Source organism: Joostella atrarenae (genome assembly GCF_021764745.1).
GTDB classification, from domain to species: domain Bacteria; phylum Bacteroidota; class Bacteroidia; order Flavobacteriales; family Flavobacteriaceae; genus Galbibacter; species Galbibacter atrarenae.
In genome coordinates this window covers 1-57,671 of the sequence record NZ_JAETXX010000014.1, presented here as the reverse complement: position 1 = coordinate 57,671, position 57,671 = coordinate 1, and the positions used below count along the sequence as shown (strand labels likewise).

The 57,671-nt window shown below is 32.5% G+C and carries 38 protein-coding genes (1 of these 38 running past the window's edge); 23 read left to right on the top strand and 15 right to left on the bottom strand.

Annotated features, from left to right (window positions below; all coding sequences use genetic code 11):
• The 4 genes in view from JM658_RS15620 to JM658_RS15605 are tightly spaced (at most 14 nt apart) and all read right to left on the bottom strand, a layout consistent with a single transcriptional unit that may run on beyond the window.
• Nucleotides 1–75, bottom strand: partial view of an SDR family NAD(P)-dependent oxidoreductase gene (locus tag JM658_RS15620; protein WP_236960467.1) — the 5' end (the start) only. It extends 696 nt beyond the left edge of the window; only the first 75 of its 771 coding nucleotides appear in the window; its start codon is at nucleotides 73–75; its stop codon lies beyond the left edge, outside the window.
• Between the two features lie 14 nt (nucleotides 76–89).
• Nucleotides 90–1,106: a zinc-dependent alcohol dehydrogenase gene (locus tag JM658_RS15615; RefSeq protein ID WP_236960465.1), complete on the bottom strand. Its 1,017-nt coding sequence runs from the start codon at nucleotides 1,104–1,106 to the stop codon at nucleotides 90–92.
• A 9-nt stretch (nucleotides 1,107–1,115) separates the two neighbouring features.
• Complete coding sequence (locus JM658_RS15610; RefSeq protein WP_236960463.1) at nucleotides 1,116–2,462, bottom strand: family 16 glycosylhydrolase; 1,347 nt, start codon at nucleotides 2,460–2,462, stop codon at nucleotides 1,116–1,118.
• A 1-nt stretch (nucleotide 2,463) separates the two neighbouring features.
• Complete coding sequence (locus tag JM658_RS15605; RefSeq protein WP_236960461.1) at nucleotides 2,464–5,019, bottom strand: glycoside hydrolase family 2 TIM barrel-domain containing protein; 2,556 nt, start codon at nucleotides 5,017–5,019, stop codon at nucleotides 2,464–2,466.
• A gap of 383 nt (nucleotides 5,020–5,402) precedes the next feature.
• Here JM658_RS15605 and JM658_RS15600 point away from each other — a divergent pair, with 383 nt between their 5' ends.
• The 8 genes from JM658_RS15600 to JM658_RS15565 all read left to right on the top strand — a co-directional run bounded on the left by JM658_RS15600 (nucleotide 5,403) and on the right by JM658_RS15565 (nucleotide 17,934).
• Nucleotides 5,403–7,016, top strand: coding sequence for a tetratricopeptide repeat protein (locus JM658_RS15600; protein WP_236960459.1), 1,614 nt, complete (start codon nucleotides 5,403–5,405; stop codon nucleotides 7,014–7,016).
• Nucleotides 7,017–7,257: 241 nt separating this feature from the next.
• Entirely contained in the window at nucleotides 7,258–10,344 is a 3,087-nt protein-coding gene (locus JM658_RS15595) for a SusC/RagA family TonB-linked outer membrane protein (protein WP_236960457.1), read from the top strand.
• A gap of 20 nt (nucleotides 10,345–10,364) precedes the next feature.
• The gene (locus JM658_RS15590; RefSeq protein ID WP_236960455.1) at nucleotides 10,365–12,095 is read left to right on the top strand and encodes a RagB/SusD family nutrient uptake outer membrane protein; all 1,731 of its coding nucleotides are present in this window, start codon (nucleotides 10,365–10,367) and stop codon (nucleotides 12,093–12,095) included.
• Nucleotides 12,096–12,105: 10 nt separating this feature from the next.
• Nucleotides 12,106–13,689: a carbohydrate binding domain-containing protein gene (locus tag JM658_RS15585; RefSeq protein WP_236960453.1), complete on the top strand. Its 1,584-nt coding sequence runs from the start codon at nucleotides 12,106–12,108 to the stop codon at nucleotides 13,687–13,689.
• A gap of 81 nt (nucleotides 13,690–13,770) precedes the next feature.
• A complete protein-coding gene (locus JM658_RS15580) occupies nucleotides 13,771–14,793 on the top strand; it encodes a sugar kinase (protein ID WP_236960451.1) in 1,023 nt (340 codons plus the stop codon).
• An 18-nt stretch (nucleotides 14,794–14,811) separates the two neighbouring features.
• Nucleotides 14,812–15,486 (top strand): bifunctional 4-hydroxy-2-oxoglutarate aldolase/2-dehydro-3-deoxy-phosphogluconate aldolase, encoded by a 675-nt coding sequence (locus JM658_RS15575; RefSeq protein WP_236960449.1) that lies wholly within the window; start codon nucleotides 14,812–14,814, stop codon nucleotides 15,484–15,486.
• Between the two features lie 38 nt (nucleotides 15,487–15,524).
• Nucleotides 15,525–16,337 (top strand): sugar phosphate isomerase/epimerase, encoded by an 813-nt coding sequence (locus tag JM658_RS15570; RefSeq protein ID WP_236960447.1) that lies wholly within the window; start codon nucleotides 15,525–15,527, stop codon nucleotides 16,335–16,337.
• 13 nt (nucleotides 16,338–16,350) lie between these two features.
• Nucleotides 16,351–17,934 carry a solute:sodium symporter family transporter gene (locus JM658_RS15565; protein WP_236960445.1) on the top strand — a complete coding sequence of 528 codons (1,584 nt, stop codon included), beginning with the start codon at nucleotides 16,351–16,353 and terminating at the stop codon, nucleotides 17,932–17,934.
• A 73-nt stretch (nucleotides 17,935–18,007) separates the two neighbouring features.
• Here the strand turns inward: JM658_RS15565 and JM658_RS15560 are convergent, their stop codons facing one another.
• Genes JM658_RS15560 through JM658_RS15550 form a run of 3 tightly spaced genes read right to left on the bottom strand, consistent with a single transcriptional unit; the run spans nucleotide 18,008 to nucleotide 20,738 of the window.
• Complete coding sequence (locus JM658_RS15560) at nucleotides 18,008–19,249, bottom strand: NAD(P)/FAD-dependent oxidoreductase (protein WP_236960443.1); 1,242 nt, start codon at nucleotides 19,247–19,249, stop codon at nucleotides 18,008–18,010.
• Nucleotides 19,250–19,265: 16 nt separating this feature from the next.
• Complete coding sequence (locus tag JM658_RS15555; RefSeq protein WP_236960441.1) at nucleotides 19,266–19,574, bottom strand: 2Fe-2S iron-sulfur cluster-binding protein; 309 nt, start codon at nucleotides 19,572–19,574, stop codon at nucleotides 19,266–19,268.
• A gap of 6 nt (nucleotides 19,575–19,580) precedes the next feature.
• A complete protein-coding gene (locus JM658_RS15550) occupies nucleotides 19,581–20,738 on the bottom strand; it encodes a cytochrome P450 (protein WP_236960440.1) in 1,158 nt (385 codons plus the stop codon).
• 168 nt (nucleotides 20,739–20,906) lie between these two features.
• Here JM658_RS15550 and JM658_RS15545 point away from each other — a divergent pair, with 168 nt between their 5' ends.
• Nucleotides 20,907–21,740 (top strand): AraC family transcriptional regulator, encoded by an 834-nt coding sequence (locus JM658_RS15545; protein WP_236960437.1) that lies wholly within the window; start codon nucleotides 20,907–20,909, stop codon nucleotides 21,738–21,740.
• 26 nt (nucleotides 21,741–21,766) lie between these two features.
• Here the strand turns inward: JM658_RS15545 and JM658_RS15540 are convergent, their stop codons facing one another.
• The 5 genes from JM658_RS15540 to JM658_RS15520 all read right to left on the bottom strand — a co-directional run bounded on the left by JM658_RS15540 (nucleotide 21,767) and on the right by JM658_RS15520 (nucleotide 33,540).
• Entirely contained in the window at nucleotides 21,767–25,297 is a 3,531-nt protein-coding gene (locus JM658_RS15540; protein WP_236960435.1) for a VCBS repeat-containing protein, read from the bottom strand.
• Nucleotides 25,298–25,412: 115 nt separating this feature from the next.
• A complete protein-coding gene (locus JM658_RS15535) occupies nucleotides 25,413–26,972 on the bottom strand; it encodes a RagB/SusD family nutrient uptake outer membrane protein (protein ID WP_236960426.1) in 1,560 nt (519 codons plus the stop codon).
• Nucleotides 26,973–26,988: 16 nt separating this feature from the next.
• On the bottom strand, nucleotides 26,989–30,060 hold the full coding sequence (locus tag JM658_RS15530; RefSeq protein ID WP_236960416.1) for a SusC/RagA family TonB-linked outer membrane protein: 3,072 nt from the start codon (nucleotides 30,058–30,060) through the stop codon (nucleotides 26,989–26,991).
• Nucleotides 30,061–30,250: 190 nt separating this feature from the next.
• On the bottom strand, nucleotides 30,251–31,786 hold the full coding sequence (locus JM658_RS15525; RefSeq protein ID WP_236960408.1) for an alpha-L-fucosidase: 1,536 nt from the start codon (nucleotides 31,784–31,786) through the stop codon (nucleotides 30,251–30,253).
• 83 nt (nucleotides 31,787–31,869) lie between these two features.
• Nucleotides 31,870–33,540 carry a sulfatase-like hydrolase/transferase gene (locus JM658_RS15520; RefSeq protein WP_236960406.1) on the bottom strand — a complete coding sequence of 557 codons (1,671 nt, stop codon included), beginning with the start codon at nucleotides 33,538–33,540 and terminating at the stop codon, nucleotides 31,870–31,872.
• A 408-nt stretch (nucleotides 33,541–33,948) separates the two neighbouring features.
• Here JM658_RS15520 and JM658_RS15515 point away from each other — a divergent pair, with 408 nt between their 5' ends.
• From JM658_RS15515 to JM658_RS15470, 10 genes are all read left to right on the top strand, one after another.
• Entirely contained in the window at nucleotides 33,949–35,502 is a 1,554-nt protein-coding gene (locus JM658_RS15515) for an alpha-L-fucosidase (protein WP_236960404.1), read from the top strand.
• A 106-nt stretch (nucleotides 35,503–35,608) separates the two neighbouring features.
• Nucleotides 35,609–36,616, top strand: a complete 1,008-nt coding sequence (locus JM658_RS15510) for a zinc-binding alcohol dehydrogenase family protein (RefSeq protein WP_236960402.1) — start codon at nucleotides 35,609–35,611, stop codon at nucleotides 36,614–36,616.
• A gap of 1 nt (nucleotide 36,617) precedes the next feature.
• Nucleotides 36,618–37,640: a sugar kinase gene (locus JM658_RS15505; RefSeq protein ID WP_236960400.1), complete on the top strand. Its 1,023-nt coding sequence runs from the start codon at nucleotides 36,618–36,620 to the stop codon at nucleotides 37,638–37,640.
• A 52-nt stretch (nucleotides 37,641–37,692) separates the two neighbouring features.
• Nucleotides 37,693–38,367: a bifunctional 4-hydroxy-2-oxoglutarate aldolase/2-dehydro-3-deoxy-phosphogluconate aldolase gene (locus tag JM658_RS15500; RefSeq protein ID WP_236960398.1), complete on the top strand. Its 675-nt coding sequence runs from the start codon at nucleotides 37,693–37,695 to the stop codon at nucleotides 38,365–38,367.
• Between the two features lie 9 nt (nucleotides 38,368–38,376).
• Nucleotides 38,377–40,029 carry a UxaA family hydrolase gene (locus JM658_RS15495; RefSeq protein ID WP_236960396.1) on the top strand — a complete coding sequence of 551 codons (1,653 nt, stop codon included), beginning with the start codon at nucleotides 38,377–38,379 and terminating at the stop codon, nucleotides 40,027–40,029.
• Nucleotides 40,030–40,104: 75 nt separating this feature from the next.
• Nucleotides 40,105–41,562, top strand: coding sequence for a tagaturonate reductase (locus JM658_RS15490; RefSeq protein WP_236960394.1), 1,458 nt, complete (start codon nucleotides 40,105–40,107; stop codon nucleotides 41,560–41,562).
• Nucleotides 41,563–41,566: 4 nt separating this feature from the next.
• A complete protein-coding gene (locus JM658_RS15485; protein ID WP_236960385.1) occupies nucleotides 41,567–42,394 on the top strand; it encodes an amidohydrolase family protein in 828 nt (275 codons plus the stop codon).
• A 3-nt stretch (nucleotides 42,395–42,397) separates the two neighbouring features.
• On the top strand, nucleotides 42,398–43,189 hold the full coding sequence (locus JM658_RS15480) for an SDR family oxidoreductase (RefSeq protein WP_236960383.1): 792 nt from the start codon (nucleotides 42,398–42,400) through the stop codon (nucleotides 43,187–43,189).
• 51 nt (nucleotides 43,190–43,240) lie between these two features.
• A complete protein-coding gene (fucP, locus tag JM658_RS15475) occupies nucleotides 43,241–44,569 on the top strand; it encodes an L-fucose:H+ symporter permease (protein ID WP_236960381.1) in 1,329 nt (442 codons plus the stop codon).
• A 10-nt stretch (nucleotides 44,570–44,579) separates the two neighbouring features.
• Nucleotides 44,580–44,903, top strand: a complete 324-nt coding sequence (locus tag JM658_RS15470; RefSeq protein ID WP_236960379.1) for an L-rhamnose mutarotase — start codon at nucleotides 44,580–44,582, stop codon at nucleotides 44,901–44,903.
• A gap of 133 nt (nucleotides 44,904–45,036) precedes the next feature.
• Here JM658_RS15470 and JM658_RS15465 read toward each other — a convergent pair whose 3' ends face one another.
• The 3 genes from JM658_RS15465 to JM658_RS15455 form a co-directional block, all read right to left on the bottom strand.
• Nucleotides 45,037–46,719 carry a sulfatase family protein gene (locus tag JM658_RS15465; protein ID WP_236960376.1) on the bottom strand — a complete coding sequence of 561 codons (1,683 nt, stop codon included), beginning with the start codon at nucleotides 46,717–46,719 and terminating at the stop codon, nucleotides 45,037–45,039.
• A 114-nt stretch (nucleotides 46,720–46,833) separates the two neighbouring features.
• Nucleotides 46,834–51,066 carry a two-component regulator propeller domain-containing protein gene (locus tag JM658_RS15460; RefSeq protein WP_236960374.1) on the bottom strand — a complete coding sequence of 1,411 codons (4,233 nt, stop codon included), beginning with the start codon at nucleotides 51,064–51,066 and terminating at the stop codon, nucleotides 46,834–46,836.
• Between the two features lie 749 nt (nucleotides 51,067–51,815).
• Nucleotides 51,816–52,811 (bottom strand): bile acid:sodium symporter family protein, encoded by a 996-nt coding sequence (locus tag JM658_RS15455; RefSeq protein WP_236960367.1) that lies wholly within the window; start codon nucleotides 52,809–52,811, stop codon nucleotides 51,816–51,818.
• A gap of 280 nt (nucleotides 52,812–53,091) precedes the next feature.
• Between JM658_RS15455 and JM658_RS15450 the strand changes: the two genes are divergently transcribed.
• The 4 genes from JM658_RS15450 to JM658_RS15435 all read left to right on the top strand — a co-directional run bounded on the left by JM658_RS15450 (nucleotide 53,092) and on the right by JM658_RS15435 (nucleotide 57,440).
• The gene (locus tag JM658_RS15450) at nucleotides 53,092–53,400 is read left to right on the top strand and encodes a hypothetical protein (RefSeq protein WP_236960365.1); all 309 of its coding nucleotides are present in this window, start codon (nucleotides 53,092–53,094) and stop codon (nucleotides 53,398–53,400) included.
• A 248-nt stretch (nucleotides 53,401–53,648) separates the two neighbouring features.
• Nucleotides 53,649–56,024 carry a TonB-dependent receptor gene (locus JM658_RS15445; RefSeq protein ID WP_236960363.1) on the top strand — a complete coding sequence of 792 codons (2,376 nt, stop codon included), beginning with the start codon at nucleotides 53,649–53,651 and terminating at the stop codon, nucleotides 56,022–56,024.
• Nucleotides 56,025–56,048: 24 nt separating this feature from the next.
• On the top strand, nucleotides 56,049–56,828 hold the full coding sequence (locus JM658_RS15440; protein WP_236960351.1) for a DUF4625 domain-containing protein: 780 nt from the start codon (nucleotides 56,049–56,051) through the stop codon (nucleotides 56,826–56,828).
• A 132-nt stretch (nucleotides 56,829–56,960) separates the two neighbouring features.
• Nucleotides 56,961–57,440: a DUF4625 domain-containing protein gene (locus tag JM658_RS15435; protein ID WP_236960349.1), complete on the top strand. Its 480-nt coding sequence runs from the start codon at nucleotides 56,961–56,963 to the stop codon at nucleotides 57,438–57,440.
• Nucleotides 57,441–57,671 lie beyond the last annotated feature (231 nt).

Here is a 57,671-nt window from a genome sequence, read left to right as displayed (position 1 = left end):
TTTTCCTATTCCCCTTTTGCACCCTGTTACTAAGGCTGTTTTTCCTTCTAATTTAAACGTATCTAAAACACTCATTTTATCTCTTTTTATTATAAACTACAATCCATTAATACCTTCATTCCAGAAGGATTCTTATCTATGTTTTCAAAAACTTGCTGAATATTAGTTAACGGTTGTACATCCGTTATCATTTCTTGAAAAGGCAATTCATTTGCGGTAATTAATTCAATAGACTTCTCATAATCTTCTTTCTCATAAACTCTTGCTCCAATAAGACTAAGTTCTTTCCAAAAGAATTTAAAAAGGTCTACAGGTTTCTTCTCCCCGTGAATTGCTACCATTACAATTCTTCCTCGAATTCCCGCTACTTCGCACATTATATCTAATGCAGGTTGAACTCCTGCAACTTCAAAAACTACATCGGCTTTGCGATTATCTGTTTTTGATTTTATATATTCAACTAAATCCACTTCCATAGGATTTATTGCATCAAAGCCTAAAGCTTTAGCTTTTTCAATTCGCTTAGGGTTAACTTCAGAGATTATTACTTGAGCCCCTTTTTCTTTTGCAACCATAGCAACTAACATTCCTATAGGTCCGCCTCCCAACACAACAGCTGTTTCTCCTTTTACAAGTCCGCTTCTACGAACATCGTGCGTTGCTACCGAAAGAGGTTCTATTAAAGCTGCTAGTTTTAAATCTGTCTCAGGTTTTAATTTATGTAGCACAAAGGAGGGAACATTCCAATATTGCTGCATAGCCCCTTCACTGTCGATACCAATAAATTTTAAGTCTTCACAAATATGATTATTCCCCTTATCAGATGGTTTTACTAAACGATCATCTAGCGGTCTTACTACAATTTTATCACCTGTTTTAAACTCTGTAACCCCTTCTCCTATAGCATCAATAGTACCAGACATTTCATGACCTATAGTAGCTGGAAAATCAACACGTTTGTCCATCATTCCATGATATATATGCACATCAGTGCCACAAACACCTACATAGGCTACTTTGATTCTAACTTCCCCCTTACTTGGCTCCGAGATTTCTTTGTCGATGACATTAAATGTTTTGTTTCCTTGATATTGTGTTGCTTTCATGTTTATTTATTATTCTTTATTTAATTGAAATGCATCTATAAATAATGGCTTATCTATAGTGTTCTCTACTTTTATAAAAATTTCGTTTTGAGATTTCGAATTGAAGGTTATACTATTATTTTTCCAATTTTCTGTTGCAGCTAAAGTCGATTTCGCTATCCCTAATACATTGATTTCAGAACCGCTACCAAATGAGAAATACTTCCAAATAAGCTTATAATTGGTATTAGGAGTTACTTGAATCTTTTGAATTACCGAGCCAGATGTTTCTAACTTTAGTGTATACGCTTCGTCTATATTAGTTTCTGAACTTGTAGAAATAGAAACTGGTCCTTTCCTGTACCAATCTGACAGGTTAGGATTATTGAAGCTACCATTTTTAATCAAACCACCATTAAATTCTGTTATTGGTTGATACGTTCTAACATAATCTACTAGATACTTATTCTTATCTTCGTTTTCTAATTCATTATCTGTAGCGACGATGGGTGGATTTTGATTAGATCGCCATGCATGATCTTCTAAATCTAGAATCATATACATTTCTCGATCTATTCCTAGGCCTTCGGGATCTTTTATATCGTCAGCTCTTATTTGATCTACTAACACTCCGTCATAAAAAACATCCAGATTAAAAGCATCCTTCCAATAAATTCCATAACGATGGAAATCCTTTCGCCATGGCTCTTCATTAGGTAATGTATGATGGGTCTGGTCATCAAAATTTTCTATTATTGCATTGGTTTCCTCGTCCCTAATAAATACATGTGTATTAGAAGAAGCTCTTGCTGCGAACCAGCTTTGGTCAGGACGATCACTACCATAACATTCCAAAACATCAATCTCTCTTTCGTCATCCTCGCTTAAAAACCAAAAGTTTGAGGATAACACTTGATTCGCAATTTTAGCTCTTACCTCTGTATAAATAGGGAACTTAATTTTATTTTTGGAAGATATTACACCACAATAAACCTTATCTGTGTTTGGCTTTCTGGAGCCTTCTAAAATCAAATTTCCTCCATCAATATTAGAGTTTTGTGATGTCCATTCTGTTAATCCTGGGCCTACCCAACTACTAAAATATGTGTCATTCCATTTTTTTGAGAATTCTTCGCTCTTTCCGTCATAATTAAACTCATCAGAAAAATCATTCAGAAGTGACCAATTCATATCTATTGGGGGATTACCCTGACTATTTGGGATCTCTAAATCTCCAAGAGTATAACCCACCGTAGGATCTTCCAAAATCTCATCCTCCGATTCTGGTAAAAGATTGTCACCTTCCTCAGTTGAATTTGAATCACATGAACTTATTTGAAGTAAACAGTATATGTATAGTAGAATTTGAAGTTTCATCTTATTTAATTTTGATGATTTCTTGGTTAGACTTCAATCCATCTCCTTCCGCAGTAATAATAATCTCACCTGATTTATCTAGAGCTTGAATGATAAGAAGTGTTCTTCCCTCATAAGTCGTGCTTTTATTAGATTGGAATTTCTCCACACTTTTAATCCATCCGCTATCTACACCAAGTATCTTTGCAGGCCCTTCTACAGAAAATGTCAATTCTCTATTATCAACTTTAACAGGATTACCATTTTTATCTAAGAGCTGAGCTACTACATGAGCAACATCATAATTATCTGATTCTAGAACCTGTTTATCTACCATGATACTTATTTGTGATGCAGTTAATGCAGTTGTGATAGATTCTTTAACAACCTCTCCTTCCTTAGTTCCTATTGCTTTTAGAGTTCCTTTTTTATATGGAACCGCCCATTTATAGATATGGTCTTCAAAACTTTTAAGGTGTTTTTTACCTAAACTCTTATCATTTAGAAAAAGCTCAATTTCTTCACAATTAGAATACAACTCAACATTTATGATTTCATCTTTACTATAATTCCAATGGCTATTAACATCCTGCCAAGACCATAATGCTTTCTTCCATGCTTCTGAATCTTTTGGAACTATCTCCCCTTTCTCATTAAGTTTATTCAATGATTTTTCTATGTTTTGGGTTGCAATATGTATTGAAGGTGTTTCTGTCCAAAGCGATTTGAACATATAATAACTCCCTCTAGGGAAACCTGCTGTATTTAATAATCCAGAAGGTTGAACTCTAACTGGCCAAGGATCGCGTATCTCTCCCATATAGTCTATTCCGGTCCATAAAAAAGTACCAGCAATAAATGGGCGATCCATAATGGCTTTCCATTCATGATATTGCCCTAAATTCTCAGTACCCATTATTGGTTTATTAGGATAATTAAGATGTCCATAATCATATAAAACTCTACGATAGCTATAACCCACAACATCTAAAGCGTCAGTATACCCAGAAAGATGACTTGCTGAAGGCAGTATTAGATTTGCAGTAACAGGGCGCATTGTATCAAGTTCCTTTACCCATTTAGACAATTTATTTGCTGTTTCTGCAATGTCATATTTATCATGTGGTAGCGAGTCTAATTTATTTTTAATTTTTTCTGTTGTAAATGGCGGTTCCGACCAAAAGTAATTTCCTTTCCAACTCATATTTCCAAAGAAACCTGTAGCTTCAGCATTCCGCGGATATGTCCACTCGATTTCATTACCGATGCTCCATTGAATAATTGATGGATGATTTCTATGACTTTTAATAATGGATTTTAGGTCTTTTTCTGCCCATTCTTGGAAATGTTCCGTATACCCTCTTGTTATATAGTCAACTTTTTGTTCATTTTGATTGAACCTTTTATCCTTAGGATTATCCCACTCATCAAAGAGCTCATCTTGAACTAGAAATCCCATTTCATCACATAGGTTTAGAAATTCATTTGATGCTGGATTGTGAGAAATACGAATAGCATTGCAACCACCTTCCTTCAATATTTTCAATCTACGCTTCCAAACCCCTTCTGGAACTGCAGCTCCAACAAGACCTCCATCGTGATGAAGGCATACGCCTTTTATTTTCATATTCTTTCCATTAAGAAAAAAACCACGTTTAGCATCAAAGTCGATTGATCTTATTCCGAACTTTTCCTTAGTAATATCTAATACTTCGCCATCGCTAGTAATAGTTGTTACAGCTTTATAAAGGTGAGGTGATTCAATATTCCAAAGATTAGGATTGTCTATATTGACTACTTGTATTAATTTTTGATTGGATTGGGATTCTATATTCTTATCATCACTAATTCTAGAGACTTCATTATCCTGATTGTCATAAATAACAGTAGTAAGATTAAATGCTTTATCCTCTTGAAAATGGTTTTCTAGCTCTAATTCTATATTAACTTTGGCACTGTCTTTACTTATTGATGGAGTAAAAATATTTACTCCCCATACTGGCACATGTAATTTTGAAGTTCTGATTAATGTCACATTTCTATATATGCCTGCTCCTGTATACCACCTACTATCTGCAAAACGGGAATGATCAATTTTAACTTCTATTGTGTTAGATGCGCCTAATGGTTTAAGATAGTTTGTTAGATCATAATAAAATGGAGAGTAACCATATGGATGGCTACCTAGCTTTTTACCATTAATATAAACCTCACTATTATTGTATATTCCATCAAAAAGAATAAAACAAGATTCTTTGTTAGTTACTTCAGTAGGGAACATTTTTTTGTAATACCCATAACCTTCTCCATCTAAATAACCTGTGGCCTTTGCATTATAAGCTAGGCTAGAGTCAAATTCTTTTTTAATTACCCAATCATGTGGTAATTGGATATTTTGCCAGCTATCTTCTTTAATTTCAGCAATTGCAACATCTGTTTTAGATAAATGAAACTGCCAACCTAAATTAAAGTCTAACTTTTTTGTTTTGATATCTTTTTCTGATTTCCACGGAATCATTGATAAAGCAACAATCGCAACAAACAGTAAAATTCCTATGTATATATTATTCTTTTTCATTTCTACTCAATACTATTTTTAGTAAAATCTTGAACTAATTATCACCTTATAGATATTTAAAGTGACTTAACAATAAAATTGAAGAGATTGTAAAAAGAGAGACTCTTGTAAATATTCATCGATGTATTAGTTTTGGTTTGAAGACCAAATTTCTATCAAACCTCGATGATTTTTGTTAAAATTTACTAGACAAAAACTAGACATGCTAAAGTTTAGCATCGATATTAACTAGACATTTATTTTATTTGTAGGCAGAAAAAGAAAAACAATGTTTAATGCTAACAATTAGCAACTCGATATAAATTTGATAAATAAATTATCAACTAAATAAAATAGTCCCCACATAACCATTGAATACATACAAACAAACACCTATATAGCGAATGGATAATTTAAAAAAAGTAATTCTATCTCTAGTATTAATTCTGATAAGCACCAACATACTAGCTCAATCTAATAGACAAGAAAATACCACATTGGTTCTTGCGAGAAAGTTAATCCATACGAATCCAGATAGCGCGGCTGTTTTATTTCAGAAGAAAATTAATGAAAATTTAAAAAGTAATGATACTATTAGTGCCATAAATGCATTAATGGAACTTTCGACTTTATACAGTCATAATTTAAATTATAGTAAATCTTATGATGGTTACTGGAAAGCGTTACTCCTAGCAGATAAAACTAAAGATAGCGCATCCATAGCAAAAATTTATAATGAACTTGGATGGCTTTATAGTTTCTACAAGAGAGACGAAAAAGCATTAGAATACTTTAATAGAGCTATTAAAATTAGAAAAGAGTTAATTCAAAAAAATCCAAACGTTAAAGAATATGTACTAAGTGATTATTTTTCAATTCTCAACTTACATAGAGTAAATAAAGAGTATAAACAAGCAAGTAATTATTTAGATTCTTGCAGAATATGGAAAAATAGAATTAGTCCCAATTATGAAAGCTATTACATTAAAGCAGAAGAAGGTTTTTTAGATGCTACCAATGGTAATTTTAAAGAATCCATTTCGAAGTTAAATAGCTGCCAAAAGTATTTCTCCAAAAATTCCAAGACCTATCTTGTAGTAATACATGTGCTGAAAGGAGACGTATATAGAATGATGAAAAAATACGATTTAAGTTTAGAGGAATATAAATCATCTCTAAAGCTCTCCGAAAACAGCAAAAGTCATTTAAATTACCAGCTAAAAGCCTACGAAGGACTAAAGAATATTTATTTACAAAAGGAAAATTACAAAGTCGCTTTCCAATATTTAAATAAAGAAACTGAATTAAACAATAAGATTTTTGGATTAAAAAGTGAAAATAGCAAACACCTTATAGAAATAAAAGATCAATATAGAATTGAAAAAGAAAAGCAAGAAGATGCCCTAAATGCACAACTTTTAGAAAATTACGAGCAAGAAGATAAAATTTGGTTGTTAAAATCTATCATTTTAGTAATCGTAATTATTTCAATCATTTTCTATGGATTTATCTTAATAAGACAAATAAAACTTAAGCATAAAAATGAGAAAAGGATTCTCTCAGAAAAACAAAAATTAAAACTTCAGAAAAAAAATGAAGTACTAGAATTAAAAAATAAAGAACTCACACAAGCCTCCCTCCGTCACATAGAAAAAGATGAGTTCATTGCAGGTATCCAAAAGAAAATTGAAGGAACAGATGAAGCTCTTAACAAAAAAGTTATACTACGAGCTTTAAAAAGATTTCAAGGAAGTCCTTCAAAAAATTGGTCTGAATTTGAAGTTAGATTCACTGCTATCAATCAAAGTTTCTATGATAATTTAAAAGATAAGTTTCCGCAACTTAGTCAAACAGATCAAAAAATATGCGCATTGGTTCGTCTAAATTTTGCGAGTAAAGACATGGCTCGTTTATTAGGTATTTCTGTAGAAAGTGTACACACATCTAGATATAGACTCAGAAAAAAATTGAACTTAAATAGAGAGGATAATCTAGAAGACTTTATCAATCAATTCTAATTACTAATCAAGCACTTTTAAATAAAAAGTATAGTTACTTAAAATCAAAAACCTACGCAAAATAAACACAAGAAACTAACTAACAGTTAGTTGTAATTATAAAGCTAAATTATTGTTCATTTGAAATCTAGTTGTTTTTAAAAATTTGTACAGTTTTGTTCAGTTCTTGTCTAGTTAATTTAAAGCATGTTTAAGGTAATATTAACAACATTTGTAGGTAATTAACTAAAACTAACAATTTATGAAAATTAAATTACCTGTAGAAAGGAAACTTAAATCACAAATACTCTTATGGGTTTTGTTATTTAGTGTTACCCTCACCTATGCACAAAGCATTAAGGTTAACGGAAATGTTAAAACAGATGACATGCCATTAGGAGGAGTGAATGTCATGGTAAAAGGAACAACTAACGGTACCGTAACTGACTTTGATGGTAACTATAGTTTAACTGTAACTAAAGATGATGTACTAACTTTTAGTTATATCGGATTTAAAAGTCAAGAAATACCTATTAATGGTAAAAGTACTATTGATGTATCACTAGAAATAGATGCTTCAGATTTAGAGGAAGTTGTTGTGGTAGGTTATGGTACTCAAAAAAAGAAAGAAGTAACTGGAGCTGTTGTTAGTGTTGGAGATGATATTATTCAAAAAACAGCAACCTCCGATCTAGGTACTGCATTACAAGGTCAAGTGGCTGGGGTAAATATTCAAGCTAGTAGTGGTAGACCTGGAGAAGCTGCTAATGTACAAATTAGAGGGCTTGGTTCTGTAAGTGCAAATGCATTAGGGCCATTATATGTTGTGGATGGGATTCCATATGAAGGAAATCCAAATATCTCTCCAGAATTAATACAAACCATAGATATTTTAAAAGATGGAGCTGCTGCATCTATCTATGGTACGCGAGCATCTAATGGTGTTGTGCTCATTACTACAAAAAAAGGGAAAGCAGGAAGCATTAAAGTAGACTTTAGTACTTATACTAGTATTCAAGATATCACTTCTGGAACTCCCTTAATGAATACACAACAACAAATGTATGAGGAGGAAATAAAGCTTGAAGCTTTAGGAAGAGACCCATTAATATTTTTCTTTAATCCTAATGCATTAGATTATGATTCTGATTTTGTTGATGGTGTCCAAAATGATGGAGCTACCATAAGAAATTACACGTTAGGAGTTTCTGGTGGAAGTGAGAACCTCTCGCTTAGTTTTAATACAAATTACTTCGATCAAGAAGGAGTTTTAATTAATTCAGGATTTAACCGACTTACTACGAGGTTAACAGGAGAATATAGAAAAGGACGTTTTAAAGCTTTTGCAACTATTGGATATACAGACGAAAATACAGAACAAGAGCCATGGGCTCTTTATGAGTATGCAATCGCACAAAGACCATGGCAACCGCCATTGGATGGACTACAAACTGTTGGTGGAAATGGTGTGGAGATTCCCGTAAGAAATGCCATTTTATATAGCTACTTATCACAACAATTAGAAAATATTGATAAGCGCAACACCGAGAGTGTAAATATTGCAGCAAACCTTCAATATGAAATATTCGATGGGTTTACTTATAAAGTTAATCTTGGTAGAAATACTTGGGAGTATCGTCGCAAATTTTTTCAACCACAATATTTAGTATATGATACAGAAGGACTAAATCCTACAGCTTCTAGAGAGCAAGCTATATTAAACGAAGACTTTATTTGGACTGAAAGAGATGTTATAGAAAACCAATTAGCCTATAAAAAATCATTTGGGAAACATAATTTAGATTTATTAGCTGTGCTCTCATACGAGAAGTTTATTTCTAAAACATTGGGTACTGGTGTTATTTATAGCGAAGAATCTGGAAATGGATCTCAGACATTAGGATCTGGTAGTGAAGCTATTTTACCAAACACTTATAATGATGAAAGAAGATTAGCTGGTAAACTAGGTAGAGTTCAATATAATTTTGATGAAAAATACTTATTATCTGCAAGTTATAGAAGAGATGGTTCTTCAAGATTTTCGGAAAGTAACCGATATGGAGATTTTTATGGATTTTCAGCTGGTTGGAATATCCATGAAGAGAAATTTTTTGAAAATGTAACTTTCATTAATCAACTAAAACTAAGATTAAGTTGGGCTGAGTTAGGAAACCAAAACATTTCTTCATATTCCTACATTCCAGTTATCGAAAGCGGTGTTAATTACCCTTTTGGAGCTAATGAAGAATTAAACTACGGATTAACACAACGTACGTATGTAGATCCAGATATAAAATGGGAAACTACAGTATCTAAAAACATAGGACTTGATCTAACCATGTTTAAAAACAAATTTAATTTCACTTTAGATTTATATGAAAACCTAAAAGAAGATATGCTCTTAGAAGAGCGTCTTCCAGCATCTACAGGTACATACCAGCCTCGAGCAGACGGTGTTTATGATACAAAGGTGGTTAATGCTGGTAATATGGTTAATAAGGGAATTGAATTAGCTTTAAGCTATAAACATAGATCTGAAAATAGAGATTTTGGTTATACTATAAGCGGAACGTTTACTAAAAATGAAAATGAAGTAACGGACTTAAATGGAATTGAAAGAGGTTATGCCAATGGTAGACCTGCTGTTTCATTAGGACCTAATATTGACTATACAACATATTTAGCAGAAGGATACGAAGCTGGTTCTTTCTTCTTAGTGCAGAATGATGGAGTTATTAAAACTCAAGAACAATTAGACGCATATAAAACCATCAATCCAAGTGCACAATTAGGGGACATGATGTATAAGGATACAGACGGAAATAATGTTATCGATGATAACGATCGTGTCTATTCTGGTTCAGGACAGGCAGAATTTGAAGCTGGTTTAAGCTTAAATGTAGACTATAAAAATTTCGATTTCTACATACAAAGTTATTATTCTCAGGGTGCCGAGATATATAATGGTGCTCGCTATTATGCTTACACTCAAGGAAGACATCTAGAACAATATTATATGTGGTCTCCGCAAAATCCAAATTCTGATGTTCCTACGGATCGTGAAGACGCGCTACATAACAATGTCAGAGCAAGATCAGACTATTTTCTAGAAGATGGTACCTATTTAAGAATTAGAAACATGAGTTTAGGATATACTATAAAAGACATTCCTACTTTGGGTATGGAGTCTGCTAGACTATATATTTCTGCAACAAACCCATTTACTTTCACTAATTATAATGGATACGATCCAGAGGTAGGTGGAGATGGAATTTTTACAAGAGGAATTGATAGGGGAAATTATCCTGTAGCACGACAATTTTTACTTGGAGTACAATTACACTTTTAAAATTAGATCATTAATTTATTATGAAAATATATAGAAAACATATAACAGCACTATCTATTATTACTTTGCTAACTTTTAGCAGTTGTGATGAAGATAAGTTTTTAGAGCTTGAAAATCCAAACGCTATTACGACAGATACCTTTTGGGAAACTGAGAAACAGTTTAATAGTGGATTAACAGCTGCTTATGGAGCATTACAATTCCAAAATGTCAGCGGTGGAGAATTACAATATGAAATGGCTATGGGAGACATCGCTGGGACAGAATCTTGGTACCGTCCTTCAGCTTTTAGAAACCTTACATTTACCGACGCTACATACTATGTTACAAACAAATGGAATGAACTATACATTGGTGTGTTTCGAGCAAATCAAGTTATTCAATACATTCAAGATGCAGACGACTCAAAATTTACTGGTAATAGTAAAGTAGAGATTGAAGCACAAGCTAAGTTTTTAAGAGCATTTTATTATTTCCAAATAGCTAACACCTATAATGGTGCTATTATACATACTAAAGTAGCGGAAACTGACGAAGAATTAAATCAACCATTTTCTTCAATTGAAGAAGTAAATAACCAAGTAATAATTCCTGATTTAGAATTCGCAAGAAATAATTTGCCTTTAGAATGGAGTGCAGAAGATGAAGGAAGAGCAACTTGGGGTGCAGCAACATCTTTATTAGCAAAGAACTATTTATACTCAAAAAATTGGTCTCAAGCTGCTTCACTATTTAAAGAGGTAATAGATTCTAATATCTATGCATTAACTCCAGATATTATGGACAACTTTACAGATCTCAATGAATTTAATAGCGAATCTATATTTGAAGTTGCCTATTCCGATGAATTAAGACCTGGTGTTCCTGGTGCTGCAGTAGATGATACTCCAAGCGAAACTGGTGCTGAAGCATCCACAATGGCAAATGCTTTTGGGCAATTAAATTTTGGTGGATATAACACCCTTATTCCTACTTATTATTTGCATGAATTATTTGTAAATGATGAAATTGATCCAACTAATAGTGTCAATGATGGTAATACTTTTTCAAAGAGAATGAATTCTAGTATTGTTCCTATCAATGGAGATGGTCTTTACTATGGTTTAGAAATTGGTGAAAAAGGTGGTTGGGCCTTTGGTCAAAGTGCTTATATAAAAAAATTCACTAATTGGTATGATTTAAAATCAGAAGACACGAACTCTAGATCTGGTATTAATTTTAGGCATATACGTTTGGCTGATGTCTATCTGATGTATGCCGAGGCTATTATAAATGCATCAGGAGATTACAATACCGCCATAACCTACATTGATATGGTAAGAAGTAGAGCTGGTGTAAAAACTTTACAACAGTATATGGATGAAAATGGAGGTAAATTTCCACAATTACATATAAGTGTTCAAGTGAATGGTTCACAACCATTAGTAGTAGCAAATGCAGATAACGTTATGACACATATTCAACGTGTTGAAAGACCATTGGAACTTTGTTATGAAGGTCATCGATGGAAAGATCTAGTACGTTGGGGAATAGTCAATGAAGTATTCCAAAAATTAAGAGCTGATGAAGTATGGAGAGGAAATCATTTGGAAGAGTTAGAAATTTCCGAAGATGGTGTAGCGCCACTTTTTATTAAAGAACGTATTAGACCAGACTTCTTTTTAGCTGCTGATAACTATACTCCAGAAGCTCATAATTACCTGCCAATTCCTTCACAGGAACTTCAAACTAATGATCAAATTAATAATTAAAAAGACTAACATGAAACCACTATATATAAATAAAATACTATGGCTCGGTATGGTTATTTCTCTTTTTATCGCTTCTTGTAGTGATGATGAAGACATCGAATTAATTGAACCTAGTCACCGTGTTGTTTTTACTTCTGAAATGGATTTTGAAAACAAAATTGAAGTAAATAATGATATTTCCTTTGGAGATATTTCTCCAGGGGTATCATCAAGGTTGTGGACTTTCCCAGAAGGAGTTGCAGATATATTAAACGCTGGGGACGATATAAACTCTTCAGAAGAGAACCTTAAAGTTATTTTCAAAAAAACGGGACAACACGATGTTAAATTGCATCAAGTATTTAAGAAAGATGCTTATGTTGGAACCAGCCTGAAGGGAAAAGAATTAGACACCACTATAGTAATTACCGTACTAAGCAAAGTAAATAGCAGTATTAAAGCTAATTATATAAATAAAGATGGAACTATAGGTGCTGCACTAAAAATGAATGATAATGCTGAAAATGAAGTTACAGCAAGTAGATCTGTTCGTTTTACATATAGTACAGAAGGAGAACCTGAAGAATTTATATGGAATTTTGAAGGTGGTGATCCAACTACTTTTGAAGGGGAAGATACAGAAGTAGATGTTAAATATAAAAAGCAAGGTGTATATGACCTTACTTTTTCTGCTACAAGAGAAAGACCTTTTGGTGGTGACACTATAACGTTAAAAAATCTGATAAAAGTAATTCCTTCTACTGACCCTGTTGATTTAGAAAAAGTTACAGATAAAAATGGGAAAATTGCGTTAGTTTATAGTAGAGAAATGGATGCTTCTACATTAAATAGTAGCGATTTTACAATATCTCTAGAAAATGGTACCACTGTTTTAAATCCTATGATAAGTTCTATAACTGTAGACAATGAGGAAGGAAACATTATTTTAATTTCTTTAGAAGGAGAACAAATTTATAATGATGATATTATCAAAATATCATATACTCCTGGTAATATGGCAACATTAGATGGAGTTAAAGCAGATAGTTTTATCGAACAGCAAGTAATCTTTAACAAGGTAAATATTTTAAAAGAATCTTCAGAATATGATTATAGCTTTGAAAATTCATCTGCAACTAATTGGCCATATATGTTTTGGGGAGCACCTTGGGATGGATATACACTAAGCATCTCTAACTCACAAGCACAAAATGGTACTAGCAGTGCTTATATAGAAATGAATCCTGCTGGAGGAATGATTATAGGGCATAAGGATAATGCAGGAAACGAAATTACTTTTCCTGTAGAAGCAGGAAAAACATATGAGATTGGAGTTTGGGTATATGTAACTAGTTTAGGAAATAACGATCCTTCTGGTTCGGCTCCAGATTTAAGGTTTTTCTGGTTCCCTGATACTGATTGGGCTGTAGCTGGTAATCCAACCTTTTCAACTGATTTTAAAACTGGAGAATGGGTATATAGCTCGACTTTTGTAGAATTTAGCCAATCAGGAGATAAAACATTTCAAATAAGAGGATTTAACGAAGCAAATGCAGAAACAATAAGTTTTTACATGGATAATTTAAGCGTATCCGAAGCTTCTTTGAGACCATAAAATTAAATAAAATACTATCTATAGCTTGTCTAAGTCTTTATTTATAGGCATAGACAAGCTATTAATATAAATATACAATCCTTGAAAAAAGTAATTACGTTCGGAGAATTTTTGCTCCGACTATCAACTGAAAGACATTTACGTTTATCACAAGCGAATTCATTTTTAGCCTCTTTTGGCGGAAGTGAATTTAATGTTGCTGTCTCCTTAGCTAATTTTGGAATTAAAAGCGAGTTTATAACCAAAATACCCAATAATGAATTGGGCACAAGGAGTATGGAAGAGATTAGAAGAAAAAATGTTGGTACTGATTTTATATGTACGGGAGGAAATAGACTTGGAATGTATTTTCTTGAAACTGGAGCATCATCACGCGCTAGTAATGTACTTTATGATAGAGAAGGTTCTTCTTTTTCCGAAATACAAATAGATGAAATTGACTGGGAAATGGTTTTTAAAGATGCTCAATGGTTTCATTGGAGCGGTGTAACTCCAGCAATTTCAGAAAATACAGCCGCTATATGCTTAGAAGCAATAAAGCAGGCGAGAAAAAGGAATATTACAGTCTCATGTGATATAAATTACCGCTCCAAAATGTGGAAATACGGTAAAAAACCTAAAGATGTAATGCCTAAACTTTTACAATATACCGATATACTTTTAGGTGATATTGATACGGCATGTTTAGTAACAGGACAAAAAAGAATGACCCCTGATTATAATAACATAGAAGAAGTGTCTAAGCTTTATGATGCGGTGCTTAAAAAATATCCGAACATAAAAATCATGGCTACTACCCTACGCTACTCAATTAATGCTTCTCACCAAAAAATTGGTGGTATTATGTATAATAGGAAAGAAGTTATTAAAGCTACGCTACGGGAGGTTATTCCTGTTATAGATCGCGTAGGAAGTGGAGACGCCTTTATGGGAGGTCTTATATTTGGACTTCTCTCAAAACCGAACAATTTTCAATACGCTATAGATTTTGCAGCTGCCGCATGCTGCTTAAAACATTCTATATCTGGAGATTATAATTTAGTTAGTATCACTGAAGTTGAAAAATTGATTTCTGGAAATGAAGCTGCTTTAGTAGCACGATAAACACTCAAAACTTACATCATGAAACCAACAAACCGTATAGAGGTTGCCCAACAATTAACCACTACAGGATTAGTACCATTATTTTATCACAACGATATACAAACAGCCAAAAACATTGTTAGGGCTTGTTATGAAGGTGGTGCTATAGCTGTAGAGTTTACAGCTCGTGGTGCCTTTGCGTATGAGGTATTTGAAGCTTTAGTAAAATATGCTAACCATGAGCTACCTGGAATGTTATTAGGTATAGGCTCTATTACAGATGCAGCAGCAGCATCTCTTTATATGCAATTAGGTGCAGATTTCGTTGTAACTCCTGTTTTTAGAGAAGATATAGCTAAAGTATGTAATCGTAGAAAAGTACTTTGGATGCCAGGTTGTGGAAGCCTTACTGAAATCGCTGCTGCCGAAGAACTGGGCTGCGAAATAATAAAATTATTTCCTGGTGCTATCTATGGCGCCGAATTTGTAAAAGCCATAAAAGGACCTCAACCATGGACAAAAATTATGCCTACAGGAGGTGTGTCTACCGAAAAAGAAGATCTCAAAAAATGGTTTAATGCAGGTGTTTGCTGTGTAGGTATGGGATCCAACTTAATTAAAAAAGATAATGATGGAAACTTTGATTATCTGGAAATCGAGACCTTAATATCAGCAACAATAGAAAATATCAAACTAATACGTGCCAATCATTAAAATTTACTCAACTTGGTTAATAATAAAAATAATTAGGAATGAATATTAAATACGTATGTCCATTTTGGGGACAAGAAGGTATTGCTGCAAAAGATTTTATTAAGAAAGTAAAAGAAGCTGGATATGATGCTGTAGAAATGAATATTCCAGAAAGTTCAAGTTTTGAGAATGATCTTAAAAAAATACTCCCTACATCAGGCATAGAACTTATTAGTCAGCAGTGGTTAGAACCACTAAACGAGTCAGTAGATTCATATATAAAACGATTAGAAAAAAGGTTATACAAACTCGTTGAGTTTAATCCTATTTTTATTAACTCGCATACAGGCAGAGATTTTTATACGTTAGAAGAAAATACAAAAATTTTAGAAAGAATATTTCTTTTTGAAAAGGAAACAAACGTTCCTGTATATCATGAAACTCATAGAGGAAGATTCAATTACTGTGCTCAATCCTTTAGTAATTTTCAAAAAATATATCCAAATTTAAAGCTTACAGCAGACTTCAGCCATTGGACAGTAGTATCAGAAACGTTACTTCACGACCAACAGGAAAGTCTTAGTAAAGCTACTGATAACAGTCATTATTTTCATGCTCGGGTAGCAGACACACAACGCTCACAAGTACATGCTCCATTTGCAGAAGAAAATAAAGTTTATTTGGAGACATTCTTTAAATGGTGGCAAGAGATTCTTCAGAAAGCAATAAAAAAAGGGATTGAAACCTTTTATATCTGTCCAGAATTTGGTCCAATTCCATATATGCAAACAATTACAAATTCTTCAAAGCCAATAATAGATCAATGGGAGTTAAATATTGAAATGATGAAATATCTTAAAAAAAATCTATAACCTTTTTACTTCTATGATTTTACTTACTTTTATTGGTTTCACACTTCTAGTTGCTATTATTTCATATGTTGCTACATTAAAAACGAATGAGAACACAAGTGACGGGTATTTTTTAGGAGGAAGATCACTAACTGCAGGTGTTATTGCAGGGTCTTTACTACTCACTAACTTATCTACAGAGCAAATAGTAGGCTTAAACGGCCAAGCATATTCTGAAGGGATTTTAGTCATGGCATGGGAAACTCTAGCTGCTATTGCTATGGTATTTACAGCGATGTATTTATTACCTAAATATTTAAAAGGTGGTATTACCACCCTTCCTGAGTTTTTAGCTGAGAGATACGACAATACTACTAAAACTATTACTTCAGGATTATTCTTACTAGGTTACATTATTATTTTACTCCCCATTGTTCTCTACTCAGGGTCACTAGCAATAAGCACTATGTTTAACATCCCTGAGCTTTTAAACGTTTCTGAAAACACAGCACTATGGATTTGTGTCTGGAGTATTGGCACTATTGGTTCTATATATGCAATTTTTGGAGGGCTGAAGGCTGTCGCTATCTCAGACACCATCAATGCTATTGGCTTATTGATAGGCGGTCTTATGATTCCAGTTTTCGGACTAATGTATATTGGTGATGGTTCTATATTTAACGGGACAGAAATACTACTTAGAGAAGCTCCTGAAAGATTCAAAGCAATGGGAGATAGTAATAGTTCGGTTCCTTTTAGCACCATTTTTACAGGTCTTATGTTAGTTCAACTATTTTATTGGGGTACCAATCAGGCGATAATTCAGCGTGCTTTAGCTGCCAAAAACTTAAAAGAAGGACAGAAAGGACTACTCCTGGCTGCTTTCATTAAAATATTAGGCCCATTAATTGTTGTTTTACCTGGGATCATTGCTTACTACATTTTTGGAGGGAATATAGAAACTCCAGACCAAGCATATCCGTTATTAGTAAATAAAGTGCTCCCTACAGTTTTAATAGGTTTTTTTGCTGCAGTTTTATTTGGAGCCATTTTAAGTTCTTTCAATAGTGCACTCAATAGTTCTATCACTCTATTTAGTATTGATTTTTACAAGCAATATTTTCATTCAAATGCATCAGATATTGATGTTATAAGAAATGGTAAGTACTTTGGTGTACTCTTGGCGATAGCAGCCATGATAATTGCTCCACTAATTGCTAAAGCGCCACAAGGCTTGTTTGGATATCTACAAGAAGTAAATGGTTGCTATACAATACCTATTCTTTCTATAATTGTAGTGGGATATTTTACTAAAAAAGTACCAGCTATTGCTGCTAAAATAGGTATAGTCTCTGGTGTTATTTTATACTTGATATATCTGTTTTTAAAATATTTTATTTTGGATGAAAAGATGATGCCTCATTTTCTTCATGTACAAGCTATTATATTTATAACTAACGTAGGAATAATGCTGATAATTGGAAAACTATATCCTTTGGAACCAGCATTCAAATTAACTTATACGCAAAAGGTCGATATAACTCCCTACAAATACATAAAGTTTTTTGGTATTGCAATTGTTATCATTGTAATCTATATCTATTACCATTTTAGATAACGAAACCATTTATTATGTATAAAAAAAAGCTCATAGTCAATTATGAGCTTTTTTAATGCTTTTATGTAAACCTTTAACCAACAATCAAGTCTTTATTAATTGGTATAGAAATATCTCGTAATTTTTTTTTATCAATCACCAAATTGTCTTTAATAAATTTAGTCCCAAAAACGTATGCTTTTGCATTATTAATAGCATCAACAGCTAACAATATATCTTTATTAAAGTACCAAACAGATATTATATTCTTTTCAAGGTTTTCTTCTCTAATAACTATATCTGTATATCCATTTGCTAATCCTACTATTTGAAGCTTTACATCGAATTGATCAGACCAGAACCAAGGCACTGTATTATACTCTATTTTCTTTCCAGTGATATTTGCTGCCGCTATTTTAGACTGTTCAACTGCATTCTGAACAGACTCAACACGAATATTATATCCGTAATGTTTATTATAATGATTACTTACATCTCCAATAGCATAAATATATCTATTAGATGTTCTTGTAAACTCATCGACCAAGATACCATCCTTTACATTCAAACCTGCTTTGCTAGCTATTTCGCAATTAGGTATTACCCCTACTCCCAGAATTAAAATATCTACATCTAGCTTTGTAGCATCACTGCAATGAATGCAAATAGAGTCATCGCTGTTTTCTACAATCGAAACATTCTTTCCTAACTGAATATCAACCTTATTAGACCTATGCAATTCTTGAAAGAAATTACTAATATATATAGAAGTAACTCTAGCTAAAATTCTAGATTCGCGTTCCAAAATTGTAACCTCAGCTCCCATCTTATTTAGAGAAGCTGCAGTCTCTAATCCAATATACCCGCCTCCTATTATTGCTACTCTTTTTCTTTTAGCCTTAGAAAGTGTATTCTTTATTTCTGTTATATCTGCTGCTGTTCTTAGCGTAAAAGTCATATTAGAATTTCTCAATCCTTCTATCGGTGGTATAATTGGTTTAGCTCCAGTTGCGAGAACTAATTTATCATAATTTAAAGTAGAACCGTCATTTAATTTCAGTTGCTTTATATTGGAGTTAATAGCTGTTACTTCTTTCCCTAAAATTAACTTTATTCCATCTTTAGTATAGCTTTCCAATGATTTTAATGGTTGTAAAATAGCTGCAGAATCATTTAGGTAAGTTTTTGATAATGGGGGTCTATGATATGGTAATTCTGGATCTGAATCTAATAAAATAATATCGCCTTGCCAACCTTCCTTACGCAACGCAAAGGCACAATTAACACCTGCGTGACTCGCTCCTATTATTATACAAACCTCTTTATTATTTTTCATCCGAAGAGAGTGTAATTTATTTTGCAACTGTTAAAATAACTCCATCCAAGTCTTCACTTATTTGTAGTTGACAAGACAATCGACTATACTGATTTACGTTATCATCTAATTCTAACATATCTTTTTCTATTTCTGAAGCTTCTTCAATTTTATCAAAGTACATAGGGTCCACGTGTACATGGCATGTAGCGCAAGAACAAACACCTCCGCAATCACCATCAATTCCTTTAATATTATTATTTACTGCCAACTCCATTACAGAACCACTTTCTGCTTCTAAAGTTATTGTGTTATTATCACTCGTTATAAATGTAACCTTTGCCATTTTATATTATTTTTTACTGAATTGCACTTGTAGCTTATTAAAACCTACTTTTCTTTTAAAATCTCCTAACTGTTCAATGTTTTCTTCTGAATCTAATACCTGAATTGACACATCTTCTAGTAAAAAAACTTTAAGTAACGTTCTTAATATTTGACGAGCATGAGTAGCACCCAAGCAATTATGGTGACTAAAACCAAAGCCTACATGTGGATTTAACTTTCTATCTAACTTAACGGTATTAGCATCTTCAAATACATTCTCATCTCTATTAGCAGAAGCCCAACATAATGAAATCCTGCTATTTGCTTTAATTGCATGCTCACAAACGGAGGTATTTTTGGTTACTTCTCTTCCCATATGTGTTAATGGTGAGAAATAGCGTACTAATTCTTCTACTGCATTATTTATAATATCTGGATTTTCCTTAAGGTGGTATAATGATGAAGGATTCTCTGCAAAGTATGCTATCGTATTAGTTATAGCATTAATAACTGTATCTCTACCTCCTGCAAAAGTTAAAATCATAACTCCCTTAACCTCCTCTTTAGTTAGCTTTTCCCCATTTACTTCGGATGCTAACAACATAGAATATAAATCATTGCTGGGATTTTTTATTGCTTTATCTATCTCTTCATCAATATAATCATATAGGATAAATGCTTTTTCTTTGTCTAAAGCTTCTCCTTCACTACGAAAAACATGAGTTCCCCATGATATCCATTTTTCAGCTTCATAATAGGGAACATTTAGTAATAAAGTCAAGGCTCTAGATTGAATTGGTAATGCTAGTTCAGTTACTACATCTATGCTCTTTTTGGAAAGACTACCTTTTAAGGCTTCACTTATAATCTCTTCTAACCTTTTTTGATATTCATCTTCAAGAGGTCTTTTAAACCAAGGGGCTACTAACGTCCTATAATCGCCATGCACTGGCGGGTCTACTTCAAAAGGAATCTGTCGAGTGTCTCTTATAGAAACTTCAGAAGGAACTACTATTCTTCCTGGTTCTGCTTGAGAACTATAAGTTTTCCAATCATGGGCTCCTTTTCTTACATCTTTATGCCTTAATAGCATCACCACTGGATCATGCTGATCGTTCATTTCTCCATAACCTTTTAGTACTCTGGCTTCCCCAAAGGGATCTTTAAAGTCACTTGATGACATAATGATTTTGTTTAATTATATGTTGTTTAGTAAATCAAATATCAATCAATTACAGCTTTTTTTTATATCCTTTTATCTCAATAAAGTAAACTATTATGTCATTTAAACTAAATAATAAATATATTTACGACTGTATAAGTTATTTTAATAAAAATAGTTTTGTTAGTTATGAAGCCAATATTAGAGTCTCTCCAATTAGGAATGGAACAAACTATAATTGCTTTTGAGTACGAAGAAGATAATTTTGAGACTCCATGGCACTTTCATCCACAGCATGAACTTACGTACATAGAAAGTAGTTATGGTACAAAATTTATTGGAGATTTTGCTGGAGCCTATGAACCAGGGGAACTGGTTCTTATACGATCAAACGTTCCTCATTGTTGGAAAAATATCTTAGATCCTAATTCAAAATCAAAATCCTACGTTATTCAATGGGATGATATAGCATTTAAAAATATACCTGAGCTGAATAATGTGTCCGAAATGTTATATAAAGCTTCTAAAGGGATACTTTTTGACAAGAAAAATAGTCTAGATATTATTCAGGAAATAAAAAAACTTCCTACCAAAAAAGGCAGCGATTTATATCTTGGCCTTCTTACAATATTAAATCGTTTAACAACGATTCCTCAAAAAGAAATCTGCAATACTAATTTCACAAAAGATATATCTGTTGTACATACAAGCAGAATGAATAAAGTTCATGAATTCATTGCTAGTTCTTATAATGAAAAAATATACCTAAAAGAGGTTAGTAAGCTTGTTGGTCTATCTGAACAGGCTTTTTCTAGATTTTTTAATAAAATGATGGGGCGATCTTTTTTTACCTTTTTAACCGAATATCGAATTCATATTGCAACTAGAATGTTAATACACACTGAAGAACCTATTTCTCAAATAGCTTTCTCTTGTGGTTTTGAATCTCCTCCCTTCTTTTTTCGAAAATTTAAAGAGTTAAAAAACACTTCTCCAGGTAATTATCGAAAAAAATACAGATAAAATAGATCCTATCAATAAAATATCTATTATTTAAAGCTATGATCGTAAGTTCTCAATAATTCACCATCTTTATCAAAAAACTCTATTTTTTTCATGACATCAGGATTCCAGTATAAAGTAGCGGAAGCTTGTGATAAGTATCCTTCTCCTTTATAATTTTCTACTTTAGTAATCTTATTACTATTTAAATAAATAATTGCGAAATTATCTTTCTCTTCAAACTTAACTAGTTTAGCTTTATTAGCGGTATTAGTTTGTTTATAAGCTAATGTTTTGCTAGCGTTACCACCTACAATCCAGAGAAGTTGATCTTTCCATTGTAAACGAGCAATGGATTTAGCATCATTATCAACTAAAAAATTACTTTCATCTAGTGATATATTATTAAAATCTCCTTTTCCATTTCCTCTTAAGACAATCCCCTTTCCTGCATCATACCTCCCCGAAATAACCTCCGTTTGATAATAATTACCAACTCCTAAAATATCAAGATTTCCATCCTGATCTAGATCTTGAATTTGTATTCCAAAAATTGGTGAAAATTGCGCCTCTAATGGTAAGTCTTTAAACTTAAACTTTCCGTTTCCTAAATTTTCAATGTAGCTGGAAGCATTCGTATTTATCTCTAACACTTTCATTCCTGTAGTGTCTAAAACTTTTAAAAACTGATTCATATTGGCATTAGCATAGTCATTATATGAAGGAAACGCCTTATATAACATTCTTAATTGAGATCCCAAAAGACCCCTCGGTGCTACTGGAACTTCTTTATTTTGGATATCTCTTGTAATTATTGGGTCCAAGCTATTATTGGTATCAAAATCTTTAACATACATTCGGATCGGCTTATCATTTGTAGCCTTATATACTGTATTCTCACCTATATTCCCAACTATATAATCAATATCCCCATCATTATCCATATCTCCACCAGCTATGCTATTATACCATCCTTTATGAGCAAACAATTCTCCCTCATTATTTAAAACAAACTCTCCTCCATTATTTTCAAAAAGCATTATAGGCATCCATTCCCCTACTAATAATAAATCAACATCATTATCATTGTCATAATCACTAAATAAAGCTCCACGTACCATCCCTGCTTTTTGAAGATTCGGAATTGTATTTGTTACATCTGTAAATTTTCCTCCGTTATTCTGCAAAAGATAACTCTTTGGACTTGTTGGGAAAGATCCAGGTTCTATCATCCCCCCGATAAAAAGGTCTAAATCACCATCATTATCATAATCTCCAGCTATAACACAACTACCGCTAGATTTTATCTCAGGTAAAGCATCAGTATCTAATAAGAAGTTTCCTGTACCATCGTTAAGATATAACCTATCTTGATAATGACCACGATTATAAAACTTAACCGAACTTCCTCCACTAACGACATATAAATCTTGATCACCATCATTATCTACATCAAGGAATAAAGCTCCCATATCTTCAAATTTATCTGAACCTAATAATGGTCTTGATATAAAAGTTCCATCACCTTTTTGAATAAAAAATGATCCATTTTGATAGCGAGGCCCACCCATAAAAAGATCATCTAATCCATCACCATTAACGTCTCCAACTGCCACAGAAGGCCCATTATTATCATTGAGGTGCATTAATAATGGCTCCTGTCTAAAGTCATTGTTATCATTCTCAACAGGAATATATTTTAAGTGTAAACTATCGGAGAGTTCTGTGAATAGATAGCTTCTATCTTCTTTACTTTTTCCAATTGAAATTGACTCTTGTTTAAAAACATAAGTAGAGTCTACAGCAAGCTCCTTATATGTTTGCTGAGTATTATTAGGCCACTTAATAACTATGGAGTCTACTATATTCTCCCTCCCTAAACCAATGTGTGTTTTTATACTTGAAGAAGACATAAATCCTCGTACAGGAAAAACATCATTAGAAAGAACTACATTATTAGGTAAATATGTTGTTATACTAGCTCCAATACCATTCAAATTCCCGCTCTCTCCTTCTAATTTAATCTGTATGTAATGGTTTTCCTTATTTAAATTTCCATTATTTCTATATAAAAAAGCTGGAGAATTAAGGTTATTAACAACTAAGTCTAAATTCCCGTCATTATTAAAGTCAGCATAAGCAGCTCCATTTGATAAAGAGGCATGGGATAACCCCCATTCTTTGGTACGATCCTTAAAATGTAAATCTCCTTCATTACTGTATAAAAAATTAGGCAATTCTATACTCTCTAAGCTTTGCAATTTCTGTAAAATATCAGTTTTAGAAATTTTTCCAGAACCCTTTACAAATATGGTTGTCTGACTAGAGTATTCTTGAAAATCATGATCTGTAATATCACGCATAAATCCATTGCTTATGTATAAATCTTTCTTACCATTGTTATCATAATCTGCTAACAAAGGCGACCAGCTCCAATCTGTTTCAAAGATACCTGCGAGTCGTCCAACTTCACTAAAAACAGGGTGATCATTTGCCCCTTGACCTCTATTTAATTGCAGTGCATTTCTAATAAATTGAGGTGAATACCCTTTTTTAATTAACTCCCTATAATGCTCATGATTCATATTTGCAGTCATTGTCTTTTTACGAAGATTTGACTGCGGAAGCATATCTAATGTAACGATATCCACCAATTGGTCATTATTTATATCTGCTGCATCAATTCCCATGCTATTTCTACTAGTTTGTTTAAAATAGTTTTTTGCATGGTTAGTAAAAGTTCCATTTTTATTATTAACATAAAGTATATCATCAGCAACATAATCATTAGCTATATATAAATCTTGGTAACCATCCTTATTTATATCCAAAACCGCAATTCCTAATCCATAGCCTTCAATCGTAATTCCTGCTATATTAGAAACATTTTTATATCTTATATGTCCATCTATAAATCCTACATTTTCATATAATCTGTCTGTACTCGGTCCTGTGCCATCAGTTAACGTATAAAGCTTATCAATTTTAGTTGTAGGTTCGTTTGCATGTGTTAATATGTATAGATCAAGGTCTCCATCATTATCATAATCAAAAAAAGTAGATTGCGTTGAATAGCCGTTGTCATCTATTCCATATACTGCTGATTGTTCACTAAAAGTAAGATCTCCATTATTTATATATAACTTATTTTTTCTTTTTTGATTATCTGAAAATCCTCCAACGCTGATATAAATATCTTGTAAACCATCTTGGTTAATGTCGATAATAGAAACACCATTACACCAAACATTGGTTTCTAATCCCGCTTTTTCTGTAATATCTTTAAACTTAAAATCTCCTTCATTAATATATAGTTTTGAAGAAGTTTCATTTCCAGCAAAAAAAATGTCTTCTAAACCGTCATTATTAAAATCACCAACACCTACTCCTGCACCATTATACATATATGGAAAGCTAAAATAATTAAGGGAGTCTGTTTCTGTGATTGAATTTTTAAATGCAATTCCAGATTTTTCAGCTTCAACTAAAGTAAACTGTTTAGCATTATCCTGCTGACAGGAATTTAATAGTAAACAAATTGAAATAAATAAAAAGCTATATCTAAAATTCAATATCATATGAATAATTTAAAACAGTTTAAATTTTTTTAATTCTCTCATCTAATATAAGATTAAAATAGTAAAGAGGAACTATATTTTGTAGCTCCTCTTTACATTCTAAGAGTATTTTATATTAATAGCCTGGGTTATGCTCAAAGTTAGGATTTGAATCTATTTCATTCTGTGGAATATCAATATATTCTTTTCCTGGTTTATATGAAGATGTTCCCCCACTTTCTGATTTAAATTGAGGATTATCCACAATACGCTCTTTAACTTTATCCCAACGCAATAAGTCAAAATAACGAGATCGCTCTAAACTAAGCTCTTTTATACGTTCGTCCTCAATATCCTGCATTGTAATACTCGTAAAAGCTGGCATGTCTACACGATTTCTCACCTCGTTGATAGCATCTAAAGCCGCTTGAGTAGAACCATTTAATTTAAACTCTGCTTCTGCAAACATCAATAAAACATCTGCATAACGCAATAGTCTAAGGTTATTACCCGATTGATGCCAACCCTCATCTTGAGCACCTGTATATTCTCCATATTCTATATCTAACCATTTATTACCCCATACTGTATTTTCTCCTGGGTAAGCTTCTTGGTATGTTCTATTACCGTAAGTAGTAGATTTTAACTCTTCTCCTTCGTAGGTTGTAGTTTCTTCGGAATTAAAAAATAATGTTGTGTATGTTCTTGGGTCAATCTCTCCATTTACTGTTCTTTCATCTAAGAATAAATCTAACACCCAATCATTAATTCGCATTCCATCTTGACCTGTAAATCCTTTTGGTGCTAGATCTGGATGAAATGCAGCTCCTTTTCCTGCTCCGGGAGCATCTCCTCCCCATCCTTGACTACCATCTGCTACTAATTGGATTTCGAACAACGACTCTTTATTATTTTCAGCTGCTTCAGTAAAATTATCAGCATAGTTTGCCATTAATTCATAACGTCCATCCATAATTTTCATAAACTCAGTTTTGGACTCCATATATTTACCTTCATATAAATATACTTTACCAAGTAACCCAATAGCTGTACCAGCTGTTACACGCCCTTTAAATTCTGCTGGCCATGAGTCTGGAAGTAAATTTTGTGCTTCTTTTAAATCAGATTCAATCTGTGCCCAAACATCAGCTGGGTTTGCTTGTTCTAAATTTTTAGGATTTTCTATATCGCTTATTGGAACAGTAATTAAAGGAACATTTTTCCAGTTATTTAATAAATGAAAATAATTATATGCTCGGATAAAATATGCTTCTCCTACGATATTATCTCTCGTAGTGGCATTCATATCTATATTAGGAACATTTGCTATTACTTCATTAGCTCTTGTAACTCCTTGGTACATGGCACTCCATACCCAAAACGCTCCATTAGAGGTCGATATTCCATTAAAAGATCCAGCTGCGGTACGTTCTGAAGTTCCAAATGCATTTACTACATCATCCCTATAGTCTGATAAAAATATTTCGAATCTACTATAATACCATATGTGTGTAAAAGGACTATAGGCTCCGATAATACCTTTTGTAGCATCCTCTTCTGTATTCCAAAAGGAATCTGGAGTAATTGCATTTGGATTTTCTTGGTCTAGTATATCGTCTTTTCTACAACCATAAACAATGACAGCTATAGTGGCCACGAATAAATACAAACTTGCTTTTATTATGTTTTTCTTCATTACTATATTTTTTTAATTAAAATGACACTTGTAATCCAAGTTGAAAAGATCTAGCTGTTGGGTATGAACCTTCATCTACTCCAGAACTGAATACTCTACTAGAGTTTCCTCTTGTATTTCTTCCTACTTCTGGATAATAACCTGTATAATCTGTAATGGTAAATACATTACTTGCTGAAAAATATAAACGAAGTTTAGACATTTTCATTTGTTCACTAATATCTATAGGCAATGTGTATCCTATTTGCATATTTCTCAACCTAAAGTAATTACCACTTTCAAGATAAAAGTCTGACATTCTTCTATTAAATCCAGGGTCTACTTGTGTGTTTCTTGGTATATTAGTGTCTGTATTTGTTGGAGTCCATGCGTTTAAAGCTCCTGCAAGGTAATTTCCTTCAGTATCAAAATATCCTCTATATAAATTAGAATTCAATATTTTATTTCCTGATACTCCATTAAAAAACATGTTTAAATCGAAGCCTTTATACTGTGCCGTAATATTGAAACCGTATTGTAAATCTGGTGCCGGACTTCCTAAAAACTCTTGATCTTCTGAATCAATTTGACCGTCTCCATTTAAATCTTTAAATCTAATATCTCCCGCCTGTGGGCTGTATGCACTGTTAGCAGCTGCCGCTTCGGCATCTGTTTGATAAATCCCATCTGTAACATATCCGTAGAAAGAAGAAACAGGTTGCCCTACATCTGTTCGAGTACTTTTAAGTCCGTTATCTGTAAATTCCCCTTCTACAATTGGAGTTGCATCTCCTAAAGCCGTTACTTCATTATCTAAAACAGTAAAGTTTCCACTAACGTTAAACATAAAGTCTCCAAATGACTGTGCGTAACTAGCTAAAAACTCAAAACCTTTATTGGTAATACTAGCTGTATTGAAAGGAACTCTGTTTGCAAATCCTGTATATAATGGTAATGCTAATTCTACTAACACATCTTCAGAATCTTTATTAAAGTAATCCATCGTAAACTTTAATCGATTATTTAATGTGGCAAATTCCAATCCTATATCTGTGGTCTTACTGGTTTCCCATGTAATATTATCATTTACTCCTTTGGTGATAGAGTACCCAGGTTCTCTGTGCTGATCTTCACCTAGCGGATATTCACTATTTAAGTTAAGCTCTGGACTTATTGAATAAATATTTACATTATCTGAACCTACTTCACCGTAACTAGCTCTAAGTTTTAAATTAGATATAAAAGTCACGTCCTCCATAAATTTTTCATTACTTATGTTCCATCCTAAAGCTACAGAAGGAAATGTTCCCCATCTTAAATCTTCTTTAAATAATGATGATCCATCACGACGAACGGTAGCTGTTAATAGATAACGACTATCAAAAGAGTAACTCAATCTTCCAAAGTAAGAGCGTATTCCTTTTGTTAAATCAGCAGATGGCATTTCTGCTCTATCTTCAGCAGCAGAAGCTACTCTAATATCATTAGAAGGAAACTTACGAGCAACTACACCTAAATATCTATTATTAATAACTTGGTCTGTATAACCGCCTATTAGATTTATGTTATGCTTACCAAAAACCTTAGCATAGGTTAATGTATTCTCTATTAAAGTAGAGATGTAATTTGTATTTGTTTCTCTTAATTCTGCAAATGGCTCATTTCCATAAGTACCTGCATTAAAATAATAAGATGGTGTAAACGTATAGTTATTATCTGCATAACTATCTAAACCTAAATTTAGTTTATAGGTTAATCCGTCTACAATTTCATAGGAAGCGGCAATACTACCCAAAACAGTATTTCTTGTTACAGTTCTGTCTTCTAATGTAGCTGTTCCTAATGAATTTCTAATGTTTCCAATTCCATAAAATGCAGATAAAGAAGGTGCTCCTGGTACATCTGGAATATCAGAACCATTAAAATTTCCATCCTCATCATAAATATTTATAGTGGGTAGGATATCCCTTTCCTTTCCGAAATAATTATTTGGATTGTCTTCAGATCTTGTAAGTCCAATTGTACTTTCCAGTTTAAATTTCCCTAGATTGAAAGTACCATTAGCTCTCACTGTGGTTCTTTTAAAACTAGACTCTTTTATAATCCCATCTTGATTTAAATGATTTAATGACAAACTATATGTTAGATTTTCACTTCCTCCATAAACTCTCGCGTTAGCATTTAAAACTGGAGCAGTTCTAAGTGTTTCTTCTTGAATATCACTATCTATATTCGGATTGAATTGAGAATCGTTTGCTGGAAATCTCGGATTCCCATCATTGTCACGAGCTCTATTAACAATATCTGCATATTGACGTGAGTTCGCCCAATCCAATTTATTTGCAGCTTTTTGAAATCCATAACTGTAATCAAAATCGATTCCTACTTTTCCTGCTTTACCCTTTTTTGTGGTTACAATAATAACTCCGTTAGCTGCTCTAGAACCATAAATTGCAGCAGCTGAAGCATCTTTAAGCACAGATATAGATTCTATATCTGATGGATTTAAAGCATTCATATTATCTGTAAACATTCCGTCTATTACGTATAATGGACCTGCATCAGATAATGTGCTAGACCCTCTAATAGTTACAATAGCATTTGCTCCAGGAGCTCCACCATTTGCTTCTACACTAACTCCTGCCATTCTCCCTTGTAGGGCTTGAGAGGCATCAGAGTAAGTATACTTATCGATGTCTCCCCCGTCTACTTGGCCGACTGAACCTGTTAAATCTGATTTTTTCTGAGTACCATACCCAATAACAACAACTTCATCTAAAGCTTGCGTATCTTCTTCCATTATAACATTCAATGGATCTAGAGAAGTTACTTCTACTTCTTTAGATTTAAAGCCGATATAAGAAAAAGACAAAACATCTCCTACAGTGACATTGGAAACTTCGAAGTTCCCATCAAAATCTGTAGTGATTCCATTAGTAGTACCTTTAACTATTACATTTACCCCAGGCAATGGCCCTTGGCTGTCTGCAACAGTTCCTGTTAAAGTTTTGGTTTGTGCATTTGCACTTACCATAGCGAAGATTAAAAACAAACACCATAAATATTTGTTCTCAATACTCCTTTTTTTGAAATGCTCGGTGAGATTCATAATTTAATAATTGTTAGATAATTTGTATGCTGCAATTTGAAGAAACTATACAGACTACAACGTTATAGATGGTTCTATTACTATAACATATGATTAACATATGTATTAAAAACATTATTAAACACTGATTATCAAAGAGTAATAATATTACCTACAACTTACAGTAATTAACGATACATATAAGAAGTATTTAATATGCCTTAGTGATGATTTTAAAAGCATAAGCATAATCTCCTATTTTCTTTGCAGGCATTTCAATTCTCAAATTATCAGAACCCTGGACGAAGTTGATATTTTTATTATATCCCAGTAATTCAATAGAAGTTATTTCTTTATCTAAGTATGGATTACTTTTTTTTAATGTACTAATTTCTATAAACCCATCTTCTGGCCAAGCTAATGCTATAGCATAAAGAACAGTGCCATTGACGGTAAATCGAATATCTTTATCTGTATTATCAGGATTATTATGTTCGCTTAAGTGACCTTCCGTTACAGTTGCGTCACCTTCTCCATATATCTTCCACGGCCTTGTTCCATATATTGCTTCTCCATTTACTTTTAACCAACCTCCAATTTTTAATAATCGCTCTTGAACTGGAATTGGTATTTCTCCATTAGCTTTAGGAGTTATATTGAGTAATAAACATCCATTTTTACTTACAACATCTACTAAAAAATCTATAATTCTATTGGCAGATTTATAGTCAGGATTTGCTACATGACTCCAAGATTTCCAGTCTATCGAATCATCAGTAAGCCATGGGAAGTCCATTTTGTCGCTCATTCTAGATCTTTCTAAATCTAACACGGCTGTACCTTTCTCAAAATCATAGAATTTATAAGTAGAGACTACTTCTCTTCCTTGCTTAGCGGCATCATTATAATAATAGCTTAAGAACTCCTTTCTATATTTTGTATCTATAACATCCATTTTATTATCAAACCAAACCATATCAGGACTATATTTATCTATAATTTCTTTTAATCGAGCCAACCATTCTTCATTAAACTTTTTCCCTGCTACAGGATAGTATCGATCAATTCCTTTATCTATTTCATCTGTGAAAAGAGGATATTGGAAATCTCCCTTTTTTAATAAAGGCCCATATAAACCTGCATATTTTGAATTAGAAGCGTCTGTGGTTTTATCCCAAGTGGGATACCATCCATACAACCATTGCCTATGATAAGTTGCTATAAATTTCATTCCTCTTTTTCTAATCGCTTCCGACAATTCTCCCATAATATCACGCTTAGGACCCATATCCATAGCGTCCCATTTTGTAATACTACTATCCCACATTGCAAATCCATCCGCATGTTCTGAAACAGGACCAGCAAATTTTGCTCCAGCTTTTTCAAATAAATCAGCCCATTGCTCTGCATCAAACTTTTCAGCCTTAAACATGGGGATAAAATCTTTGTATCCAAACGTATCTAAAGTCCCATACGTTTTTACATGGTGTTCATAGAACTTACTTGGTTTCCCATTCTTAGCTTCAGGATTATCAGCATTCACATACATCCAATGAGCGTACCATTCATTTTCAAAAGCTGGAACTGAATATGGCCCCCAATGACAGTATATGCCGAACTTAGCATCCATAAACCACTTTGGTGTTTGATGTCTCTTTAAAGATTCCCAATCTGGAAGATAACGCTCTTGAGAATACACATGAAAACTTGATAATAAATAAATTAAATAAAAAATTATTAGCCTCATTTAAATAGTATTTATAATTAATTTTAAGTATTAAATAAAAAAACAACATCCTTCAGTCAATAACATATATAAAAACGCGATAGTTATTCCAGTTGTAATTTCTGATTCAATTCATATTGACTTTCAACAGTATATCGGAATACTTTAGGCTCTTCTTCTGTTCTAGCCTCTTTAATAGCCGTACTCCAGGCTACTTTTAAAGCTTCTAAATCCTTATTATAATTTGGATCTTCTATAATATTTTTTTGTTCAGTAGGATCTCTCTCTAAATCATATAATTCTTCATACACAGGTTGTTCTCCTCTTAAGGGTGATTCTACATAGTCTCTATAAATTGCGATATCGGTATCGTGTACGGTATACAACATTTTTGCTATTGGCAAGCCTAATTCTTTTGCTATCTCTATTTTCTTAGAAGCAGGAAATGTTTTATTAGCATAGTACCTTATATACTTGAATTTTTTATTCTGAATAGACTCACATCTGGGATTTCCAAATTGAGTAGACCATAAATTTTCAGTGTACAGATAATCTCGAACTTCCTGTTTTTTGTTATTTAGAATTGCTGAAATATCTTTTCCTTGAAATACACTCGGCTTCTTTATACCTGCCATGGATAAAATTGTTGGAGCTATATCAATAGTTTGTACGAGAGCATCAATTTTACGTCCCTTAAATGTTTTGGGCAAACGTGGATCTAAAACAATTAAGGGTACATGAGTGGTTTTTTCATAACATAATGCTTTCCCTCCAATACCATTTTCTCCCATAAACAATCCATGATCTGAAGTGAAAATAATAATTGTATTTTCAGCTACACCTACTTCTTTTAATTTAGCTCTCAACCTACCAATTAATCTATCAATACCAGTCATAGCAGCTAACTGTCTAATATATCTTTCTTTTAAATCGGAAGGTTTATCAACATAATCATAGATATCTTGACGCTCGTCAACTTTGAACAAATCTGCTGGTAACTTTGGAGTTGTTATATCTTTTTTGGCTACGTAATTAATTGGAAGTGGTATTTCTATATCTCTATATAGAGTCTTATAGATACTATCATCAGTAGATCTCATCTCCATAGTACTTGTGCTTGCACCATGAGGAAGATTAAAATTAATAGATAATATAAAAGGTTTATCCTCGGGTCTGTGTTCTAAAAAATGTATCGCTCCATTTAATCGTCTTTCATTAGGGTCTAAAAAATCATTCACTCCCTCTTGAATTATTTCAACCTGAGTATCTGCAATAGCATCGTTAAATATTTCATGTTTTTCTTTAGGATAAAATCCTAAATGACCATGACCAGCGTACCAGTAATCAAAACTAGACTCCATTACACCACTTGAATACCCTCCTTTACCCACAGGAGCATGATTCTTACCTACCCAACCTGAATAATAACCAGCATTACGCATTATAACTGGATATGATTTATTCCATGCATCAAGAGCTACACTCGTTCCTGAATTAAAATTTACATTGTGTTTTCTTTCATACTGACTTAATAATATGGAAACTCTGCTAGGAGTACAAATAGCACTCGTAACATGCGCGTTGGTAAACAACACACCTTCATTAGCTATTTTATCAATGTTTGGTGTTCTTACAATGTCATTTCCTGTACATCCCAAATAACCATACGGTTGATCATCGGTAAGTACAAATATAAAATTTGGTTTATTTTGAGATGTCGCCGCAAAGTGTATTGTGCATATTAAAAAACCTAATAGGAGCTTATATCTTCTCATAGTTAGTGTTTTGTAGTTGGTTTAATCATATAATAACAGACAAAAAACCATAGAAAGGTAAATGCCTTTTCTAAAACTATTCAAACCTAATATCATGTCAAAATAAACTAAGAATCTGTAGTACTATTAAAATCATTTGTTATAGTGAATTATTTCTCACATACATAATCAAGGTTAATTAATGTGCAAAAACATAAAATAGAGTAGTTTTTAAATATGAAGTTCTAAATTAACGATGCTATTAAATAAACCTAATTACTATTCTCTAAACCAAGAGGTGGTAGTTAAAAACTAATTAGACCAACCTAAACCCATATGTTTTAACCTTTAAAACATCTGTTACCCGTAATAATGGAGCAAGCAAATAGCTTTGTAACAGCTATAACCGTTAAACATAATTAAATTTAGATGAAATATATTAATAGGTTTATCCTTTGCTCCATTTGTGCATTTTCATTGTTATCCTGTGGAAATGAATCAAAAAAGACTTCCAAAGATGAAGGTCTTAAAAATGAAACTTCTGAAACAGGTAAAGTAGTATTCGAGCCTAATTGGGAATCGATTAAAAAAAACTATAAAGACCCTGAATGGTTTAATAATAATAAATTTGGAATATTTATTCATTGGGGAGCATATTCTGTTCCTGCATATGGATCTGAATGGTATCCAAGGCAAATGTATATGGATACGGCTACATTTACGGCACAATTAAACCTTGAGAAAAAGGGGCCTAATAATACATATCTTTATCATAAAAAAACATGGGGAGACCAAAAAGAATTTGGATATAAAGATTTTATCCCCATGTTTAAAGCTGAAAAGTTTGATCCTAAAGAATGGATTACACTTTTTAAAAAGGCAGGTGCTAAATATGTTATCCCTGTAGCCGATCATCATGATGGTTTTGCCATGTATGATGCTAAAACTACCAAATGGAATTCGGTTAACATGGGCCCTAAAAGAGATGTCCTAGGAGAGCTATTTAAAGAAGGAAGAGAACAAGGTCTTATTATGGGAGCTTCCTCCCACTATGCCTTTAATTGGTCTTTTTATAATAAAAAAGATAAGTTTGACACTACGGACCCGAAGTATGCCGACCTATATTCTCCTAAAGGAAAAGATATAAATGAACCTGTTTCTGATGAATTTAAAGAAATGTGGTGGGAAAGAACAACTGATTTGATTGATAACTACAAGCCAGATATTCTTTGGTTTGATTTTTATTTAGATATTTCTGATTACGCAGACTTACGTCCAAAAATAGCTGCATACTATTATAATAAAGGAATAGAATGGGGAAAAGAAGTTGTTATAAATGATAAAAATTTTGACCACGAAGCATTTCCAGAAGGAACAGTTGTTTATGATTTAGAACGTGGTAAACTTCCTGGAATCCGTAAACTTCCTTGGCAAACAGATACTTCTATCGGAAAAAATTCTTGGTCTTATGTTACCGATTGGGAGTCTAAATCTACCAATCAATTAATTGACGATTTAGTAGATGTTGTTTCCAAAAATGGGAACTTACTTTTAAATGTAGGTCCTAAATCTGATGGTACTATTCCTAATGATCAAAAAGAAATTTTATTACAAATTGGACATTGGTTGGATGTAAATGGAGAAGCTATATACAACACTAAATATTGGAAAACTTTTGGAGAAGGACCTACTAAAGTTAAAAAAGGTCACCATTCAGAAAAGAATAACGTTCCGTTCACTGGGCATGATATACGCTTTACTAGCAGTAACAATAATCTATATGCTACTTTGATGGCATGGCCTACAGAAAAGGATATCACCATAAAATCTATTGCAGACTATGATCTAAAAATTAAGAATGTAACTATGTTAGGTTCTTCAGAAAAAATAAATTGGGAGCTAAAAGAAACGGGAGTAAAAGTTGAATTACCATCTAAAAAGCCTACTGATTATGCACATGTTTTTAAGATTGAACTTCAATAGATAATAAAATATATTAACTAATACTGATTTATTTTCAGTTTGCAGTTAGCTTTATTAGAATACCCTCTCTTCAAGGGTATTCTTTTTAAATTTTAAATTAAACGATATGAAATATATAATCTGTGAAGAGCCAAAAAAATTCACGCTAAAGGAAAAAGAAGATCCTTCTAGAAAAAAAGGGGAAGTTCTTTTAAAAATTAATAAAATTGGGATTTGTGGCACGGATTTACATGCTTATGCTGGTAATCAAGCTTTTTTTACATATCCAAGAATTTTAGGTCATGAGTTAGCCTCCGAAGTACTTGAAGCAGATTCCGAAAGTAAGTTTAAAAAAGGTGACAAAATTGTCATTATGCCTTATTTAAGTTGTGGTAATTGTATTGCCTGTAAAAATGGAAAAACAAACTGTTGTCAAAATATTCGAGTATTTGGGGTTCATACAGACGGAGGAATGCAAGAAAAAGTTATTCTTCCTGAGTCAGTATTAATGGCAGCTCCTAATCTAACTGATAATGAGATTGCTATTATTGAACCTTTAGCAATAGGAGCCCATGCTCTTAGGCGTGCTTCAACTAAAAAAGGGGATACCATTGTAGTTGTAGGTTGTGGACCTATAGGAATCGGAATTATTAAATTGGCTCAGATAAAAGGTGCAAAAGTAATTGCCATAGACACGAATGATAGTCGATTACAATATACAAAAGAGATAATAGGCGCAGAACATGTAGTTAATGCTACTAAAAATCCTGTTGAGAAAGTAGCGGAAATTACCAATGGAAATTTGGCAGATGCAGTTTTTGATGCAACTGGGCACAAAGGAGCATTGGAATCTGGTATAAATTACATGGCACATGGCGGAAGCTATATTTTGGTAGGGTTATCTAAAGGAGACCTCACCTTTACCCATCCTAAAATACATGCTAAAGAAACTACATTGCTCTGCAGCCGAAATGCTACTCGAGAAGATTTTCAATTTGTTATAGATCATATTAAAGAGTTCCCTACTAAATCTTTTATTACTCATGAGGTAGATTTTAAGGATATGATATCTAATTTCGACTCATGGTTAGACCCAAAAACAGGGGTTATTAAAGCAATTGTTAATATAGTGTAATATGAAAAAAGTAGTAACATTTGGCGAGATTATGCTCCGTTTATCTACGGAAAGACATTTACGCTTTTCTCAAGCAAACTCCTTTCTCGCTACGTATGGAGGGAGTGAGTTTAATGTTGCTGTATCTCTCTCTAATTTTGATATCTCTACTGAATTCATCACTAGCATTCCTGATAGCGAATTAGGAATACGTGCCTTAGAAGAAATAAGAAAAAAGAATGTAGGTGCTAATTTCATTCAAAAAAAAGGGAATCGATTAGGGGTTTACTATTTAGAGACTGGTGCTTCTTCTCGTGCTAGTAACGTACTGTATGACAGGGAGGCCTCTTCCTTTACATCTTTAACTACTGGAGAAATTGATTGGAACTCTATTTTTAAAAATGCAGATTGGTTTCATTGGAGTGGAATTTCCCCAGGAGTGTCTTCAGAAGTATCAGCACTGTGTTTAGAAGCTATAAAAGTCGCAAAATCATTAGGTATCAGTGTTTCATGTGACTTAAATTACAGGTCTAAATTATGGAAATATGGAAAAAAACCTTCAGAAATAATGCCTGAATTGCTAAAACATTGTGACCTCATATTGGGAGATTTAGATACTGCATGTTTAATGACGGGACTTGAAAAAATCAATCCCGATTACAGTCAAGCAAATATTCTATCTGAAGCATATGATTCTTTTTTACAACATTTTCCTAACATTAAAGTAATGGCTACTACTCTTCGCTATTCATTAAATGCTTCGCATCAAAAAATTGGAGGGGTATTATATGATAAAAATAAAGTATATGTTGCCTCTTTAAGAGAGGTTGTTCCTGTTGTAGATAGAGTTGGAAGTGGAGATGCCTTTATGGGAGGTCTTATATACGGACTTATAAAACAACCCGATAACCTTCAATATGTTATAGATTTTGCAGCGGCCACTTGTTGTTTAAAACACTCTATACCGGGAGATTATAATCTTGTAAGTGTTTCTGAAGTAGAAAAACTAATTTCAGGGAATGAGGCTGCATTAGTAGCTCGATAAATATTAATAAAAATACAAAAGGATTAAATTATTACATTGTAACTAATAATATATGAATTATACCAACCGAACCATAGTAGCAGAAACCATAACAAATCTGGGTTTAGTACCTCTTTTTTATCATAATGATATTGAAATTGCTAAGAGAATTTTAAACTCTTGTTATAAAGGGGGTGCAATAGCGATCGAGTTTACTGCCCGTGGCATAAATGCTCAAGAAGTATTTTCGGCATTAATTAAATATGCTAATAAAGAACTTCCAGGATTGCTCTTAGGGGTTGGTTCTATTACAGATGCTGCAGCAGCATCTTTATATATGCAAATGGGTGCTAATTTTATAGTTACTCCAGTATTAAGAGAAGATATTGCTAAGATATGTAATCGTAGAAAGGTTTTATGGATGCCAGGCTGCGGAAGTCTTACAGAGATCGCAACTGCAGAAGAACTTGGTTGTGAAATTATTAAACTCTTTCCTGGATCAATTTATGGACCTGAATTTGTTAAATCGATTAAAGGTCCGCAACCATGGACACGTATTATGCCTACTGGAGGTGTAACTTCTGAAAAAGAAAACATAGAAAAATGGTTCAGAGCGGGAGTATGCTGCGTAGGAATGGGATCTAATCTAATTTCTAAAGAGATTATCAATACTTCAAATTATACATTATTAGAAAATAATATTGCCAACACCCTTAAAGACATTCAACTTATAAAAAATACCTTATAAATTTTATTTATGGAGTTCAGTTACGTACAAATAGATCCTAAAGATAATATTGTTGTCGCCATTAAAAATTTACCTAAAGGAACAATAGCACAGATTGGGGATTTATCAGTTACCCTAGAAGAAGATATAAAACAGAAACATAAATTTGCTTTACACGCTATAAAAAACGAAGCACCAATATATATGTATGGCGTGTTAATCGGTATTGCTACAAAAGATATTAATGCTGGTACCGCTATTACTGTATCTAATATAAAACATGCTTCTGCTGAATATCTAGAGAGAAAAAAAATAGAAAAATGGATACCTCCTTCTATTCAAAATTTTAAAAACCGCACTTTTGATGGATATCACCGCAAAGATGGAAAGGTTGGAACTGCTAATTATTGGCTTGTTATTCCCTTAGTCTTCTGTGAAAATAGAAATGTAGAATTATTAGAAGCTTCTCTAAATGAAGCATTAGGTTATAATAATAAAAAAGATATTTCTATAGATACCCATGAACTAATAAAAAAATATCAAGCTGGAGATAGTATAGATGCTATTTATAATACACCTATTATAAGTACTCGTAAGGAGTTAATGAAAAATAGAGTTTTTAAAAATGTAGATGGTATCAAGTATTTAAAACACGATGGCGGATGCGGAGGAATAAGGCAGGATGCCGAAACACTTTGTAGGTTATTGGCAGGATACATAATCAATGCAAATGTAGCAGGAGCGACAATTTTAAGTTTAGGGTGTCAGAATGCACAAATGGAAATGTTAGAAAAAGCTATAAAAGAGATTAGTCCTAACTCTGAGAAACCAGTTCATTATATTGAACAGCAACAAAGTAAAAATGAGCACACTTTCATTGAAGAAGCTACAAAACTAACTTTTCTTGGTCTAATTGAAGCTAATAAAACATCTAGAAAACCAGCACCATTAAGCAAGTTAAAATTAGGGTTAGAATGTGGAGGGTCTGATGGATTTTCAGGAATCTCAGCCAATCCTGCGTTGGGGTATGCCTCCGATTTATTAATAGCTCTAGGTGGAAGTGCTGTTCTATCCGAGTTTCCTGAACTGAATGGTGTTGAACAGGAGTTAATTAATAGATGTGTCCATGAAGAAGATGCTCAAAAGTTCACAAAACTCATGAAAGCATACTCTTCGGCGGCTGTAGCTGTAGGGTCTGGATTTGAAAATAATCCTTCCCCTGGAAATATAAAAGATGGCCTTATTACTGATGCTATGAAATCTGCTGGAGCTGCTAAAAAAGGAGGAACTTCTCCTATTGTGAGTGTCTTAGATTATACCGAACAAGCAGAAAAACCTGGTCTAAGTCTTCTATGTACCCCAGGAAATGACGTAGAGAGCACCACTGGACTAGCAGGTTCTGGATGTAATATAATTGTTTTTACTACTGGTTTAGGTACTCCAACTGGCAACCCAATTACACCAGTTCTTAAAATGTCTAGCAATACTACCTTATACAATAAGATGAAAGATATTATAGATATCGACGCAGGGACAATAATAACTGGAGATTCTTCTATAGAAAGTATGGGAGAAAAAATAATATCAGATATTATTGAAGTTGCAAGCGGTAGAAAAGAAGTGAAAGCTGAAATTAATAGTAATAATGATTTTATTCCTTGGAAAAGAGGGATATCGCTATAAGTAATTATAACCAATAACATCTACGATAGATTCGATAACATTTATCAGTAGAGAAACCCTTTTATTGAAGTAAATATGAAGTCAAATAAAATACATACAACAAGAGATAACCCCGCTAAAGTTTTACAATTTGGTGGAGGTAACTTTTTAAGAGCGTTTATAGATGATTTTATAGAGGTTTTAAATGAAAAAACTTCATTTAATGGAAATATTATTATTGTCAAGCCTACTAAAAGCGGTGATTATGCTGCATTAAAAAATCAGAATGGTCATTACAATATAATTTTAGAAGGTATTAAAGATGAAAAGGCCTCCTCCATAACTAGAACTATAAATTGCATAAGTAATATCATACATTCTTACAATGAATATGATGCTTACATAGCTACTGCTAAAATTCCAAGTATTCGCTTCATTATTTCGAACACTACAGAAGCGGGAATTACCTTTAATAATAATGATTTATTAGAAGATACACCTGCCAAAGAATTCCCTGCTAAATTAACACAATGGCTCTTTACACGATACAATCACTTTAACGGTGAAAAAGATAAAGGGTGCATCTTTCTACCATGTGAATTAATTGAAAGTAACGGAACGTCCTTGCAAAAAGCAATTATTGATTACATCAATCTTTGGGAATTACCTAATGATTTTAAAGAATGGATTTTAAAAAGTAATTATTTCTGTAATACATTGGTAGATCGTATTGTTTCAGGATATTCAGAAAAATTATCTGAAAAAATTTATAAAGAGAAAGGGTATAAAGACGAGCTTTTGGTTGTTGGAGAAACCTACCATAGCTGGTTAATTGAGGGACCAGATTTTATTGCTAAGGAACTTCCTTTTTCACAAACTGATTTGCAAGTTAAATTTGTAAATGATTTAACTCCCTATAGAAAATTAAAAGTTAGAGTACTTAATGGAGCACATACTGCCATGGTTCCTGTAGCTTATTTGGCCGGAATAAAAACGGTAAAAGATGTAATGAAACAGCAAGAGCTATTGAACTTCGTACAAAACTTTTTACAACTGGAAGTAATGCCTATAATGAGCAAGGAATTCTCTGAAAATGAAATTGAAAACTTTATTAACGATACTTTAAATAGGTTTAAAAACCCATATTTAGAACATCAGCTTATTAGAATTTCTTTAAATAGCATTACGAAGTTTCGTACACGCTTACTCCCTACTCTAATTGATTTTTACGAGCAAAAAAATAGTCCTCCAAAGCATATTATCTTTTCACTTGCTGCATTAATCGTTTTTTATAAAGGCAAATATCAAGAGACAGAAATCCCTTTAAAAGATGATGAAAAATATCTAAAATTCTTTAAAAGACAGTGGGATGATTTAAATAAGGAAAGAATAAGCATTAATCAGTTTACACATATAATTGCAAAGAGTGAACTCTTATTTGAGAACGACTTAACACAATTTCCAGAATTAACAATTTTATTAGAACAATACATAAACTCCATCTTAAGCATGGGGGTTTTGAATAGTTTATCTGCAATTAATCTAGAAAATTAAAAATATGATTATCGATAGTCATCAGCATTTTTGGAATTATGAAATTGAAAAGCATTCTTGGATAAATGATGAAATGAAAGTTATCCGTAGGGATTTCCTTCCAAAAGATTTAAAACCAATATACAATCAGCATTCTATTACCGGGTGTGTTGCAGTTCAAGCAGACCAAACCTTAGAAGAAAATGATTTCCTCTTAAAACTTGCTGCCGATAATAACTTTATTAAAGGTGTTGTAGGTTGGTTAGACCTTCAAAATAATAACATAGAAAAGAGCATAGAACAATATGCATCTAACTCTTTATTTAAAGGTGTTAGACATATTGTACAAGGGGAAGAAGATCCAAATTTTGTTCTCAGAAAATCTTTTAGTAATGGAGTTTCTCTATTAGAAAAATATCAGCTCAGTTATGATATTCTTGTATTTCCACACCAACTAGGAGCTACTTTAGAATTCATAGAGCGATTTCCTAATCAAAAATTTGTAATAGATCATATAGCAAAACCATATATAAAAGATGGGTTTTATAGCGGTTGGGCTACTTTAATAAACGCTATATCAAAACATGAAAATGTGTATTGCAAACTTTCTGGGATGATCACAGAAGCCGATTATAAACAATGGAATTATGAGCAAATAGTTCCATATATGGAGCTAATATTAGCGAGCTTCGGTCCAAAACGAATTATGTTTGGATCTGATTGGCCGGTATGTTTAGTGGCTGGGAATTATAATGAAGTTAAAAAATTAGTATCTCAATTTGTAACTCGTTTATCTAATAGTGAACAAGCTGCTTTTTGGGGTGAAAATGCAATAGAATTTTATAATTTATAAGATATGGATTTACAATTAAAAGATAAGGTTGTTTTAGTAACTGGAGCAGCTGGAATAAAAGGAAGTATAGGAGAGACCATCGTTCAATCATTGGCAAATGAAGGAGCAATTCCTGTTATTATTTGTAGAAATGACCGTGGTTTTGAATACCAAAAAGAATTGAATGATAAAGGTATTGATAGCCTCTTTGTTAAAACAGATCTCACTGACACCAAACAAATTGAAAAGGCTATAAAAACTGTGGAAGATAAATACCATCGTATAGATGTTATTATAAATAATGTTGGTGTAAATGATGGAGTTGGAATTAATGGTAGCATTGAAGAATTTATGAAGTCACTCCAATTAAATTTAGTTAGCTATTTTGCCATGGTAAAATATGCATTACCCCTTTTAAAAGCTTCTAAAGGAAACATCTTAAACATAGGGTCTAAAGTCGCATTAACAGGACAAGGCGGAACTTCTGGTTATGCAGCATCAAAAGGAGGTGTTTTAGGATTAACTAGAGAATGGGCTGTTGATCTTATTAACTACAAAATCCGATCCAATGCTATTATCATTGCAGAAAGCTATACTCCTGCCTATGAAAACTGGATTGATTCCCTTCAAAATGGGCAAGAAAAATTAAAAGCAATCACAAAAAAAATCCCACTAGAAAATAGAATGACTACCCCTGAGGAAATCGCAAATGCATGTTTATTCACTATTTCTAATATTTCCTCTCATACAACTGGGCAATTTATATTCATTGATGGAGGATATGTACACTTAGACCGCTCATTACTTCCACAGTAACGTATAGCTACAATAAAAAAAATTATAATATTACGCAGTTAAATTAACCTTATGAAAAAACACACCCATGCTATTGTTTCAAAGAAAGTTTTAATACCATTCATTTTAATTACCTCTTTATTTGCTTTATGGGGCTTTGCAAATGATATTACCAATCCTATGGTATCTGCTTTTAAGAAAGTCTTGGAGCTTAATAATTTTCAAGCCTCTTTAGTACAATTAGCTTTTTATGGAGGATACTTTACAATGGCACTACCCGCTGCTATCTTTGTTAATAAATACTCATATAAAAAAGGAATCCTTTTAGGCTTGGCTCTTTATGCTATAGGTGCCTTACTTTTTATCCCAGCTGCTGCATATCAAGAATTTGTTTACTTCTTGGCAGCATTATACATACTCACTTTTGGCTTAGCTTTTTTAGAAACAACTGCTAATCCTTATATATTATCTATGGGAGCTCCTGAAACTGCTACACAGCGACTCAATCTAGCACAAGCTTTTAATCCTATCGGAGCCTTAGGAGGACTTATAGTCGCTCAAAATTTTATTTTAGGGGCCCTACAATCAGATGACTTAGATTCTCAAGGAAACTCTGTGTATGAAACTTTATCTGAGACTGCAAAAGCTACTATAAGAACCAGTGACCTTGCAGTTATTAGAAATCCATATGTAATCTTAGGCCTCGTTGTAATTGCCTTTTTTATATTGATTTTTATTGTTAAAATGCCTAAAAATAAAGAACAAGAATCTAAGGTAAACATTAAAGATGCCATAAAAAGACTTTTCTCACATCCTAAATTTTATGGAGGGGTAATAGCTCAAGCTTTTTATGTAGGGGCTCAAATAATGTGTTGGACTTATTTATATCAATATGCGGAATCTATCGGAATAGATAACCAAACAGCTGTAAAATATGGAATCATTGCACTGATCGTCTTTTTAATTGGTAGATGGATAGGTACAGCGTTACTACGTTATATTAATTCAGGAAAACTACTATTTATATTTTCCATAGGAGCTATGGTTGCAACATTAATTACCATTTTTATTCCTGGATATATTGGACTTTACGCCTTAGTAACTGTATCATTTTTTATGTCTATCATGTTTCCAACTATTTACGGAATTGCATTAGAAGGACAAGGGGAAGATGCTAAATTTGGAGCGGCCTTTTTAGTAATGGCTATTGTAGGAGGTGCACTTATGCCCACTCTACAGGGAATTATTTTAGATATAGGAGGCGATGGATATACCGACACATTAATTCTTGGTGTACCTGAAGTAAATTTTTCATTTATTCTCCCACTTCTTTGTTTTATTGTAATTGCGATATATAGTAGAAACGTTTATAAAAAATATCATACTGCTGATGAAAACTAAAAGACATTGTATGGCTTGTGACCTTAAACAAGACCAACAACTAATAGAAAAATACAAAGAATATCATGCTGCGGGTAATGCCTGGCCAGAGATAACTAAATCAATTAAAGAGGCTGGTATCCTTGATATGGAAATTTATCTAACTGGCAATAGACTGTTTATGGTTATGGAAGTTAATGAAACTTTCGATTTTGATACCAAAGCTTATATGGATGCAAACAATAAAAAGGTACAAGAATGGGAAAGTTTAATGCAGAATTTTCAACAAGAGCTTCCATGGGCTCCAAAAGGAATTAAATGGCTTCCAACAGAACAAATCTTTAAATTAGAATAAATTTGACAGCATACATTCTTAACTATAGAATCTACAAGAAATAAAGCCCATTCCATATATCAGGAATGGGCTTTAATCAAACATATTTAACTAACCAATTTAACTATAATTTGAATTTATAAATATTCATTACTTAATCATTCCAATGAGCATCGATTACCTTTTGAATATGAGGGTAGTTTTTATCAGTTTCATTTAATTGCTTTCTAAGTTTTATAAGTTCTAACTTTAAGCTATCTATAATCTTATTATAATTGGGATCTTTATAGGCATTATTCATTTCATTAGGATCTTTTTCCAAATCATAAAACTCCCATGCAACAGGTGTTTTTCTCGTAAAATCATTACCCCAACTGTCCTTATTCCATGTTGCTTTTGGGTCATCTGTATCTACCCAATACCTTCCGTAGAAAAAAATAAGTTTATATTTCTTTGTCCGAATTCCAAAATGAGCAGGATTACCATGCTTATGAGCCATATGCATCCAATAACGATAGTAAGTTGACTGCTGCCAATCTTTTGGTTCTTTACCCGTTTCTAGGATTTCTTTAAAACTATTACCCTGCATATAAGTTGGTTTCTTACCTCCTGCTAACTCTATTAGTGTTGGTGCAAAATCAGTATTATTAACAATTGCATCCGTTCTAATTCCTTCTTTTATTTTCTTTGGATAGCTTACTATTAACGGCATTCGCATGGATTCTTCATACATCCATCGTTTGTCAATATAATCATGTTCTCCAAGCATAAACCCTTGGTCTCCTGTATATACAATGATAGTATTTTCTAACAATCCTTCTTTATCCAAATAATCTATTATTCTTTTTACATTATCATCTACCCCTTTTACACAGCGCAAATATTTTTTTAGATAATCTTGATATACTTTTTTAGTAATATTTTTTTCTTCAGAAGTATTATCAAAAGGTACATATTCACTTTGTGCAATAGCATTTGCATCTCTATAATTTTTATAAACGCTGCTATCAGGATATATATTCATAGCTTGATTACGAATTAAATTCCTTCTAGATACAGAAGAACCGATAATTCGCGTTAAAGAATCGTTTATACCACGAGTAGCTATAGATCCATTTGACTTATTATCATACAAACTTTCTGGTTCAGGAATAAACTCTTCTTCAAGATAATTATCATATCGAGGAGCATTTTCAAAATCATCATGAGGTGCCTTAAAATGATGCATTAAGAAAAATGGTTTACTGGGATCTCTTTTATTTTTCAACCAATCTAGTGTAGAATTAGTAATAACATCAGAAGAATGCCCTGTAGTATGTTCAATGTTATTTGGCCATTGTCCATTTCCCTTTACTCTAAAATCAGGATTAAAATATTTTCCTTGAACAGGTAAAACTTTATAATAATCAAATGCAGCAGGTTCTTCATGTAAATGCCATTTTCCTATAATTGCAGTTTGATATCCCAGAGCGCTAATTTCTTTTGGTAAATACTGTCTATCTGGCGGTAAAACACCTTCCAAGTCGATTACGCCATTTGTTTGCGCTCTTTGTCCCGTTATAATAGCTGCTCTACTTGGAACACAGATAGAATTATTTACATAACAATTATCAAAAACAACTCCATTTTTAGCAATTTTATCAATATTCGGTGTAGGATTTAACTTAGCCAATCTACTCTTATACACCCCAAATGCTTGTGTTGTATGATCATCGGCCATGATATACAAAATATTAGGTTGTACTTCTTTTTCCTCTTTTTCTCCTTTACAAGATGGAAATAAAAACACTATAGATACTAAAAGCAATATCCATGTATTTTCTTTAATGTATTTCATTACAGTATGGTTAATTTATTTAGGATTAAAAGTAAGCTATCAAAAAGTGCACCTCTATAACTGATCATTATAATTAGGCAACATATGTCTAATTTGACGTATTTATAAGTATAACTAATCTGTTTTATTTCCTTTTTGCTGTACATACTCACTTGGTATGACTCCAAACTGTTTTTTAAAGCATTTAGAAAAATAAGATGCTGTGTTAAAACCTGTTTTGTACATCACCTCTTTTACTGTTAAATCACTATTTTCGAATAGCTGAACCGCACGTTTTAGTCGTATATTTCTTATAAATTCACTAGAAGTCAGCCCTGTTAATTCTTTGAATTTTAAATAGAGGTTGCTTCGACTATAACCCATTTCTTTTACAAGCATTTCAACATTAAAATCGGTATTCATCATATGTTTCTCAACAATCTCCATAGCTTGATTTAGAAATTTTTCGTCAGTTGAGGTTACAGTCACCTCATTGGGTTGTAAATGAATCTCTCTATTAAAGCGTTTTCTAAATAATTCCCTTTGCTTTATAATATTAGCTAGTTTTAATTGAAGAGCATCCATATCAAAAGGCTTACGGATATAATCATCTGCACCATTTTTCAAGCCCTGTATTTCACTCTCTTGAGAAGCTTTAGCAGTTAGCATAATGATAGGGATATGACTTGTAGTAGGGTTTGTTTTTAATTGTTCACATAATTCAATGCCATCCATTACTGGCATCAATAAGTCGGTAAGAATAATATTTGGAGCGTGCTTTTTTGCCATTTCAAAACCACTTTTCCCATTTTCAGCTTCATAAATAAAATATTCTTCTTTTAAGGCCTGATTTATAAAAGTTCGAATATCTTTATTGTCATCTACAATTAGTAAAACAGGTTTCTTAGAACTTGTTCTAGGTAAATTTCCGTCAACGATATCGTCATTAATTCCAATTGCAAAAGATTCACTTTCAGAAGAACGCACATAATAATCGTTATCTGAAGCTTCTTTACAAGTTATTTCTGGAATATTAATATATGCTTCTTTATCCTTTGGAATTAAAATCTTAAACTTCGTTCCAATATTTTCTTTGCTAGTAACTGTAATCTCCCCTACATGAAGGTTTACAAGATTTTTAACGAAAGAAAGGCCAATTCCCATTCCTTCAGGATTTCTATCTTTTTTGTCTCCATCAACATAAAACCGCTCAAAAATATTATTCATTTTCTCCTTCGGAATTCCATGCCCAGAGTTTTTAACTACAATCTCTACATAGTCCATTTTATTAGCATACGAAGAATTAGCTATATTTTTTCGCACTTTAATTTTAACTCTTATTTTTCCATTATCAGGAGTAAATTTAAATGCATTAGATAATAGGTTATTCAATATTTTTTCTAATGCATCATGATCAAACCATGATTTTAATGACGTGTCGTCTGTTTTAATTTTGAAATCTATCTTTTTCTTTTGAGCTAAGAACTGAAAAGGTTCTGACACTTCTTTGATAAAAGAAACGATGTTAGTATTACGCACTACAAGTCGCATTTTTCCTTGCGTAATTTTTCGAAAATCTAATAACTGATTCACAAGACGCATTAAATAATCAGTATTTTTATTCATAAGCCCTAATTGTTCCTGTAATACTTTCCAATTAAGCTGTTCTCCACTCTTCTGAATGTACTCTAAGGGTCCTTTTATTAAGGTTAACGGTGTTCTAAACTCATGAGAAATATTAGTAAAAAACTCTAGTTTTAAACGTTGTAATTCCTCTGTTTGCTCTTTTTCTAATTCATCTAGCTCTAATTGGTGTTTCTTAGTAGCATTCTTTATTGTATATCGCCATGACAACACGAGAATTAAAATTATTAATAATATATATGTGCAATAAGCCAGTTCGGTTTTCCAAAATGGGGGTATTATGTGGATTGACAAAACAGATGGTGTGGGGTCCCACAACCCATCATTATTAGATGACTTTACTTTTAATTTATAATCTCCTGGTTCCAGATTAGTATAAGTTGCAAATCTCTTTGAAGCGTCAGTTTTCATCCAATTTTCATCAAAACCTTCTAATTTATATTGAAACTTGTTTTTCTGAGGAGCTGCATAATGTAATGCTGAGAACTCAAAAGAGAAACTATTTTGATTATATGCTAATTCGATTTTATCTGTGTTCTCTATTGCATGATTTAAAATAACCCTATCATCTACTTCCTTTCCTACCTCAATGGGATTGTTATTAATTAAAAACTCTGTTATTACCGTTTTAGATGGGATTTTATTGTTCTCTATAGTTGAAGGATAAAAAGAATTATATCCATTAACCCCTCCGAATAATAACTGCCCATTATCTTTTTTTAAATATGCCAATTCTTGAAACTCATTACTTTGTAAACCATCATTAACATCATAATTAGTAAAAGTTTCTGATTCAACATTGAACATACTTAATCCTTGATTTGTAGAAATCCATAAATCTCCCTTATCATCTTCTAGAATCGCTTTTATTACGTTATTAGGAAGTCCATTTGCTTCGGTATATACTTGAAAGTGAACTTTATTTGTTTTTTCATTTCGTACTAGCTTATTGAGTCCTCCTCCAAAAGTACCCACCCAAATATTGTTCTTACTATCTTGAAATAGCGACAATACATAATTATGACTAAGAGATGTAGCCGCTCCTTTAAGATTCTTATAATTCTTAAAATTTGGTGTCTTTTTTGAGCGCTCTTCATAAGATATAAATGAGAGACCATTACCAGTTGCAAACCATAAATTTCCTTCGTTATCCTCTAAAATATCTCTTATAATATCATTAGAAAGGGAATTTAAATTTAACTTCTCATGATGAAAGTTATCTATTTGATAAGCAGTTTTATCAGTATTAAGCTTGTATCTATAAATTCCTCCTGAATATGTTCCCAACCATATATTTTCATCAGAGTCTTGCTTAATACTAAATACACTTTTTTCAAGTTCCGTTATAGGAATAAAATCTTTGTCTTGAACGGGTCTTGTTAAATTCATATTTAATCTATATAAACTAGGCGACCCCTCTGCTCCTATCCAAAGTTCTTTTCTATTAAGATAATCAACTTCAGAAATAACAAAAGCCTTATGTACCGATGGAAACTTTTTAAACTTAACTTGCCCTAAACTCCCCTCACTTTTAAGCTGCATATTTAAGCCTCCTCCTTCTGTACCTATCCACATGGTCCCATTAGAGTCTTCATACATGGATCTTATTTTATCGTAACTTAAACTTTGAGGGTCTACAGTTTTTTTTACATGATCAAACTTTTTCCTATTAGGATCTAACTTATTAACTCCACCTCCATTTGTTCCTACCCAAATGATCCCTGTATCATCAATAAATAAAGACTTAACAATATTTTTTGTAATACTAAAATTACTCCTTGGATTATACACGAACCTATCTACAAATTTTGGAGTTCCATTTTTATTTTCAAACAATAAGAGTCCATTGTTTGTTCCTCCCCAAATATTGTTTTGCTGATCAATAATCAACTCATTATAATAACCATCATAAATTAATTCAGCTTGTGGCCTTTTATCATGAACATCTATAAAATACAACCCTAAAGAAGTCCCTACATACAAATTGCCATTATAATCTTGAGCTATACTTGAATTATTTACTTCTGGAAGATTAAAATAACCATTCATATGTTTAAAATAAGCCTCCCCATTATTATCACGAGATAATTTATAAAGACCATATGTAGCTCCAACCCAAATGTCTCCCATATTATCTTCATATATCTCACCAATAGTATTTACTTCCTTATCAAAACCTGTAAATTTATCTTCTAAATTATATCTTAAAAAAGTACTTTTAGCTATAGAATCATGAAGCTTTAGCATATTAATACCTTCATTAGTTCCTACCCAAAGCCTATTTTTAGAATCTAAAAGTACCCTAGAAACATAATTATTACTGATACTTTTATTGTTTCCTTCTTGATGCTCAAAATTTATAAACTTACCCGTATCTCTTTCTAAATATGTCAATCCATTTCCTGTGGTACCAATCCATAGATTACCTACAGTATCCCCAACAATTGAAAATATCAAATTACTATTGATGGAAGTATCGTTATTAGGGTCAGGTTTAAAAACGTGAAAGTCATATCCATCATATTTATCTAACCCATCATGCGTACCAAACCACATATAACCATATACATCTTGGTATATAGAGTTTACATCATTTTGAGAAAGCCCCTCAGCAGTAGTAATATGATCAAAATAATTACTTTGTTGAGCACTAATTACACCTGAAATTCCTAAGAAAATAGTTATAAAATGGATAATAGGTAAGGTTGATTTATTTATAGCCATATATAATTAATAATATAGAATGCAATATATGTAACAATGTGGCAAAATGATTTAATCATGTCTTTTTTTGTACAACATATGGTTTTTACAGGAAACAAAAGTGAAGTCACAAAAACACAAAGAACTAATTATCAGGTAATAATAATAAAATAAAGTAGATAATTAATTCACCTACACGTTTTAAGACTTCAGTCTAAATTGATTAAACTATCGATTATTAAGTAGTATATAGTATTACAAAGCTTTAGTATTTTCTGATGCTTTTGTGTAAGAAATAGCGGTAAATCTTTTAAAATATGTTTCTGTGGGAATCTACCATTTTAGCATAGGTAAACACAATAAAAAGTCAACCTTACTTTTGTCTTCAAGATAAAAATAATCTTATATATTCTCATGCTCTCAATACTAATTCACCTCAAAATCAACTAAATCGAAGGCGTACTACATATGCCTAGATAGGTCAGAACACCCCTTATAGCGGTTACGGAAGACCTTATTTGGGTCGTTTTATGGCTAAAAACCCCTATTAAGCCACCACATAGCCCTATCTACACCCCCTTTGACCCCTCTCTTCATGGGGTGTTGCCCACCTCAATACCCCTAAAAGGCCATAGCAAGTGGCAAAAAAGCCTTCTTTTATCGCTTATAAGCATTAATTTAACGGTTAGAACCCATCTCAACACCCCTCTAGGGGGTATCCATAAGGGGGCAAGCCCCCCTGTTGCCTCCCTATTTTCCATTGTTTATAATTATGCATCTCCCTCTTTATTAACTTGTAAGTTGGAATATTCTTGCTCCATCCTTGAAGCCATAGTACTGATTAATAATAATTGTACAGCATGATATAACATTAAAGGCAGTAAAATTATACCTAGTACCGCCATATTTCCGAAGATTATTTTTGAGAAAACTGTTCCATGCACTAAAGATTTTTTAGTCCCACAAAATGTTGCTGTAATTTGATCTTCTCTGGAGAAAGAGAGCTTTTTTGAAATAAAATTTGTTATCATAAACATGAACATGAATAAAGCTAATACTCCTAAAAGAAGAAATGACAGGTCCTTTATAGATATAGTTTTGAAAGTATCTCCATTAAAAGATTCAGCAAAACTTTTATATATTATTAATAAAATAATCGATTTATCAAAAAATGTGAGTTTTGCATTATGTTTTTGAGCAAAATCACCCAAAAAACGTTGTAGTAAAAGTCCCAATATTACTGGGAGGACTATTTGAATAATTAATTTGCTATAAATTTCTGTAAAATCAAATTCTGCTTGCTGTCCTTGCACAAAAAGTCCCATCCAAAGTGGAGTAATTATAATCCCAATAATACCTGAGATACTAGCATTAAAAATAGCAGCTGGAATATTTCCTTTAGCCATAGAAACCATTACTACAGAAGATGATACTGTAGATGGTAGCGCGGCTAGAAAAAAGAATGCCAACCAAATAGTTTCTTGTTCTTCATTTTTAATTAATGGTTGAAACATTAATACTATTAACGGAAATATTAAAAACGTAGATACTTGAACTAACAAATGAAGTTTCCAGTTTTTAAGCCCTGCTTTTAATTTCGTAGGACTTAGTTTAAGTCCGTAGAAAAAGAATATTAGCGAAATTCCTATCGCACTTATTGTGTCAATAGGAATTTTACTTTCTTTTGCTCCCCATTCCGGAAAAAAATAGGCTATTATAATAATCCCGATAATAGAGAGAACAAATTTATCTATCTTAATTTTCATCTATAATTTCTTTGTCTTTATTACAAAATAGAATACTAGCGGTAATACTGTAAACGAGTTATTAACGAATATTTAATAGTACCAAAGTTAAAATATAATAAGAACAAAATTAGTAATAATACTGCAGGAACAATTGTTGTTAATCGTTTACCATCTCTATTTTCACTATTAAACTCACTAACCCTTGTCGCTTTATCAACCTTTGAAAGTTTAACATTTCATGTTTTTATTCACATTAAATTAACAAGCTTTTTAATTTTATTTAGTAGGTTTGCTTCTTATGAATAATGGTTATCTAAAAAATAGTATCACCTTTATATTTCTAGCCCTTTTTCTTTCTGTAAAAATGGTTGGATTACATGCGCTTACACATGCGGATGATAAAGATCATGCTATACACTGTACGATATGTGATCATGCCATTGCTCATGAATTAACTCCTGTTATAGCATCAGACTTTCAGGAAGTAAATATTGAAAATCCACATTTTTTCGTTGAAAACGATATTATCAATCATTATGATTTTTACAATTGTGGTACCATTACTACCGATCAGCTTTTTTCACGCCCCCCTCCTTTTTTATTATAAGTAATCCTATACATTTTAAGAAACAATCAAGACAGCTTTAATTTCATTTATGGTTGCTATTTTGCGTAGACACCTTTTAATAATGTAAATTAAAACTCCTTTAATTATATCTCTTTAATTAAGTTATATAACTATGACTTAGTTATACTAGCTAGGCTATAAAGGCACGATACGCTGTATAATTCTATGTATAGGTTTTGCAATGGTTCTGCACTTAGAACAATCATTCAAATCTTATAATATTCAATATGATAATCTCTAAAATACTGAGCTTATGGCTATGCTTTGCCCTATGCTCAACAGTATTTGCACAGGAATCTTACACCGTTAAGGGATCTGTGTTGAATGCTAACACATTAAATCCTATAGAGGGAGTAACTATTGTAGGTGAAGGTTTTCAGGCTATATCTTCATCAACAGGCCAATTTATAATTAATAATCTTTCTCAAGGAACACATACATTATATGTTTCTCATGTCGGCTTTAAGCCTAAAGAGCTTACCCTCCATGTAATAGAAGATATGCAAACGCCTGCAGTTACTTTAAATATAGCTACTACTAATCTTGATGAAATTGAGGTGCATGGCAAATCTAAAAATAGAAAACTCCAAGAAACTCCTACAGTTTCTTACGAAATAGATGAGGAGTTTTTAAAACAGAATAGGGAAAATAGCTTAATGCAAACACTAGATAAGCTACCTGGTGTGAGTACCATTAATATAGGATCTGGACAATCTAAACCCGTAATACGTGGGCTTGGATTTAACCGAGTTTCTGTAGTACAAAATGGAATTAAACATGAAGCACAACAATGGGGAGGCGATCATGGATTAGAAATTGATCAATACGGACTTGAAGCTATTCAAATAATTAAAGGACCTGCATCTCTGTTATATGGTTCTGATGCTATTGCTGGTGTAGTAAATATAAAACCCTCCTCAATACCAATAAAAAATTCTTTTAAAGGAGATGTCAACCTTTTAGGAGAAAGTAACAATGACTTATTTGGAATTTCAGCAGGAATACAGACTAGAAATGATAAATGGTTTTATAATGGGCGAATAACATACCGTGATTATGGAGATTATAAAGTTCCTACAGATGAGATTAATTATGAAAACTACATTTTTGAGTTACATAAAAATAATTTAAGAAATACTGCGGGGAAAGAGGCAAATGCAAGCTTTAGTGTAGGTTTTATAACAGATAACCTTAAAACGGTTACCTACATAAGCAATGTAAATGCTAAAAATGGCTTTTTTGCCAATGCCCATGGTTTGGAAGTTAGAACATCAAACATTGATTATGATAGTTCTAATCGAGATATCGATTTGCCTTTTCATACAGTTAATCATTTTAAGTTAACTAACAACACCACAGTTTTTAAGGGAAACCATCAGCTTAATTTTGATATTGGTTATCAGAACAATTACAGAGAAGAACACTCAGAGCCAGTTCCCCATGGATATATGCCTAAACCTACTGATAGTAAGGAGAGACTGTTTAATAAAAATACGTTTACCCTAAATGCTAGAGATCAATTTAAACTAGGAGAAAATCATGAGATTGTTGCTGGTATAAATGGAGAATTTCAGGATAATAGCATTGGAGGTTGGGGATTTTTAATTCCTGCCTACCAACGATATACCGCAGGATTATTTGCTTATGATCAATTTGAAATTAATTCAGATTTGCATTTGCAAGCAGGAGTACGGTATGATTACGGGGTTCTTAACACAGAATCATATTTCGACTGGTATCCTTCTACAATTAACAATTCTGATGGTTCTACCTCTTATGTGTATTTACAAAGAGCGCAGGATAAAACTTTAAACTTTGGGAATTTTAGCGGTTCTCTTGGATTGAGTTACATCAACAATAACACATCTTATAAAGTTAACCTAGGTAAAAGTTTTAGAATGCCTTTAGCAAATGAATTAGCTTCGGATGGAGTTAACTATCATATGTATCGGTATGAAAAAGGAAACTTAGATTTAGATGCTGAAGAATCTTATCAGTTAGATCTAGAAATTACCCATACTCAAGATAAATTTTCAGTAGGAATAAGTCCATTTGTTAATTTTTTTGATAATTACATTTATCTAAATCCAACTTCCAATTATTATGAAACCTTACAAATTTATGAATATACACAAAGTAAGGTTTTTAGAATAGGAGGAGAAATTCAAGCAAGCACTAGGTTGTTTAAGAATATACAACTAGATGCTGCCGTAGAATATGTGTATTCAAGACAAACAAGTGGTCCAAAAAAGGACTTTACATTACCTTTTTCGCCACCGCTATCTGGACTTTTTACGGCTAGTTATCAGTTTAAAAAATTACTTTTTCTCAGAAACCCGCAAATCGTTGCAAATTATAGGGTTACTGCAGATCAAAATGAAATTGTTCCGCCAGAAGAACCTACTGATGGATATCAAGTTTTAAATATGTCATTGCTCACAGAAATCAATGTACTAAAAAACAAACTTCCACTTGATGTGAGAATAAAAGTTAACAATATTTTCAATAAGAAATATTTCAATCACACTAGTTTCTATAGACTTATAGAAGTCCCAGAGGCTGGAAGAAATATATCTATATCCCTAACGCAAACATTCAATTAATATTAATAATTAAACACAATCATTATGAATTTCAATTCTAAATTTTTAGCAATCGTCGCATTTTCAGGAATCCTATTAACTTCTTGTAGTAGTGATGATGACAACAACATTAGCGTAGAGGCTCCTGAAATTTCCAACTTTGAATACGGAGAAGGAAGCTCACATTCTACGGATCAAGTAGCATACAAAGGCTCCGACATACACCTAGAAGCAGAAATTAATGCTCCTGCCGTAGTAAGTAGTATTGATGTTTCAATTCACGGACACGATTTAACTCCTGAAGAAGGAGAAGTTGATTGGGATTTTGAGAAAGTTTATACAGATGAAAAATATCTGGTAATCAATCCTACATTTCATGAACATATCGATATTCCGAGTAATATTCCTGCTGGAGAATACCATGTGGTTCTTACGGTAAATGATGAACTTGGAAATAGTACTGAAGTAGAAGGGCATGTGCAAGTATTGGATGCCATTGTATTAAGTAATTTCTCTATTGATGCTACCGCGGTTAGAGGTAGCGACTTCCATGCCGAATTTATGATTAATGCTGTTAATAGAGTTCATAACATTACCGTAGATATCCATGCCCATGGCATAACTCCAGGAGCTGGAGAGGCAGAATGGCATTATGAAGAAACTTTTGAAGAAGGGTATCATGAATTATCAGAAGTAGAATTTCATGAGCATATAGATATTCCTGCTACTGCACCAGCTGGAGAATATCATATGGTTTTTAAAGTTGAAGACGAAGAAGGAAATATTAAAGAATACAGTTCTCATATTGATGTAACTGTTGAATAATATAAACAAATGAAATACAACTCTCTCAGGGTACTCTTGAGAGAGTTGTATTAAAACAGCTTTAACTCTATTGAAGCACCGATCGAAGAATTATAGCTTCTATAAAAGATTTAATTACTTAAATTTTCACAAATGAAATTAATAATAAAACATTTATTCCTTTTTTCATTGCTCACATCAGTCATTTCATGTACTAGTGATGATAGTATAGATAAAGATGAAGAAAAACCTTCTATCACAATTAATTATACAGAAGGATTTCCTAAAGCTTGTACGGAACTTGTAAAAGGAGAGACATACAACTTTAGAGCTAAAGTAACAGACAACATGGCGCTAGCCACTTATAGCATAGATATTCATCATAATTTTGATCATCATACACATGACGATCAAAGCGAAGAATGTGTATTAGAGTCTATAAAAGTAGCTGTAAACCCATTAATTTTTATGGAGAATTACACTATTGAAGATGCTCCAACAAATTATGAGATTAATGTTCCTATAACAATCCCAAATGATATAGATACTGGAGACTACCACTGTTCCTATTCCGTAACAGATGAAACAGGTTGGCAAAGTAGAACATCAATAGACATTAAAATAATTGACTAAAATTAGTCTGTTAACTAATATAATTAGAGGTTAATTTTTATGTATGATTCAGTGTCTGGTTTTGGAGTCTGGCACTGTTCCTAATTTAAAAGTATTTAACTTTATTACTATAGGATTACATAATAATTCAGTAACCAAAAAAATGCACACTCAAATACGGAAAACCGCAATTAAGTGTGCATTATATTATCTATTTATAAAGCTTATTAGCTGTTCTAAATAGATAAAAGA

Excerpts from the sequence above, each read along its gene's own strand:
- JM658_RS15615 (WP_236960465.1), bottom strand. The coding sequence starts at position 1,106 with ATGAAAGCAACACAATATCAAGGAAACAAAACATTTAATGTCATCGAC.
- JM658_RS15610 (WP_236960463.1), bottom strand. The coding sequence starts at position 2,462 with ATGAAACTTCAAATTCTACTATACATATACTGTTTACTTCAAATAAGT.
- JM658_RS15605 (WP_236960461.1), bottom strand. The coding sequence starts at position 5,019 with ATGAAAAAGAATAATATATACATAGGAATTTTACTGTTTGTTGCGATT.
- JM658_RS15600 (WP_236960459.1), top strand. The coding sequence starts at position 5,403 with ATGGATAATTTAAAAAAAGTAATTCTATCTCTAGTATTAATTCTGATA.
- JM658_RS15595 (WP_236960457.1), top strand. The coding sequence starts at position 7,258 with ATGAAAATTAAATTACCTGTAGAAAGGAAACTTAAATCACAAATACTC.
- JM658_RS15590 (WP_236960455.1), top strand. The coding sequence starts at position 10,365 with ATGAAAATATATAGAAAACATATAACAGCACTATCTATTATTACTTTG.
- JM658_RS15585 (WP_236960453.1), top strand. The coding sequence starts at position 12,106 with ATGAAACCACTATATATAAATAAAATACTATGGCTCGGTATGGTTATT.
- JM658_RS15575 (WP_236960449.1), top strand. The coding sequence starts at position 14,812 with ATGAAACCAACAAACCGTATAGAGGTTGCCCAACAATTAACCACTACA.
- JM658_RS15570 (WP_236960447.1), top strand. The coding sequence starts at position 15,525 with ATGAATATTAAATACGTATGTCCATTTTGGGGACAAGAAGGTATTGCT.
- JM658_RS15565 (WP_236960445.1), top strand. The coding sequence starts at position 16,351 with ATGATTTTACTTACTTTTATTGGTTTCACACTTCTAGTTGCTATTATT.
- JM658_RS15560 (WP_236960443.1), bottom strand. The coding sequence starts at position 19,249 with ATGAAAAATAATAAAGAGGTTTGTATAATAATAGGAGCGAGTCACGCA.
- JM658_RS15555 (WP_236960441.1), bottom strand. The coding sequence starts at position 19,574 with ATGGCAAAGGTTACATTTATAACGAGTGATAATAACACAATAACTTTA.
- JM658_RS15550 (WP_236960440.1), bottom strand. The coding sequence starts at position 20,738 with ATGTCATCAAGTGACTTTAAAGATCCCTTTGGGGAAGCCAGAGTACTA.
- JM658_RS15545 (WP_236960437.1), top strand. The coding sequence starts at position 20,907 with ATGAAGCCAATATTAGAGTCTCTCCAATTAGGAATGGAACAAACTATA.
- JM658_RS15540 (WP_236960435.1), bottom strand. The coding sequence starts at position 25,297 with ATGATATTGAATTTTAGATATAGCTTTTTATTTATTTCAATTTGTTTA.
- JM658_RS15535 (WP_236960426.1), bottom strand. The coding sequence starts at position 26,972 with ATGAAGAAAAACATAATAAAAGCAAGTTTGTATTTATTCGTGGCCACT.
- JM658_RS15530 (WP_236960416.1), bottom strand. The coding sequence starts at position 30,060 with ATGAATCTCACCGAGCATTTCAAAAAAAGGAGTATTGAGAACAAATAT.
- JM658_RS15525 (WP_236960408.1), bottom strand. The coding sequence starts at position 31,786 with ATGAGGCTAATAATTTTTTATTTAATTTATTTATTATCAAGTTTTCAT.
- JM658_RS15520 (WP_236960406.1), bottom strand. The coding sequence starts at position 33,540 with ATGAGAAGATATAAGCTCCTATTAGGTTTTTTAATATGCACAATACAC.
- JM658_RS15515 (WP_236960404.1), top strand. The coding sequence starts at position 33,949 with ATGAAATATATTAATAGGTTTATCCTTTGCTCCATTTGTGCATTTTCA.
- JM658_RS15510 (WP_236960402.1), top strand. The coding sequence starts at position 35,609 with ATGAAATATATAATCTGTGAAGAGCCAAAAAAATTCACGCTAAAGGAA.
- JM658_RS15505 (WP_236960400.1), top strand. The coding sequence starts at position 36,618 with ATGAAAAAAGTAGTAACATTTGGCGAGATTATGCTCCGTTTATCTACG.
- JM658_RS15500 (WP_236960398.1), top strand. The coding sequence starts at position 37,693 with ATGAATTATACCAACCGAACCATAGTAGCAGAAACCATAACAAATCTG.
- JM658_RS15495 (WP_236960396.1), top strand. The coding sequence starts at position 38,377 with ATGGAGTTCAGTTACGTACAAATAGATCCTAAAGATAATATTGTTGTC.
- JM658_RS15490 (WP_236960394.1), top strand. The coding sequence starts at position 40,105 with ATGAAGTCAAATAAAATACATACAACAAGAGATAACCCCGCTAAAGTT.
- JM658_RS15485 (WP_236960385.1), top strand. The coding sequence starts at position 41,567 with ATGATTATCGATAGTCATCAGCATTTTTGGAATTATGAAATTGAAAAG.
- JM658_RS15480 (WP_236960383.1), top strand. The coding sequence starts at position 42,398 with ATGGATTTACAATTAAAAGATAAGGTTGTTTTAGTAACTGGAGCAGCT.
- fucP (WP_236960381.1), top strand. The coding sequence starts at position 43,241 with ATGAAAAAACACACCCATGCTATTGTTTCAAAGAAAGTTTTAATACCA.
- JM658_RS15470 (WP_236960379.1), top strand. The coding sequence starts at position 44,580 with ATGGCTTGTGACCTTAAACAAGACCAACAACTAATAGAAAAATACAAA.
- JM658_RS15465 (WP_236960376.1), bottom strand. The coding sequence starts at position 46,719 with ATGAAATACATTAAAGAAAATACATGGATATTGCTTTTAGTATCTATA.
- JM658_RS15460 (WP_236960374.1), bottom strand. The coding sequence starts at position 51,066 with ATGGCTATAAATAAATCAACCTTACCTATTATCCATTTTATAACTATT.
- JM658_RS15455 (WP_236960367.1), bottom strand. The coding sequence starts at position 52,811 with ATGAAAATTAAGATAGATAAATTTGTTCTCTCTATTATCGGGATTATT.
- JM658_RS15450 (WP_236960365.1), top strand. The coding sequence starts at position 53,092 with ATGAATAATGGTTATCTAAAAAATAGTATCACCTTTATATTTCTAGCC.
- JM658_RS15445 (WP_236960363.1), top strand. The coding sequence starts at position 53,649 with ATGATAATCTCTAAAATACTGAGCTTATGGCTATGCTTTGCCCTATGC.
- JM658_RS15440 (WP_236960351.1), top strand. The coding sequence starts at position 56,049 with ATGAATTTCAATTCTAAATTTTTAGCAATCGTCGCATTTTCAGGAATC.
- JM658_RS15435 (WP_236960349.1), top strand. The coding sequence starts at position 56,961 with ATGAAATTAATAATAAAACATTTATTCCTTTTTTCATTGCTCACATCA.